This is a genomic window from Asanoa ishikariensis, assembly GCF_900107455.1.
Taxonomy (GTDB): Bacteria; Actinomycetota; Actinomycetes; order Mycobacteriales; family Micromonosporaceae; genus Asanoa; species Asanoa ishikariensis.
Genome location: NZ_FNQB01000002.1, coordinates 1,577,011 through 1,633,587 on the forward strand (window position 1 = coordinate 1,577,011; position 56,577 = coordinate 1,633,587).

At 71.4% G+C, this 56,577-nt stretch carries 52 protein-coding genes (2 of these 52 cut by a window edge); 34 read left to right on the plus strand and 18 right to left on the minus strand.

What is annotated here, in order from left to right:
- On the plus strand, positions 1 to 384 hold the 3' portion of the coding sequence (locus BLV39_RS21795) for a dienelactone hydrolase family protein (protein ID WP_090795731.1). The gene continues 192 nt to the left of window position 1, outside the view; the window shows 384 of its 576 coding nt (coding positions 193–576); its start codon lies off the left edge, out of view; it ends in the stop codon at positions 382 to 384.
- Between the two features lie 213 nt (positions 385 to 597).
- Complete coding sequence (locus BLV39_RS21800; protein WP_090795734.1) at positions 598 to 933, plus strand: hypothetical protein; 336 nt, start codon at positions 598 to 600, stop codon at positions 931 to 933.
- Positions 934 to 946: 13 nt separating this feature from the next.
- Here BLV39_RS21800 and BLV39_RS21805 read toward each other — a convergent pair whose 3' ends face one another.
- The 4 genes from BLV39_RS21805 to BLV39_RS21820 are packed head-to-tail and all read right to left on the minus strand — an operon-like array spanning position 947 to position 5,815.
- Entirely contained in the window at positions 947 to 2,386 is a 1,440-nt protein-coding gene (locus BLV39_RS21805; protein WP_143049837.1) for an alpha/beta hydrolase domain-containing protein, read from the minus strand.
- Between the two features lie 44 nt (positions 2,387 to 2,430).
- Complete coding sequence (locus BLV39_RS21810; protein WP_090795740.1) at positions 2,431 to 3,789, minus strand: aldehyde dehydrogenase family protein; 1,359 nt, start codon at positions 3,787 to 3,789, stop codon at positions 2,431 to 2,433.
- Positions 3,786 to 4,871, minus strand: coding sequence for an alcohol dehydrogenase catalytic domain-containing protein (locus BLV39_RS21815; RefSeq protein WP_143049838.1), 1,086 nt, complete (start codon positions 4,869 to 4,871; stop codon positions 3,786 to 3,788). The genes BLV39_RS21810 and BLV39_RS21815 overlap by 4 nt, the downstream gene beginning before the upstream one ends.
- Positions 4,872 to 4,888: 17 nt before the next feature.
- On the minus strand, positions 4,889 to 5,815 hold the full coding sequence (locus tag BLV39_RS21820) for a hydroxymethylglutaryl-CoA lyase (RefSeq protein WP_239083793.1): 927 nt from the start codon (positions 5,813 to 5,815) through the stop codon (positions 4,889 to 4,891).
- Positions 5,816 to 6,009: 194 nt separating this feature from the next.
- Here BLV39_RS21820 and BLV39_RS21825 point away from each other — a divergent pair, with 194 nt between their 5' ends.
- The 12 genes from BLV39_RS21825 to BLV39_RS21880 all read left to right on the plus strand — a co-directional run bounded on the left by BLV39_RS21825 (position 6,010) and on the right by BLV39_RS21880 (position 25,403).
- On the plus strand, positions 6,010 to 6,672 hold the full coding sequence (locus BLV39_RS21825; protein ID WP_090795752.1) for a GntR family transcriptional regulator: 663 nt from the start codon (positions 6,010 to 6,012) through the stop codon (positions 6,670 to 6,672).
- A complete protein-coding gene (locus tag BLV39_RS21830; RefSeq protein ID WP_090795756.1) occupies positions 6,669 to 7,871 on the plus strand; it encodes a CaiB/BaiF CoA transferase family protein in 1,203 nt (400 codons plus the stop codon). Before BLV39_RS21825 ends, BLV39_RS21830 begins: the two co-directional genes overlap by 4 nt.
- A 16-nt stretch (positions 7,872 to 7,887) precedes the next feature.
- Positions 7,888 to 9,936: a hydantoinase/oxoprolinase family protein gene (locus BLV39_RS21835; RefSeq protein ID WP_090795759.1), complete on the plus strand. Its 2,049-nt coding sequence runs from the start codon at positions 7,888 to 7,890 to the stop codon at positions 9,934 to 9,936.
- Positions 9,937 to 9,939: 3 nt separating this feature from the next.
- The gene (locus tag BLV39_RS21840) at positions 9,940 to 11,802 is read left to right on the plus strand and encodes a hydantoinase B/oxoprolinase family protein (protein WP_090795761.1); all 1,863 of its coding nucleotides are present in this window, start codon (positions 9,940 to 9,942) and stop codon (positions 11,800 to 11,802) included.
- On the plus strand, positions 11,799 to 12,425 hold the full coding sequence (locus BLV39_RS21845) for an isochorismatase family protein (protein ID WP_090795764.1): 627 nt from the start codon (positions 11,799 to 11,801) through the stop codon (positions 12,423 to 12,425). The genes BLV39_RS21840 and BLV39_RS21845 overlap by 4 nt, the downstream gene beginning before the upstream one ends.
- Positions 12,422 to 13,366, plus strand: a complete 945-nt coding sequence (locus BLV39_RS21850; RefSeq protein WP_090795767.1) for an ABC transporter permease — start codon at positions 12,422 to 12,424, stop codon at positions 13,364 to 13,366. The genes BLV39_RS21845 and BLV39_RS21850 overlap by 4 nt, the downstream gene beginning before the upstream one ends.
- Before the next feature lie 25 nt (positions 13,367 to 13,391).
- Positions 13,392 to 14,558: a sugar ABC transporter substrate-binding protein gene (locus BLV39_RS21855; RefSeq protein ID WP_090795769.1), complete on the plus strand. Its 1,167-nt coding sequence runs from the start codon at positions 13,392 to 13,394 to the stop codon at positions 14,556 to 14,558.
- 6 nt (positions 14,559 to 14,564) lie between these two features.
- Entirely contained in the window at positions 14,565 to 16,031 is a 1,467-nt protein-coding gene (locus BLV39_RS21860; protein WP_090795773.1) for a sugar ABC transporter ATP-binding protein, read from the plus strand.
- Positions 16,031 to 17,431: a 3-isopropylmalate dehydratase large subunit gene (leuC, locus tag BLV39_RS21865; protein WP_090795776.1), complete on the plus strand. Its 1,401-nt coding sequence runs from the start codon at positions 16,031 to 16,033 to the stop codon at positions 17,429 to 17,431. The genes BLV39_RS21860 and leuC overlap by 1 nt, the downstream gene beginning before the upstream one ends.
- 169 nt (positions 17,432 to 17,600) lie before the next feature.
- Positions 17,601 to 21,671 carry a family 78 glycoside hydrolase catalytic domain gene (locus tag BLV39_RS21870; RefSeq protein WP_143049839.1) on the plus strand — a complete coding sequence of 1,357 codons (4,071 nt, stop codon included), beginning with the start codon at positions 17,601 to 17,603 and terminating at the stop codon, positions 21,669 to 21,671.
- A 142-nt stretch (positions 21,672 to 21,813) separates the two neighbouring features.
- Complete coding sequence (locus BLV39_RS21875; protein WP_090795783.1) at positions 21,814 to 22,029, plus strand: helix-turn-helix domain-containing protein; 216 nt, start codon at positions 21,814 to 21,816, stop codon at positions 22,027 to 22,029.
- Positions 22,030 to 22,367: 338 nt separating this feature from the next.
- Positions 22,368 to 25,403 carry an AfsR/SARP family transcriptional regulator gene (locus tag BLV39_RS21880; RefSeq protein WP_090795785.1) on the plus strand — a complete coding sequence of 1,012 codons (3,036 nt, stop codon included), beginning with the start codon at positions 22,368 to 22,370 and terminating at the stop codon, positions 25,401 to 25,403.
- Positions 25,404 to 25,429: 26 nt separating this feature from the next.
- Here the strand turns inward: BLV39_RS21880 and BLV39_RS21885 are convergent, their stop codons facing one another.
- The gene (locus BLV39_RS21885) at positions 25,430 to 26,524 is read right to left on the minus strand and encodes an NAD(P)/FAD-dependent oxidoreductase (RefSeq protein WP_090795788.1); all 1,095 of its coding nucleotides are present in this window, start codon (positions 26,522 to 26,524) and stop codon (positions 25,430 to 25,432) included.
- Positions 26,525 to 26,619: 95 nt separating this feature from the next.
- Between BLV39_RS21885 and BLV39_RS21890 the strand changes: the two genes are divergently transcribed.
- Positions 26,620 to 27,294: a TetR/AcrR family transcriptional regulator gene (locus BLV39_RS21890; RefSeq protein WP_176985010.1), complete on the plus strand. Its 675-nt coding sequence runs from the start codon at positions 26,620 to 26,622 to the stop codon at positions 27,292 to 27,294.
- Here the strand turns inward: BLV39_RS21890 and BLV39_RS21895 are convergent.
- The gene (locus tag BLV39_RS21895) at positions 27,291 to 29,672 is read right to left on the minus strand and encodes a glycoside hydrolase family 44 protein (RefSeq protein WP_090795794.1); all 2,382 of its coding nucleotides are present in this window, start codon (positions 29,670 to 29,672) and stop codon (positions 27,291 to 27,293) included. The two genes, BLV39_RS21890 and BLV39_RS21895, sit on opposite strands and share 4 nt — an antisense overlap.
- Positions 29,673 to 29,821: 149 nt before the next feature.
- Between BLV39_RS21895 and BLV39_RS21900 the strand changes: the two genes are divergently transcribed.
- Genes BLV39_RS21900 through BLV39_RS21910 form a run of 3 tightly spaced genes read left to right on the plus strand, consistent with a single transcriptional unit; the run spans position 29,822 to position 31,519 of the window.
- The gene (locus tag BLV39_RS21900) at positions 29,822 to 30,757 is read left to right on the plus strand and encodes a helix-turn-helix domain-containing protein (RefSeq protein WP_239083792.1); all 936 of its coding nucleotides are present in this window, start codon (positions 29,822 to 29,824) and stop codon (positions 30,755 to 30,757) included.
- 7 nt (positions 30,758 to 30,764) lie between these two features.
- Complete coding sequence (locus tag BLV39_RS21905; protein ID WP_090795799.1) at positions 30,765 to 31,220, plus strand: RrF2 family transcriptional regulator; 456 nt, start codon at positions 30,765 to 30,767, stop codon at positions 31,218 to 31,220.
- Entirely contained in the window at positions 31,220 to 31,519 is a 300-nt protein-coding gene (locus tag BLV39_RS21910) for a thiamine-binding protein (RefSeq protein WP_090795802.1), read from the plus strand. Before BLV39_RS21905 ends, BLV39_RS21910 begins: the two co-directional genes overlap by 1 nt.
- Here the strand turns inward: BLV39_RS21910 and BLV39_RS21915 are convergent.
- Entirely contained in the window at positions 31,516 to 32,175 is a 660-nt protein-coding gene (locus tag BLV39_RS21915) for a class I SAM-dependent methyltransferase (RefSeq protein WP_090795805.1), read from the minus strand. The two genes, BLV39_RS21910 and BLV39_RS21915, sit on opposite strands and share 4 nt — an antisense overlap.
- Entirely contained in the window at positions 32,172 to 32,456 is a 285-nt protein-coding gene (locus BLV39_RS21920; protein ID WP_090795808.1) for a hypothetical protein, read from the minus strand. The genes BLV39_RS21915 and BLV39_RS21920 overlap by 4 nt, the downstream gene beginning before the upstream one ends.
- Positions 32,457 to 32,516: 60 nt before the next feature.
- On the opposite strand from BLV39_RS21920, the gene BLV39_RS21925 reads away from it, so the two are divergent.
- On the plus strand, positions 32,517 to 33,152 hold the full coding sequence (locus tag BLV39_RS21925) for a TetR/AcrR family transcriptional regulator (protein ID WP_239083791.1): 636 nt from the start codon (positions 32,517 to 32,519) through the stop codon (positions 33,150 to 33,152).
- Here the strand turns inward: BLV39_RS21925 and BLV39_RS21930 are convergent.
- Entirely contained in the window at positions 33,149 to 34,501 is a 1,353-nt protein-coding gene (locus tag BLV39_RS21930) for a transaminase (RefSeq protein ID WP_090795811.1), read from the minus strand. The two genes, BLV39_RS21925 and BLV39_RS21930, sit on opposite strands and share 4 nt — an antisense overlap.
- Before the next feature lie 43 nt (positions 34,502 to 34,544).
- Here BLV39_RS21930 and BLV39_RS21935 point away from each other — a divergent pair, with 43 nt between their 5' ends.
- Entirely contained in the window at positions 34,545 to 35,156 is a 612-nt protein-coding gene (locus tag BLV39_RS21935; protein ID WP_090795814.1) for a nitroreductase family protein, read from the plus strand.
- On the opposite strand, the gene BLV39_RS21940 is transcribed toward BLV39_RS21935, so the two are convergent.
- Complete coding sequence (locus BLV39_RS21940) at positions 35,145 to 36,707, minus strand: glycoside hydrolase family 10-like protein (RefSeq protein WP_239083790.1); 1,563 nt, start codon at positions 36,705 to 36,707, stop codon at positions 35,145 to 35,147. The genes BLV39_RS21935 and BLV39_RS21940 overlap by 12 nt on opposite strands.
- 107 nt (positions 36,708 to 36,814) lie before the next feature.
- Here BLV39_RS21940 and BLV39_RS21945 point away from each other — a divergent pair, with 107 nt between their 5' ends.
- Genes BLV39_RS21945 through BLV39_RS21955 form a run of 3 tightly spaced genes read left to right on the plus strand, consistent with a single transcriptional unit; the run spans position 36,815 to position 38,849 of the window.
- The gene (locus tag BLV39_RS21945) at positions 36,815 to 37,333 is read left to right on the plus strand and encodes a GNAT family N-acetyltransferase (protein ID WP_090795819.1); all 519 of its coding nucleotides are present in this window, start codon (positions 36,815 to 36,817) and stop codon (positions 37,331 to 37,333) included.
- On the plus strand, positions 37,330 to 37,713 hold the full coding sequence (locus tag BLV39_RS21950; protein WP_090797662.1) for a RidA family protein: 384 nt from the start codon (positions 37,330 to 37,332) through the stop codon (positions 37,711 to 37,713). The genes BLV39_RS21945 and BLV39_RS21950 overlap by 4 nt, the downstream gene beginning before the upstream one ends.
- Positions 37,714 to 37,733: 20 nt before the next feature.
- Positions 37,734 to 38,849: a damage-control phosphatase ARMT1 family protein gene (locus tag BLV39_RS21955; protein WP_090795822.1), complete on the plus strand. Its 1,116-nt coding sequence runs from the start codon at positions 37,734 to 37,736 to the stop codon at positions 38,847 to 38,849.
- Here the strand turns inward: BLV39_RS21955 and BLV39_RS21960 are convergent.
- Positions 38,815 to 39,723, minus strand: a complete 909-nt coding sequence (locus tag BLV39_RS21960) for a transglutaminase-like domain-containing protein (protein WP_090795825.1) — start codon at positions 39,721 to 39,723, stop codon at positions 38,815 to 38,817. The genes BLV39_RS21955 and BLV39_RS21960 overlap by 35 nt on opposite strands.
- Positions 39,720 to 40,565, minus strand: coding sequence for a MerR family transcriptional regulator (locus tag BLV39_RS21965; RefSeq protein WP_090795828.1), 846 nt, complete (start codon positions 40,563 to 40,565; stop codon positions 39,720 to 39,722). Before BLV39_RS21965 ends, BLV39_RS21960 begins: the two co-directional genes overlap by 4 nt.
- A 95-nt stretch (positions 40,566 to 40,660) precedes the next feature.
- Between BLV39_RS21965 and BLV39_RS21970 the strand changes: the two genes are divergently transcribed.
- Positions 40,661 to 41,830 (plus strand): LCP family protein, encoded by a 1,170-nt coding sequence (locus BLV39_RS21970; protein ID WP_090795831.1) that lies wholly within the window; start codon positions 40,661 to 40,663, stop codon positions 41,828 to 41,830.
- A 10-nt stretch (positions 41,831 to 41,840) separates the two neighbouring features.
- Positions 41,841 to 42,497, plus strand: a complete 657-nt coding sequence (locus BLV39_RS21975) for a class I SAM-dependent DNA methyltransferase (protein ID WP_090795833.1) — start codon at positions 41,841 to 41,843, stop codon at positions 42,495 to 42,497.
- Here the strand turns inward: BLV39_RS21975 and BLV39_RS21980 are convergent.
- Positions 42,468 to 43,628, minus strand: a complete 1,161-nt coding sequence (locus tag BLV39_RS21980) for a cytochrome P450 family protein (RefSeq protein WP_090795836.1) — start codon at positions 43,626 to 43,628, stop codon at positions 42,468 to 42,470. The genes BLV39_RS21975 and BLV39_RS21980 overlap by 30 nt on opposite strands.
- Before the next feature lie 118 nt (positions 43,629 to 43,746).
- On the opposite strand from BLV39_RS21980, the gene BLV39_RS21985 reads away from it, so the two are divergent.
- From BLV39_RS21985 to BLV39_RS21995, 3 genes are all read left to right on the plus strand, one after another.
- Positions 43,747 to 44,799, plus strand: coding sequence for a TetR/AcrR family transcriptional regulator (locus BLV39_RS21985; protein WP_090795838.1), 1,053 nt, complete (start codon positions 43,747 to 43,749; stop codon positions 44,797 to 44,799).
- A gap of 146 nt (positions 44,800 to 44,945) precedes the next feature.
- Positions 44,946 to 45,404, plus strand: a complete 459-nt coding sequence (locus BLV39_RS21990) for a hypothetical protein (protein ID WP_143049840.1) — start codon at positions 44,946 to 44,948, stop codon at positions 45,402 to 45,404.
- A gap of 391 nt (positions 45,405 to 45,795) precedes the next feature.
- Positions 45,796 to 46,245 (plus strand): hypothetical protein, encoded by a 450-nt coding sequence (locus tag BLV39_RS21995; protein ID WP_143049841.1) that lies wholly within the window; start codon positions 45,796 to 45,798, stop codon positions 46,243 to 46,245.
- Here the strand turns inward: BLV39_RS21995 and BLV39_RS22000 are convergent, their stop codons facing one another.
- Positions 46,246 to 47,247, minus strand: a complete 1,002-nt coding sequence (locus BLV39_RS22000) for a zinc-binding alcohol dehydrogenase family protein (protein WP_239083789.1) — start codon at positions 47,245 to 47,247, stop codon at positions 46,246 to 46,248.
- Between the two features lie 111 nt (positions 47,248 to 47,358).
- Between BLV39_RS22000 and BLV39_RS22005 the strand changes: the two genes are divergently transcribed.
- Complete coding sequence (locus BLV39_RS22005) at positions 47,359 to 47,625, plus strand: SHOCT domain-containing protein (protein ID WP_204082830.1); 267 nt, start codon at positions 47,359 to 47,361, stop codon at positions 47,623 to 47,625.
- A gap of 17 nt (positions 47,626 to 47,642) precedes the next feature.
- Here the strand turns inward: BLV39_RS22005 and recQ are convergent, their stop codons facing one another.
- On the minus strand, positions 47,643 to 49,754 hold the full coding sequence (gene recQ, locus BLV39_RS22010; RefSeq protein ID WP_090795848.1) for a DNA helicase RecQ: 2,112 nt from the start codon (positions 49,752 to 49,754) through the stop codon (positions 47,643 to 47,645).
- A gap of 139 nt (positions 49,755 to 49,893) precedes the next feature.
- Between recQ and BLV39_RS22015 the strand changes: the two genes are divergently transcribed.
- Genes BLV39_RS22015 through BLV39_RS22030 form a run of 4 tightly spaced genes read left to right on the plus strand, consistent with a single transcriptional unit; the run spans position 49,894 to position 54,321 of the window.
- Complete coding sequence (locus BLV39_RS22015; RefSeq protein ID WP_090795852.1) at positions 49,894 to 50,349, plus strand: MarR family transcriptional regulator; 456 nt, start codon at positions 49,894 to 49,896, stop codon at positions 50,347 to 50,349.
- Positions 50,346 to 52,289 carry an ABC transporter ATP-binding protein gene (locus BLV39_RS22020; protein ID WP_090795855.1) on the plus strand — a complete coding sequence of 648 codons (1,944 nt, stop codon included), beginning with the start codon at positions 50,346 to 50,348 and terminating at the stop codon, positions 52,287 to 52,289. Before BLV39_RS22015 ends, BLV39_RS22020 begins: the two co-directional genes overlap by 4 nt.
- On the plus strand, positions 52,234 to 53,085 hold the full coding sequence (locus tag BLV39_RS22025; RefSeq protein ID WP_090795859.1) for a Rieske (2Fe-2S) protein: 852 nt from the start codon (positions 52,234 to 52,236) through the stop codon (positions 53,083 to 53,085). The genes BLV39_RS22020 and BLV39_RS22025 overlap by 56 nt, the downstream gene beginning before the upstream one ends.
- Positions 53,086 to 53,130: 45 nt before the next feature.
- Positions 53,131 to 54,321 (plus strand): metallophosphoesterase, encoded by a 1,191-nt coding sequence (locus BLV39_RS22030; RefSeq protein ID WP_239083788.1) that lies wholly within the window; start codon positions 53,131 to 53,133, stop codon positions 54,319 to 54,321.
- On the opposite strand, the gene BLV39_RS22035 is transcribed toward BLV39_RS22030, so the two are convergent.
- The gene (locus tag BLV39_RS22035; RefSeq protein WP_090797672.1) at positions 54,312 to 54,662 is read right to left on the minus strand and encodes a DoxX family protein; all 351 of its coding nucleotides are present in this window, start codon (positions 54,660 to 54,662) and stop codon (positions 54,312 to 54,314) included. The genes BLV39_RS22030 and BLV39_RS22035 overlap by 10 nt on opposite strands.
- A gap of 48 nt (positions 54,663 to 54,710) precedes the next feature.
- Here BLV39_RS22035 and BLV39_RS22040 point away from each other — a divergent pair, with 48 nt between their 5' ends.
- Positions 54,711 to 55,679 carry a ketopantoate reductase family protein gene (locus BLV39_RS22040; RefSeq protein WP_090795863.1) on the plus strand — a complete coding sequence of 323 codons (969 nt, stop codon included), beginning with the start codon at positions 54,711 to 54,713 and terminating at the stop codon, positions 55,677 to 55,679.
- A gap of 80 nt (positions 55,680 to 55,759) precedes the next feature.
- Here the strand turns inward: BLV39_RS22040 and BLV39_RS22045 are convergent, their stop codons facing one another.
- Both BLV39_RS22045 and BLV39_RS22050 read right to left on the minus strand, forming a co-directional pair.
- A complete protein-coding gene (locus tag BLV39_RS22045) occupies positions 55,760 to 56,311 on the minus strand; it encodes a dihydrofolate reductase family protein (protein ID WP_090795867.1) in 552 nt (183 codons plus the stop codon).
- A gap of 35 nt (positions 56,312 to 56,346) precedes the next feature.
- A protein-coding gene (locus BLV39_RS22050) for a GNAT family N-acetyltransferase (protein ID WP_090797674.1) crosses the window boundary here: on the minus strand, positions 56,347 to 56,577 show its end. It continues 303 nt past the right edge of the window; the window shows 231 of its 534 coding nt (coding positions 304–534); its start codon lies off the right edge, out of view; it ends in the stop codon at positions 56,347 to 56,349.

Sequence of the window (56,577 nt, forward strand, 5' to 3'; positions counted from 1 at the left end):
GTCGCCGCGGCCGGCGACCTGCCCGCCGACGTCGTCCACGCCGGGTTCTCGCTCGGTGGCATGCCCGCGCAGCAACTGGCGCAGACCCGGCCGAGCCGCGGCGCGCTGCTCTTCCACACCAGCATTTGGCCCACTGAGTTCGGCGCGGGCTGGCCGGCCGACGTGCCGGTGCGGATCCACGCCATGGAGAACGACCCGTTCTTCGCGGAGGAAGGCGGCGACATCGACGCGGCCCGCGCGATCGTGGCCGCGGCCGCCGACGGTGAGCTGTTCCTCTACCCGGGCGACCAGCACCTGTTCAGCGATGTGAGCCTGCCGTCCTACGACGCGGAGGCGACCGCCCTGCTGCTGCGGCGGACGCTGGAGTTCCTCGCGAGCCGCTGAGCCGCCTCCATCATGGACTTGAGAACGGAACCCCCGCCGCCGGTGGGCCGTCACACCACCATGCGTCGTCTCCTGCTCGCCGGCCTTGGTGTGGTGCTGGTGTCCGCGTGCGGACCCATGCCGACTCGCGCTGAACCAGAGTCGAAGGTCGCGGCCTACTTCTCTCCGCCCGAGCGCTATCCGGGTCCGACATGGACACGAGACGGCCGTGACGTGGACAGCGAAGAGCTGAACAGCATCGCCGGCCCCGACCACTGCGGCTGGGAGAGCGCGGTGATGCTGCATCTCGGGTGGCCGCTGGGCACGGTCTCCCGCACGTCCGCCCAGATACGCCAGTACATCCGGGACCCGGACCAGGTCATCAGGTACGGCGTATCCGGAAAGGTGGAGATCGGTGTCGACCTGCCACCCGACGCCCAGGACACCGGATACCGCAACGGCGCACTGGAACTGTGGCTCGCGGAGTCGGACCCGCACGCGGCATTCCTGCGCGCGGGCGACGAGGTCGAACGCTGGCCCCGCGCCGACCCCGTCGTCGCCTGCGATTGAACCGGGTTGCCCCCTACTTGCCGATGCGGGAGCGGGCCGCCTCGCGTTTGATGGTTTTCGCGTCCGCAGGCAGCAGGTAGCCGTCGCGGACGTTCTGGTCTGTTACGTGGTTGACCTTTGACACGTACGAGCCGTGCGTCGGGTACAGGGCGTCCAGTACCGCCGGGCTGAACGGTTCGTAGTTGCCGAAGATGGAGCAGAAGAAGCCTGGGCTGTTCGGGCTCGCGTTGACCGCCGTCGGCACGGCCACGGCCGCCAGGCGGATGCCGCCTGTGGCGATGCCGAAGCTGTCGCGGGCCAGCGTCGCCCCGCGCGGGCCGGTTGTCGAGAGGACGTCCAGGGGCCGGCCATGCGGCGGCTTGGTGCCACGACGAATCCAGCGGTCCATGTGGTCGAGGGCCGCGTGGTAGACGTACTTGTACGGCGTACGCGGCAAGGTTGGCTTGTCGCAGGCCGTCCAGTCCTGGAACGTGCCCAGGTCGCGGAACTGCACCGGGTTGATGCCCGGCGCGTGCGGCGAGCGGTAGTCCTCGCCGATCATGTCGAAGTCGGCGTGTGCGGTGCCGGCCACCTCCCACGTCCGCAGCACGCGCGAGTCGGGCTGGCGGTTCTGGGCGTGGCCGATGACGGCGACATCGGTCTCCGTGGTCAGCTTGAACACCGGCGTCTTGAGGTCGGTGCGGACCACCAGGTTCGGCTCGGGTGCGCCGTTGAGGATGAAGCCGTCGGCGAGGCCGTGCAGCGGGTGGATGGCGTTGAAATACTGCGTCAGCTTCGACGCCGACTGTGACTCGCCGCCGGCGATGACCTTCGTAGGACGCAGACTCCCTAGTGGACGAACGCCGCGTGGCGAGCGGATGGCTTGCAGCGCCTGGGAGTAGATGTCCCAACCCAGGGTGTCCGCGGCCACGTCGAGCGAGCCATACCGATGAGGGCTCCACGTCTTCAGTGCGTTGATGCCGAGCTGCTGCGCGGAGACGCCGACCCAGGCGTAGCCGGCCCGCATGATGTGCTCGTGGAAGCGGAACCAGTCGGCCTCGACGTCGAAGCCCATGGTCACGTTGTACCACTCGACGAAGACGGTGCCGTTGAAGTTCCGCGCGGAAGCGGGGCGGCGCACGACCATTCGGCTGGTGTACGCGTGCCCGCCGTCGACCACCGAAGCGGTGGTCCGCTGGCCGTTGACGACCGTGTACGTGTTGGCCGTGCCCGAGAAGAAGAACTCCTCCTCGACGTAGTCGTGGCCCCGCAGGTCGAACTGCGACGCGAAGAAGGGATGGCCGCCGGCGCGCACGGGTCCGTTGACGACCGGGTTGGGCACGCGCGGTCCGTGCGCCGCGGCCGGTGTGGCCACGACGGCGTCGGCGGCGGCGACCGCGACACCGGCGGCGGCCAGCCCCCGGAACACGGTCCGGCGGTTTAGTTGCGGTTGGACAAGTTCTTCTCGCGACATAAAGCCCTCCCTGGCTCGATGCGAGTGCGGTGAAGAAGAAAGACTCAGAGTTGGATCGACTTGGTCTCGAAGAACTCGTCCAGGCCGTAGCGGCCCAGCTCCCGACCGTTGCCGGACTGGCCGTAGCCGCCGAACGGCGCCAGCGGGTTGAACCGCGCGCCGTTGATGTCGACCTGCCCGGTCCGCAGCCGCCTGGCGACGGCGAGGGCCCAGTCCGGGTCGCCGGACCACACGGCTCCGGCCAGGCCGTAAGGGGTGCCGTTGGCGATCGCGACCGCGTCGTCGGTGTCGGAGTAGGGGATGACGGCCAGCACCGGCCCGAAGATCTCCTCCTGAGCGATCGCGGAGTTCCGGTCGACGTCCGCGTACACGGTGGGCTTGCAGAAGTAGCCGCGGTCGCGCAGGCGCCCGGGTCCGCCAGTCACAGCGGCGAAAGGAGCCGAGGAAAGATAGCCCTGCACCCGCTCGAACTGCGCCAACGATGCCAACGGCCCGAGTCGCGGTGCCATCGCCGACGCGAACTCGCCGGCCAAGGAGACTGCCGAATCGTGCAGTTGGGCAGGCACCACGAGGCGGGTCCAGGCGGTGCAGGTCTGCCCGGAGTTGAGGAACGCGTTGCTGACCGTCGTCTTCACCGCGCGGGTCAGGTCGGCGTCCGGCAGCACCACGCTGGCGGACTTGCCACCGAGCTCCAGGGCGACCCGCTTGACCGTGTCGGCCGCCGCGCGGGCGACCAGCTTCCCGGCGGCGGTCGAGCCGGTGAAGGAGATCATGTCGACGTCCGGATGGGCGGCCAGCGCGGCTCCGACCACCGGGCCGGTGCCGACCACCACGTTGAGCACACCCGAGGGCAGGCCGGCCCCGGCGAACACGTCGGCCAGCAGCAGGGCCGCGGACGGCGCGAGCTCGCTGGGCTTGAGCACCACCGTGCAGCCGGCCAGCAACGCCGGGCCCACCTTGGCCATCACCTGGTGCAGCGGATAGTTCCAGGGCGTGATGGCGCCGACCACGCCGATCGGCTCGTGGACGACCAGCGAGTGTCCGATGTGCTCGTCGAGCTTGGCGGCCAGGCCTAGCAGTCCGTCGAGCACGGCCAGCGGGGTGCCGACCTGCACCGCGTCGGCGATCTTCGGTGGGCAGCCCATGTCGCGCGTGATCAGGGCGGCGAACTCGGCCCGGCGGGACTCGATCGCGGACCAGACCCGCCCCAGGATCGCCACCCGGTCCGCCGTCCGCCAGCCCGGCAGGGCGGCGCGCGCGGCCGCCACCGCGACGTCGACCTCGGTCGGCCCCGCCAGTGACAGCGTGGCGAACGGCTCCTCGGTGGCCGGGTCGACCAGCGTCAGCGCGTCGTGCGCGACGGGAACCCAAGCGCCGTCGATGAAGGCGCTGTCGTACTTCATGTGTTCATCTCCAGCACGGTGCGGACGCCGGCACCCTGGCGCAGGTCGTCGAGAGCGAGGTTGATGTCGGCGAGGGGACGCCGCGCGGTGACCAGGCCGGCCAGGTCGAGCCGTCCGGCCCGCCACAGGTCGAGGATCCGGGGGAAGTCGCGGTGCGGGTTGGCCGAACCGAGGTAGCAGCCGATCAACTTCTTCTCGTAGAAGGCGTGCACGAGCGCGCGGACGTTGACGGTGTCCGACGTGGACGGTATGCCGACCATGACGGTCGTGCCGCCGTTGCGGGTCGCCTTCAGCAACGTCTCGACCACGGAGCCACGGCCAACGGCGTCGAACGCGAAGTCCGCACCCCGACCGGAGGTCAACGACCTGGCCAGCTTGTCGACCGGGTCCACGAGCGGGTCGGCCACGTGCGTGGCGCCCAGCCGGGTCGCCTCGGCCCGCCGCGCGGCGTTCATGTCCGCGGCCAGGATCGTCGTCGCGCCGGCGATGACCGCAGCCTGGACGATCGACAGCCCGACCGCGCCCAGCCCGCTGACCACCACCGAGGCGCCGATCGGCACGCGGGCGGTGTTCAGCACGGCGCCGACGCCGGTCTGCACCGCGCAACCGATCACCGCCGCGATCTCGGTGGGCATGTCGTCGGGGATCCGCACCGCGGCCTCGACCGGCACCACGGTCCGCTCGGCGAAGGCGGCCAGCACGAGGCCGCGCCGCACGGGAGAGCCCTTCCAGGACAACCGGGTGGAGCCGTCCGGGTACGCGCCACCGACCATGCCGGCGAACTGTTGGCACAGCGTGCGCTCGCCGTTGGCGCACCAGTAGCAGCGGCCGCACGACGGTGCCATGGTCAGCACGACCTGGTCGCCGGGTTGAAGACCAGTGACGTCCGGACCGACCGCCGCGACCACGCCGGCCGCCTCGTGCCCGAGGATCACCGGCAGCCCGGTGCGCAGCGAGCCGTCGAGGTAATGCAGGTCGGAATGGCAGACGCCGCAGTGCGCGATGTCCACCAGCACCTCGCCGGCCCGCGGCTCCTCCAGCTCGACCTCGTCGAGAACCAGCGGAGCGTCGACGGAAGTCATGATCGCGGCTCGCACGGTCAGAGCCTCCGTTCCGGTGAGAGGCCGGCGGGGAAGTCGCCCGCCCGGCCGAGCAGCGCGGGTAGCACGATGCCGAGCTCGCCGCCGATCAGAGTCGCCGCCGAGACCAGGGCGGCCAGGTCCAGCCCGGTGGCAATGCCCGAGCGGCGCAGCGCGTACGCCAGGTCCTCGGTCGCGATGTTGCCCGTGGCCGCGGGTGCGAACGGACAGCCGCCGATGCCGCCGGTGCTGCTGTCCAATGCGGACGCGCCGAGGGCGACCGCGGTGAGCGCGTTGGCGTACCCCGTGTTCCGGGTGTTGTGGAAATGGAAGCGCAACGGCAGGTCGGTGACCGCGCGAACCTCGGAAACCAGGCGCGCCACGTCGCCCGGCACGCCGACGCCGATCGTGTCGGCCAGCGCGATCTCGTCAGCGCCGGCAGAAGCACACGAACGCACCAGCGCACCGACCGCCGCCGGGTCGACCTCGCCCTCGAACGGACAGCCGAAACTGGCACCGACCGTCGCCGTGACCCGTAATCCGGCGGACCGCGCCCGCGCGCTGATCACCCCGAACGACCGGACGCCTTCGAGAACCGACATCCCCTGGTTGCGTTGGCTGAACGTCTCGGTGGCGACGACCACGACGTTGACCTCGTCGACGCCGGCCGCCAGCGCGCGGTCCAGGCCGCGTTCGTTGACGACCAGTCCGATGTAGCGCACCCCGTCGCCACGCGGGACCCCGGCCATCACCTCCTCGGCGTCCGCCATCTGCGGCACCCGTTTCGGGTGCACGAAGCTGGTCGCCTCGATCCGTCGTGCGCCGGCCGCGACCAGCGCTTCGATGTATGCAATCTTCGCTGCGGTGGAAACAAGGGTGCGCTCGTTCTGCAGCCCGTCGCGCGGGCCGACCTCGACGATCTCCACGGCGCTCCCCGCAGCGTCCACCAGGGGACGTTCGGAAGGCATGGCTCTGTCTAACACTCTCGGCACATGTATGCAATCGGCAAGATTTATTGGTTCGGGCCCTTGTCTGAGCGGCTCGGCATCGACTAGATGTATGCAACATGACCGCAAGGCGCCGCGAGGCGTCAGCATCGCGACGGCTGAGGACGCTAAGCGGCAGGTGAACGGAGGCCACTTTGACGGCAGCTAGTGACCGCGCGGTAGACCAACTTCGAGACCGCATTCTCGGCGGGGAATACATCCCTGGCGAGCGGCTCGGCGAGGTGGATCTGGCGGAGAAGCTGGGCGTCAGCCGGACCCCGGTCCGGGAGGCGTTGCGTCGCCTGGCGGCGGAAGGACTTGTCGACATCACGCCCAACAAGGGCGCTCGGGTGATCGACTACCCGCGGCAGGACCTCGAGAAGATCTTCGAGATCCGGGCGCACGTGGAGGGTCTGGCCGCCCGCAGCGCGGCCGAGAGCGCGAGCACGGCCGACATCGACCGGCTCGACGAGCTCGCCACGGTGCTCAAGGAACGGTCCGAGGCCGGTGATCTCGACGAGGTCTACCGCCTGAACGCCGCGTACCACGCGACGCTCAACGGCCTGTCCGGCAGCGCCGTGCTGATCAGCACGGTCGGCCACCTGATCCACAGCGCCGTGCTGTTGCGCACGCTGCACTCGTTCGACCCGGCGGCGCGGCAGCGCAGCGTCAACCACCACCTGGAGATCGTGGCCGCCCTGCGTGCCCGGGATCCGGACTGGGCGGAGGCCGTGATGCGCGCGCACCTGCTCTCGGCGCGGGCATCGCTGCTCGGTGCCCGCCGCCGCGAGGAAGAGAACCTTGAGGAGAACGCATGACCGAACGCACCATGCCACTGAGCGACGTCCGCGTCGTCGAGCTTGGCCAGCTCCTCGCCGGCCCGTTCTGCGGCCAGTTGCTCGGCGACTTCGGGGCCGAGGTCATCAAGCTGGAGGACCCGCGCAAGGGCGACCCGATGCGGCAGTGGGGCCGCGAGAAGCCCTACGGCAAGTCGCTGTGGTGGCCGGTGGTGGCCCGCAACAAGAAGTCGGTCACCTGCGACCTGCGTACGCCGGAGGGCCAGAACCTGGTCCGCGAGCTGATCAAGCATTCCGACGTGCTGCTGGAGAACTTCCGGCCGGGGACGCTGGAGCGCTGGAACCTCGCGCCGGAGCAGCTCTGGGAGATCAACCCGCGGCTGGTGGTGACCCGGGTGACCGGCTACGGCCAGTCCGGGCCCTACGCGCAGCGGGCCGGCTTCGGCTCGATCGGCGAGGCGATGGGCGGCATCCGGTACGTGACGGGTTCGGCCGACGAGTCGCCGTCCCGGGCCGGGATCTCGCTGGGCGACTCGCTGGCCGCCATCCACGCCACCCTCGGCACGCTGGTCGCGCTGCACGAGCGGGAGCGGTCCGGCCGGGGCCAGGTGGTCGACGCCGCGATCTACGAGTCGGTGCTGGCGATGATGGAGTCGCTGCTGCCGGAGTGGCAGATCGCCGGCTACCAGCGCGAGCGCACCGGCCCGGTGCTGCCGAACGTGGCGCCCAGCAACGTCTATCCCACCAAGGGCGGGGAGAGCGTGCTGATCGCCGCCAACCAGGACACCGTGTTCGGGCGGCTGGCCTCGGTGATGAGCCGACCCGAGCTGACCACCGACGAGCGGTTCGCCACGCACAGCGCGCGCGGTGAGTACATGGCCGAGCTCGACGCGCTGATCGCGGACTGGACCGCCGACCAGGACCCGGACGAGCTGCTCGAGGCCCTGCACCAGGGTGGTGTGCCGGCCGGCCGGATCTACCGGGCCAAGGACATGTTCGCCGACCCGCACTTCGCGGCGCGGGACGCGATCGTCAAGCTCGCCGACCAGGACCTGGGCGAGATCGCCATGCAGAACGTGTTTCCCAAGCTCTCCGCGACACCCGGACGGGTCCGATCCACGGGACCGGCGCTCGGGGCGAGCAACGACGACATCTACCGCGGCCTCCTGGGCCTCGGTGACGACGACCTGAGCCGGCTGCGGGCCGCCGGCGCCATCTGAGAGAGGAGCAACGAGCATGCGCTACCGACTCGGCGTCGACGTCGGCGGTACGTTCACCGACGTCCTGCTGATCGACGAAGATAGTGGGACCTCGTTCCGCGCCAAGACCCCGTCGACCCCGCAGGACCAGTCGGTCGGCGTGCTGACGGGGATCGAGAAAGTCTGCGCCGCCGCGGTGACGTCGCTGGACTCGATCGAGCAGGTGCTGCACGGCACGACCGTGGCCACCAACGCGATCCTCGAGGGCAAAGGCGCCCGGGTCGGCCTGGTCACCACGGCCGGCTTCCGCCAGGTGCTGCAGATCGCCCGCTCGTTCGTACCCGGTGGCCTCGCGGGTTGGATCATCTGGCCCAAGCCGGAGCCGCTCGCGCCGCTGGAGCACACGGTCGAGGCGGTCGAACGGATCGGCGCCGACGGCGAGGTGATCGTCCCGCTCGACGAGGACGACATCCGCGCCAAGCTGCGCAAGCTCCGCGACGACGGCATCCAGGCACTGGCCATCGCCCTCATCAACTCCTATGTGGATGGCCGGCACGAGGAGCGGGTCGCCGCGATCGCCGCCGAGGAGCTGCCGGGCGTGCCGATCTCGGTGTCGTCCCGGGTGCTGCCCGAGCTCCGCGAATACGAGCGGACCATCACCACGGTCGCCAACGGGTACGTGCAGCCGCAGGTCACCACGTACCTGGAGAACCTGCTCAACAAGATCGACAAGAAGCTGTACATCCTGCGCAGCGACGGCGGCCTGGCCAGCGCCGCGGCCGCCGCCGCGAACCCGGTCTCGCTGCTGCTCTCCGGCCCCGCCGGCGGGGTGACCGGCGCGGTCTGGGCGGCCGACCAGGCCGGCTACACCGACCTGCTCACCTTCGACATGGGCGGCACCTCGACCGACGTGGCGCTGGTCGAGAAGGGCCTGCCCCGGGTCGGCCGGGAAACCCGCGTCGGGGATCTCACGGTCCGCTCGGCGTCGGTCGACGTGCGCACGGTCGGCGCCGGCGGCGGCTCGATCGCACACGTTCCCGAGCTGACCAAGGCGTTGCGCGTCGGCCCGCAGTCCGCAGGCGCCGCGCCCGGCCCGGCGGCGTACGGCGCCGGTGGCCTCGACCCGACCGTCACCGACGCCAACGTGGTGCTCGGCTACCTGCCGACCGAGCTCGCCGGCGGCGAGATCTCGCTGGACCGCGCCGCCGCCCGCACCGCCGTGCAGCGGGTGGCCGACGCGATGGGCCTGCCCAGCGCCGAGGCGGCCGCCGCCGGCATCGTCGACATCGTCAACGAGAACATGTTCGGCGCGCTGCGCCTGGTCTCGGTGCAGCAGGGGTACGACCCCCGGGACTTCGCGCTCGTCGCGTTCGGTGGCGCCGGTCCGTTGCACGCCAACGCGCTCGGCAAGCTCACCGGCGCGTGGCCGGTCATCATCCCGCCGTCGCCCGGCGTGCTCTGCGCCTACGGCGACGCGACGACGAGCCTGCGCGACGAGGCGGCCCGCACCTACATCCGGCGGTTCTCGGAGCTCTCCGACGACGAGCTGCGCGGCATCTTCGAGGACCTGGCGGAGTCGGCGTCGGCCACCGTCGAGGCCGAGGGCGTGGCCCGGGCCGACCAGACGATCACGTACCAGGTCGACATCCGCTATCACGGCCAGGGCTTCGAGATCACGGTGCCGGCGCAGGTCAAGGACTTCGACGGTGCGGGTGCCGGGCTCGCGGCCCTCGGTGCGGCCTTCGACGCCGAGCACGAGCGGCTGTTCTCGTTCCTGCTCAAGAACGAGCACGAGCTGGTCAGCATCCGGGCGGCGGTCTCCGGGCCACGCCCGTTCGTGCAGGCGACGACGCTGCCCGAGGGCGGCACCGACGCCACGGACGCGGTGCGCACCACCACCGACGTCTACGTCGACGGCGCGACGGTGAGCGCGACGGTGTACGACCGGGCCAAGCTGCGCGCCGGCAACGTCGTCACCGGCCCGGCGATCGTCACCGAGATGGACTCCACCACGCTCGTGCTCCCCGGCCACGCGGCCACGGTGCACCCGAGCGGCAGCCTGCTGATTCGACCCGTGGGGAATTGATCAATGGCCCAGATCATCCAGACCGCGACCGAGCCGGTCACCAAGGTCGACGTGGACCCGGTCACGCTCGACATCATCGAGAACGCGCTGCGCAACGCCCGGTACGAGATGGACGAGGTGCTGTTCCGCACCGCGCTCTCGCCGGGCATCCGGGAGCAGCACGACGAGTTCCCACTGATCGGCGACCCGGACGGCAAGATGGTCGTCGGCCAGTTCGGCCTGTCGATCCCGGCGCTGCTGGACGGCTACGACGGCACCATCGCCGAGGGCGACGTGCTGCTGACCTCCGACCCGTACTCGTGCGACGGCGCGATCAGCCACGCCAACGACTGGCTGGTCGTCATGCCGATCTACGTGGCGGGCCGGGTCGTGGGCTGGGCCTCGATGTTCGGCCACATGTCCGACGTCGGCGGCAAGACGGTCTGTTCGATGCCCACCGACGCGCACACCATCTTCGAAGAGGGCGTCATCATCCCGCCGTTCAAGCTGTACGACGGCGGCAAGCTCAACGAGGACGCGCTGCGCGTGATCCTCAACCAGGTGCGCCAGCCGGACTGGAACCGCGCCGACCTCAACGGGATCGTGGCCGCCTGCCGCACCGCGTCCCGCCGGATCCAGGAGCTGTGCGCCCGGTTCGGCGTCGACACCTACGTCTCCGCCCTCGACGCCCTGCTGGACCGCAACTACCAGGCGATGAAGGCGCTGCTGGGCATCGTCTTCGAGGACGGCGAGACGATCAGCTTCACCGACTACATCTGCGACGACGGTGTGGGCAACGGCCCCTACCAGCTCACCCTGTCGCTGACCCGGACCGGCGAGAAGGTGCTGCTGGATTTCACCGGTAGCTCCGCCCAGTCGCCCGGCCCGATCAACTACTACATCAACGAGAACCTGGCCCGGATGTTCTTCGGGATCTACATGATCACCGTGGCCGATCCGCAGATCCTGTGGAACGACGGGTTCTACCCCCTGGTCGACGTGAAGATCCCGGACCACTCGTTCTGGAAGCCGGACTTCCCGGCCGCGCTCAACGCCCGCAACCACGGCGTCGGCCGGATCTTCGACCTGTTCGGCGGCCTGCTCGGCCAGAAGAACCCCGACCTGCTCAACGCGGCCGGCTTCTCCTCGTCGCCGCACTTCATGTACTCGGGGAACTACGCCGACGGCGAGCGCGCGGGGGAGTGGTTCCAGCTCTACTCGATCGGCTTCGGCGGCATCCCCGGCCGCCCGATCGGCGACGGCCCGGACGGGCACTCGCTCTGGCCGTCGTTCGTCAACATCCCCTGCGAATACCTGGAGTCGTACTACCCGCTGCGGATCGAGACCTGGGAGACCGTGGCGGACACCGGCGGCGCCGGCCTGCACCGCGGCGGCAACGGCGTGGACGTGGCCTACCGCTTCCTCCAACCGGGCACCATCGCGATCCACGACGACCGGTGGCTGACGTACCCGTGGGGTGTCAACGGCGGCGACCCGGGCGCGCGCGGTCGCAAGTGGATCGACCGGGCCGACGGCGGCCGCCAGATCCTGGCCAGCAAGGTGCACGACGTGGCCGTGGCCAAGGGCGACGTGCTGCACTTCGTCACCTGGGGCGGGGGCGGTTGGGGCGACCCACTGGCCCGTGACCCTGAGCTCGTCGCGCTGGAAGTGCGGCGGGGCCTGGTCACGCGCGACGGTGCGGCCAGATACGGCGTCGTGCTCATCGGGTCTCAAGTGGACAGCGATGCCACCGAAGAACTGCGGGCCCGGCTGCGCGAAGGCCGCCCGGAGAAGGCGCCCGTGTTCAACATGGGTCCGCCGCTGGAAGAGATCCTGGCCAACTGCGAGGCCGAGACCGGCCTGCCCGCGCCCAGGATGCCGGCGTGACAGAGCTCGACGACGACTACGCGGGCGCCGGTTTCGGCCGGCCCCTCGACTGGGGTGAGAAGCCGGCCGTCCTCCTGATCGACATGGTGCGGGCCTACTTCGAGCCCGACGCCGAGCTCTACATGGGCAACCGTGACTGTCTGGACTCGGCGGCGCGCGTGGTCTCGGCCGCGCGGGCCGCCGGGGTCCCGGTCATCTACACCCGGGTCGTCTACGGGCCGGGCGGCATCGACGGCGGGCTGTTCTTCAAGAAGGTCGGCGCGCTGCGGCACTTCGTGTCCGGCTCCGGCAGCGACCTCGGCGAGATCATGCCGGACGTCGCGCCGGAGGCCGGCGACCTGGTCATCACCAAGCAGTACGCGAGCGCGTTCTTCGGCACCACGCTGACCGCGACGCTGGCCGCCAACCGGATCGACACGCTGGTGATCTGTGGCGTCAGCACGAGCGGCTGCGTGCGGGCGACGGCGGTCGACGCGATCTCCAACGGGTACGTGCCGATCGTGGTCCGGCAGGGCGTCGGCGACCGGGATCCCCGGCCGCACGAGGCGAACCTGTTCGACATCGCCGCCAAGTACGGCGAGGTCTGGGACGAGCCCGCCGTGACGGAACGGCTCGCGCGGTGAAGACGGTCGAGAAGTACGCCGTCCTGGTGGTCTGGGCGCTGATCATCGGGTTCTTCTCGTGGCGCTCCGACGCGTTCGGCTCGACCTCCACGGTCAAGCTGATCCTCAGCACCCAGACCGTCATCCTGATCGCCACCCTCGGCGTGATGGTGTCGCTGGCGGTGCAGGAGTTCGACCTGTCGATCGGCTCGGTGGTCGGCTTCGGCGGCTGCATGGTCGCGGTCCTCGACGGCGTGCACGGCTGGGCACCCGGCCCCGCGATCATCGTCTCGGTGCTCGTCTGCGCCGTGTTCGGCATGCTCAACGCCGCCCTGTCGGTGCTGCTCGGCATCCCCTCCATCATCGTGACGCTGGGCACGGGCACGCTGCTGACCGGCATCACGCTCGGCATCACCGACTCCAAAGTGGTCACCGGCATCTCCGTCAAGACGGTCCGGTTCATGACCGACCCGTTCCTGTTCGGCATTCCGGCGCCGTTCTATCTCGGGCTGCTGCTCTGCCTCGTCGCCTGGTTCGTGCTCCAGCACACCCCGCTGGGCCGGCGGATGGTCTTCATCGCCGAGAACCGCGAAGTGGCCCGGCTGGCCGGCCTGCGGGTGACCCTCATCCGCGCCGGCGCACTCGTCGCCACCGCCACCCTCGGCGGCCTGGCCGGCATCGTGCTCGCGGGAACCAACAGCGCGGCGAACCCGCAAGCTGGTTCCTACTACCTGCTGCCCACCTTCGCGGCCGCGTTCCTCGGCTCGACCACGATCGTGCCGGGCCGGTTCAACGCCTGGGGCGCGTTCGTCGCGGTCTACTTCCTCACCACCGGCATCACCGGACTTCAGTATCTGGGCTATGCCGGCTGGCCGGAGCAGGTGTTCTACGGCGGGTCCCTGGTGGCCGCCGTGACCCTCAGCCACATCGCCGGCCACCGGCGGATGCCCAGCGTCGCTTGACTCTTCACCCCCCTGGAGCACATCAATGGCACGTAGATCAGCGCACGTCAGAGCAGGTGTCGCGTTGGCGGTCGTCGCGTTGCTGGCCGCCGGCTGCACCGACGAGGAGGCCCCGGCCACCGCCGCGGCGCAGACGACCGGCCCGGCCGTCACCGACTCCGCCGCGGGCATCGCCGAAGCCCAGAAGATCATCGACCAGTACCGCAACCCGCCCGCCTGGCAGGGTCCGAACGACCCGGTGCAGATCGGGGCGCTGTCCGGCAAGAAGGTCACCTACATCAGCGTCTCCAACTCGATCCCGGTGCTGAAGTACTGGTCGGACAAACTGACAGGGCTCCTCCAGCAGTACGGTGGCGTCCAGATGACCGTCATCGACGCCAAGGGCTCGGTCGACGAGGCCAACAAGGGCTTCGAGCAGGCCATCGCGCAGAAGGCCGACGCGATCGTGTTCCAGGCGCTGCCGCCGGCGCTGTTCCAGGCCCAGATCACCAAGGCGAAGGCCGCGGGCATCAAGGTGATCAGCGCGAACACCGGCGTGCCGGGCAAGGTCGACGGCGGCCAGGACGCCGAGATCGGCTTCGACTACGTCAAGGTCGGCCAGCTCATCGGCGACTGGATGGTGGTCGACTCGAAGGGCAAGGGCAAGGGCCTGGTCGTCAGCTCGGACGACGTGCCGGCGTCCCAGCCGCAGGCCCAGGCGACGGTCGGCGAGGTCAAGCGGCTCTGCCCGGAGTGCGACGTGTCCATCAAGGACGTTCAGATCCCGCAGTGGCAGACCTCGGTGCCGACGCTGTTCCAGACCACCATCAACAGCGACCCGGACCGCAAATACCTGCTCCCGCTGTACGACGGGCAGGCGTTGCCGGGCCTGGGCGCGATCCGCACCGCCGGGGCGGGCGCGAAGGTGACCGTCGGCGCGTTCAACGCCACGCCGGGCATCGTGGAGCAGCTCAAGGACCCGGCCAGCGGCCTGAAGCTGGACATCGGCGGCCACAACGAGTGGTGGGCGTACGCCGCCGCGGATCAGATCTTCCGGGTGCTCAGCGGCGCCGCACCGATCTCGAACTACCAGATCGGCCTGCGCATCTTCGACACCAGCAACGCCAACCTGATCCAGGGCAGCGACGAGTTCGCCTGGTACGGCGCCAGCGACTACAAGACGAAGTTCCCGGCACTGTGGACGAAGAACTGATCTGCCATGACTAACGTGCTCGAGCTCACCGGGGTGTCGAAGACGTTCGACGACATCCGGGTGCTGCACGACGTCACGCTCGCGGTGGGGCCGGGGGAGATCCTCGGCCTCATCGGCGAGAACGGGAGCGGCAAGTCCACGCTCATCAAGATCCTGTCGGGCTACCACGCCGCCGACCCGGGCGCGGAGATCCGGGCCGGCGGGATGGCCTTCGTCCACCAGGATCTCGCGCTCGTGGCGTCCATGACGGTTCTGGAGAATCTGCGCATCGCCCGCTTCAGGACCGGATTCGGCTGGCGGATCCGTTGGTCGACCGAACGCGCCGGCGTCAAGCGGTTCCTCGACCAGGTCGGGCTGGACGTGCACCCGGACACCCGGGTCGGCGACCTGTCGGTCACTGAGCAGGCGCTGGTCGCCGTCGCCCGCGGGCTGGCCGACATCGACGAGACCGGCAATGGGCAACGGCTGCTGGTGCTCGACGAGCCCACGGCGTACCTGCCTCGGGACGGTGTCGAACGGCTCTTCGGCGTGCTGCGTGACCTGACCGCGCAGGGCGCCTCCGCGGTGTTCGTCTCGCACCGGCTCGACGAGGTGCGCGAGCTGTGCGACCGGGTCGCCGTCCTGCGTGGCGGCGAGCTCGTGGCGACCGTCGATGCCGCCGACAAGACCGAGCGGGACCTGCTGGAGCTGATGCTCGGGCGGTCGGTCGAGGACCTGTACCCGGACACCGCGTCCCCGGAGGGGGAGCCGTGGCTGACGGTCGAGGGTCTTGGGGGCGGTGCGTTGCGAGAGCTGTCGTTCACCGCCCGGCCCGGCGAGATCATCGGCTTCGCCGGCCTGCCCGGGTCCGGCTACGACGAGGTGCCGTACCTGCTGACCGGCGCGCGGCGGGCGACCGGCGGCACGGTCCAGCTCGACGACAGATCGGTGTCGGCGGCCACGCTGCGGCCCCGTGCGGCGATCGACCTCGGCATGGCGCTGCTGCCCGCCGACCGCGCGCGGGCCGGTGGTGCGGCCGCGCTGACCGTGCGCGAGAACCTGACCTTGCCCAGCCTGCCGGCGTTCACCCGGTTCCGTTCGGTGGTCAGCCGCGGCCGGGAACGGAAGGTGGCCATGGAGCAGTCGCAGCGGTACGCCGTCACACCGCGCCGCCCGGAGTCGGCTCTGCGCTTCCTCTCCGGCGGCAACCAGCAGAAGGTGCTGCTGGCCAAGTGGATGCTCGGCGAGCCACGGGTCCTCGCGCTGCACGAGCCGACGCAGGGCGTCGACGTCGGCGCCAAGCGCGAGATCTTCGCGCACCTGTCGGCCGCGGCGGCCGCCGGTGCGGTCGTGCTGCTGTCCACCGTGGAGCACGAGGACCTCGCGCACCTGTGCGGCCGGGTGCACGTGCTGCGCGGCGGCCGCTGCGTGCGGGTCATCGAGGGTGGCGAGCTCACTCCCGGGCGGCTGGCCGAGGCGGTGTACGCGAGCTGATGGCCGACGTGCTGGCACGGAAGATCTGGGACGCGCACCTGGTGCGGCGGACGGCGGGCGAACCCGACCTGCTCTACGTCGACCTGCACCTGGTGCACGAGGTGTCGTCGCCGCAGGCGTTCGACGGGCTCCGGGCGGCCGGGCGGCGGGTCCGCCGCCCGGAGCTCACCCTCGCCATGGAGGACCACGCGGTGCCCACCGAGGGGCTGCGCATCGTGGATCCGATGGCCCGGGCCCAGGTCGAGGCACTGCGCCGCAACTGCGCCGAGTTCGGCATCCGGCTGTTCTCCCTGGGCGACGCCGACCAGGGCATCGTGCACGTGGTCGCGCCGCAGCTCGGCCTCACCCAGCCCGGCATGACGATCGTCTGCGGCGATTCGCACACCTCGACACACGGCGCGTTCGGCGCGCTGGCGTTCGGCATCGGCACCAGCGAGGTCGAGCACGTGCTCTCGACCCAGACGCTGCCGCAGCGGATGCCGCACACGATGGAGGTGCGGGTCGACGGCCGGCTCTCGCCGGACGTGACCGCCAAGGACCTGATCCTCGCGATCATCGCGCGGGTCGGTGTCGGCGGCGGCGCGGGCCACGTCGTGGAATATCGCGGCACGGCGATCGAGGCGCTGTCCATGGAGGCGCGGATGACGCTGTGCAACATGTCGATCGAGTTCGGCGCGCGGGCGGGAATGGTGGCGCCCGACGAGACCACCTACGCCTATCTGGCCGGACGCCCGCACGCGCCGACCGGGGTGTTGTGGGAGCGGGCGCTGGAACACTGGCGCGGCCTGCGTACCGACGATGACGCGGTCTTCGATCGGACCGTCGCGTTGGACGGCGCGTCCGTGCGGCCCTTTGTCACGTGGGGCACGAACCCGGCCCAGGCGGTGCCGGTGTCCGGCGTGGTACCCGCACCGGACGAGTTCACCGACCCGCTGGTCCGCTCCGCGGCCGAGCAGGCCCTGCGCTACATGGAGCTGACCCCGGGCACCCCGCTGCGCGACATCGCCGTCGACACCGTGTTCCTCGGCTCGTGCACCAACGGCCGGATCGAGGATCTGCGCGCCGCCGCCGAGGTGCTGCGCGGCCGGCGGGTGGCCGACGGGGTGACGATGCTCGTCGTGCCGGGCTCGATGAAGGTCCGCGTCCAGGCGGAAGCCGAAGGACTCGCCGAGGTCTTCACCCGGGCGGGCGCGCAGTGGCGGGCGGCCGGCTGCTCGATGTGCCTGGGCATGAACCCGGACCGGATGGCGCCGGGCAGCCGCAGCGCGTCGACGTCGAACCGCAACTTCGAGGGCCGCCAGGGGCCGGGAGCGCGTACCCACCTGGTGTCGCCCCTGGTCGCCGCCGCGACCGCGGTCACCGGCAGGCTGACCGCCGCGGCTGACCTCGAACCGGCCTGACTTGGCCGGATCCGGCCACCCTGCCCGGACGCTCTGGCGGGAGCGCTGCGCCGACTCCTAGGTTCTGCGCAACCAACGGTGTTCAGCCGAACACAAGCCGCATACTGCCGTCCATCATTGAAACGATTCAAGGGAGTCGTCAGTGAACCACAGGTCGTGGAGAGGGGTGGTGGCGGTCGCAACGGTCTTGGCGACCGTCGCCGCCGGGTTGTCCGGTTCGGCCGGGAGCGCGCTCGCCGCGCCTGGCGTGTCCGTGGCGCGGTTGGAGGTGAACGCCAGCCCGGTGCCGCTCGGCATCGACGACGCGACACCGACGTTCTCCTGGGTGCTCGAGTCCGCGCAGCGCGGCATCAAGCAGCGCAAGTACGAGCTTGTCGTCGCCACGACCGCGGCCAAGGCGGCAGCGGGCAAGGGTGACGTCTGGGCCAGCGGCTCGGTCGCGTCCGACGCCACCTCGGTCACCTACGAGGGGCGGACCGCGCTGCGCTCGCGCACCCGCTACTACTGGAGCGTTCGGTCCGTCACCTCGGCGCCCACCGCGTGGGCGCCGGCGGCCTGGTTCGAGACGGCGTACCTGACCGCCGACGAGTGGCAGGGAAGCTGGATCTCCGGCCCGCAGCGGTCGGTGACCGTGCCCACGGCGGGCGACGGCGCCAGCGACGACGCCTGCTGCGTGACTGCCAGCACGACCCTCGCCGCCCCCGCCCAGTCGGGTGCGACCAACGTGAAGGTCGCCGCGATCAGCGCGATCGCAACCGGCAGCACCGTGCGCGTCGGCGCGGACCAGGACGTCACGGTCTCCGCCGTCGGCAGCCCGGCCACCAGCACCACCGCCGCGGCCCCGCTCGGTGCGGGCGCCACCACCGTGTACGTGGCCTCGGTCAACAACTTCGCGGTCGGCGCCGCGATCGCGGTGGCCGACCAGAGCAGCACGATCACCTCGGTCGGCACCGCGGTGCAGCAGCAGCGCTCGCTCGCCGTCGCGGCCGCGGCCGGTGCCACGAACATCAAGGTGAACAACGTCGGCGGCTTCGTCGTGGGCCAGGCGGCGATCGTCGGCACCGGCGACACCGCACAGGTGCGGCAGGTGACCGCGGTCGGCGACGCCGGCGCGACCGGCAGCGGTGTGACGCTCGACGCCCCACTGTCCGCCGCCGTCGCGAGCGGAGCGCCGGCCCGGGGCCTTGGCACGGGTGTGGACGTCAGCCCGGCCCTCACCGCCGCGGCCGCGTCCGGCGCCCCGGTCAGCAGCCCGGGCACCGGTGTCACGTTCGCGCCCGCACTGACCGCGGACCAGCCGGCCGGCGCGCCGCTGGTCGGGCAGGGCACCCCGCGTGACGTCTGCCGACCGGTCGGCAACTCGCCGTCGGCCGGTTCCTGCAAGCCGGTCCGGCCCACCTTCCTCATGCGACGGTCGTTCGACGTGGCCCCGGTCTCGGCGCACGGCACGGTCGTGCGTGCCCGCCTCTACTCCAGCGGCCTCGGCTGGAGCGAGCCCACCGTCAACGGCCGTCTGACGCAGCCCGGCGGGCACCTCAACCCGGGCTTCACCGACTACGTGGACACCGTCTCGTACACCACCGACGACGTCACGGACCTGATCGCGCAGGACCCGACGGCGCCGCGGCAGAACGTGGTCGCGGCGGAGGTGGCCGCCGGTCGCTACGACTCCGAGTCGGTGCCCAGCAACCACCGCTTCGAGACCGCCCAGTGGCGGGCCTTGGAGACCCTGCGCGCGGACCTCTACGTCACCTACGCCGACGGCACCGAACAGCTCGTCAAGTCCGACGACACCTGGGCGACCAGCGTCGACGGGCCGACCCGCTACAACGACTTCGACAACGGCGAGACGTACGACGCCCGGAAGAAGATGCCGGGCTGGAACACCACCTCGTGGGACGCCTCCGCGTGGTCCCGCGCGCAGGTCGTGCCGGGCCCGAAGGGCGACCTGGTGTCGATGGAGCACGAGCTCACCCGCAAGGTGCAGGACCACAACGGGCCGTTCCCGCGCTACACGACGCCGGCGGGCGCGCAGGTCTTCGACACCGGGCGTCAGCGCACAGGCTGGGCCACCGTGAAGATCTGGGGCGCCGAGGCGGGTCAGGTCGTCCGCATCGTGTACGTCGAGCGGCGCAACGACGACACCTCGATCGACGACCCAACGGTGCCGGGCACGGGGCAGGACGGCGCGCTCCAGCTCGCCGGCAGCCTCCAGCAGGAGTACTACGTCTCGGACGGCACCGGCACGGCCGAGAACCCGGAGGTGTACGCGCCGAACTGGAACTTCGCGGGCTTCCAGTGGGTGCAGGTCGACGGCAGCAACGGCAGCCAGTTGCCGGCCGGAGTGCACGTCGACGTCGCGTCGGTCCAGGAGATCCGGACCAGCTTCGCCGAGGTGGGCACGTTCGAGTCGTCCGTGCCGCTGCTCAACCAGATCTACGCCAACGTACGGGGCTCGGTCGCCGGTGACTGGGTCGCTGGATACTCGATGGACACACCGACGTACGAGAAGGACGGGTGGACCGGCGACGCCCAGATCATCCTGCCGACCGTCGCGAACATCTTCGACATCCAGCGGTCGATGCGGAAGTCGGCGCGGGACGCCGTCGACTCGCAGCTCGCCAACGGCCAGGTCGGCCTGCTCATCCCCGGGTCGGAAGGCTACGGCTACTGCTCGCCGACCAACCCGGCGGTGGACCCGAACGACTACACCCCGTGCGGCACCTCGCCTTCGATCGCGACGTTCAAGCCCAACGGTGGTGGGGCGACCCCGATCTGGGACGCGTTCCTGATGGTCGCACCGGCCGAGGGCTACCTGCGCTACGCCGACCCGGAGCCGATCCGGACGGCGTACCACGCGATGACCAAGTACCTGGACGACAACATCCAGGGCGGGAAGCCGTACGCGGACGGTCCGGGCGGTTGGTTCGTCTGGGACGGCTCGGACGACTGGACGCTGAACTCCGGGCTGGGCGACTGGGCGTTCGTCACCGGGGCCAACGGCAACGCGGCCGAGGGCACCAACCTCAACGTCGGCGGTTTCCAGGCCGCGTCGTCGACCGCGTTCACCGCGTACCTGGCCACGAAGACGGCGGAGGCCGCCCGGCTGCTGTACGCGGAGACGGGCACCGCGAGCTACCTCGCCGACGCGCAGAAGTACGAGAAGCTGTTCGCCGACATCCGCCGCGACTTCAACGCACGGTGGTGGGACGCGGCACGTGGCTTCTACGCCGAGAACTCCACACAGGAGCTTCGGCAGGGATTCCAGGCGTGGGCGATCGGCTTCGGCCTCGTGGAGGAGCAGAACAAGCGGGCCCTCCAGGAGAAGCTGGCGTACGACGTGGCGGTGACCAGGACCGGCCACGCGATGATCGGGTTCGTCGGCATCCGCTGGATCTGGCCGGTGCTCTCCGAGGCGGCGCACGCCGGTGTCCCGTACGCGAAGCAGGCCCTGTTCGCGGTGGCTCAGCAGACGACCTACCCGTCCTACGGCTACCACATCGGCCTGGGCTACACCGGCGTCGGTGAGTACTGGGAGGCGTCCACACGAACCCGCAACCACCAGTTCCAGGGTTCGATCGGGCAGTGGTTCTACGAAGAGCTGGCGGGGATCAAGCCCGCCGAGCCTGGCTACCGGAAGATCACGATCCAGCCGCTGGTCGGCGGTGAGTACGGCGTCGACCACGTCGCCGCCAGCGTCGACACGATCCACGGCAAGGTCGGCTCCGACTGGACCCAGAACGACGACGGCGACCTGACCCTGCACGTGACGGTGCCGGCCAACACGACGGCGACGGTGCACGTGCCCGCGCCCAACAAGGGTGCGGTCAACGAGGTGGGCACGGGCACGTCGGTCGACGCCGACCGCGCCCCGGGCGTCCGGTACGTGGGTCACCAGCTCGACGCGGAGGTCTACGAGGTGGGCTCAGGCAGCTACACGTTCCGGGTGATCCAGCCCGTGTCGTGCGAGCCGCTCGCCGACGAGCTCACCGCGCTGACCGACGCCGGGCGGGTGCACGCCCACGTGGCGGCGAGCCTGCGGGACCGGTTGGCACACGCCGAGGCCAAGGCGGTCAACGGCGACGAGGGTGCGGCGATCGACTATCTGGAGCAGTTCATCTCCCGCGCCGAGAACCAGGTGAAGGGCGACGACGCGGCCCGCGACGCATTGGTGGGCCGGGCCGAGACGCTGATCGCGGAGTTGCGTGCCAACGTCGCGGCGGAGGAGGCGGCCGCCTGACGATCGTGGGGTCGGCCCGGCGGCACCACGCCGCCGGCCCGACCGCGCATCGAAGGTCTTGACGCGTACCGGCGAGCGTCCATATTCTCTTGAATGTCGATGTATGAATCGTTTCATGAACTGCCCAGGAAGGACCGTCGGCATGGCGAGCCCGACCACGGAGCACCTCCCACTGGACGATGACGACCTGGCCCTGCTCCGGCTGCTGGCCGAGGGACTGTCCATCGAGCTCGTCGCGCGGCAGCTCTTCACGTCGGACCGGACGGTGCGCCGCCGCACCCGGGCGATCTGCGACCGGCTCGGTGTCGCCACACCGATCGCCGCGGTGGCCCAGGCAGCACGGCGCGGGCTGCTCTGAGGCACCGTGCGGTCGAGGGCCGTCAGGGGCCGGGAGCGCGCAGTCGCCCCTGGCCGCGGCGGCGACCGTGGTCACCGGTCGACTGACTGCCGCGGCCGAGTTCGGCCCCTGACGGTCGCACGGTGTGGGTCCGGACCCGCACCATGCCCCCGTTGACCAACCGTCCGCCCGACGACCACTGTGCCGGGCCGCGCCTGCGGCCCGGTTGCAGCGGGGTTGCGGTGCCCACATCGGGTGCGCGAGGCTGAGGACGCACCCGGGAGGCCAGGCTGTTCTTCGAGGCGTTGGGCCCGCTGCGGGTCCGCAGCCAGGGCAGGACGATTTCACTCGGCACGCCGATGCAGGCGCGGCTGCTCGCCCTGCTGCTCTGCCACGACGGCCGGCCGGTGGGCACGGACGCTCTGCTCGCCTCCCTGTGGGAGGGCGTGCCACCGCCGACGGCCCGCAAGACCCTCCAGGTCTACGTGCACCGGCTGCGGCAGGCGCTCGGTGATCCGGCCCGGGTGGTCCACACCGGCGACGGCTACGCGATCGTCCTGGGTGCGGACGAGTTCGACGTCCGACGCTTCGGTGCGGCGGTCGACCAGGCGCGCGCCGCCCGCCGGCACGGTGACCTGGCGGCCGCGGCCAAGCTGTTCCACGAGGCGCTCGGGCTGTGGCGCGGCGACGCGTACGCGGGCGCGCCGGTCGGGTCCGAGGCGAGCCGGCTGGCCGACCTCCGTGACACCGCACGGGAGGAGAGCGCGGCCGTCGCGCTCGACCTGGGCCGGCCCGTCGAGGCGGGCGCCGACCTGGTGGCCCTCGCGCGGGAGCATCCCTATCGCGAGACGGTCCGGGCCCTGCTGATGCTGGCGCTGCTGCGCACTGGCCGGCAGGCGGACGCGCTCGACGTCTACCGGCGCGCCCGGGCGCTGCTGGTCGAGGAGTTGGGCGTGGAACCGGCCAGCACCCTGCGCTCGCTGCACGCGGCCATCCTGCGCGGTGACCCGCGGCTCGCCGGGGTCGCGACCGCCGAGCTCGGCGAGTTGGCCGAGCCGGACAGCCGGCCGGCCCGACCCACCGTGGCGCCGACGCCACGGCAGCTACCGGCGGACACGGCCGGCTTCACCGGTCGGGCCGCCGAGCTCGACGAGTTGGACACGATTCTGCGCGGTCCAGGGCCGTCCGTCGCCGTCGTCTCGGGCATCCCGGGCGTCGGCAAGACCGCACTCGCCGTCCATTGGGGACACCTGAACCGGGGCCGGTTCCCCGACGGCCAGCTCTACGTGGATCTGCGCGGCTACGACGACCGCCCGCCGCTGCGCCCCGGTGCGGTGCTCGCGGTGTTCCTGCGCGCGTTCGGCGTGCCGGCCGACGAGGTGCCGACGGACCAGGACGAGGCGGCCGCCCTCTATCGCAGCAGCCTGGCGGAGCGGAAGGTGCTGGTGGTGCTCGACAACGCCGGCCACCTCGAGCAGGTGCGGCCGCTGTTGCCGGGCGGGCCGGACTGCGCCGCGCTGGTCACCAGCCGGGACCAGCTCGCGGGGCTGGCCGTCCGGGACGGCGCCGTCCGGGTGCCGCTTGACGTGCTGCCGGCCGGGGACGCCGCCGAGCTGCTGCGCGGCGCGATCGGCGCGGGACGGGTCGCGGCCGAGCCGGGGGCGGCGGCGAAGTTGGTCGCTCTGTGCGGACACCTGCCACTCGCGTTGCGGATCGCAGCGGCGCAGTTGACCGAGGGCGACATCGGTTCCTACGTCGCCGCGCTGAGCGACGACCGGTTGACCGCGCTCCAGGTGCACGGCGACAGCCAGGCCGCGGTGCGGGCCGCGTTCGGGCTGTCGTACGCCCGCCGGTCTCTGCTCGCACGTCGCCTGTTCCGGCTGTTCGGCGTCGTGCCGGGTGCGGACCTGACGGCTCCGGCCGCGGCGGCGCTGACCGGAGCGACCGCCGGGGAAGCGGCGCGCCTCCTGGCCGAGCTCGCCGACGGCCACCTCGTCGAGCAGCACCGGCCCGGCCGGTACGTGGCGCACGACCTGCTGCGGGTCTACGCCGCGGAGCGGGCCGGCGTCGAGGAGCCGGAGCCTGACCGCCGGCAGGCGCTGGACCGCTTGGCGGACCACTATCTGCGCACCGTGGTCGCCGCGACCCGGATGGTCAGCCCGCAGGTGATCCGGCTGCCGGACCCAGTGGGAACGCCGGCACCGGACTTCGCCGATCACGCCGCCGCGACGGACTGGCTGGAGGCCGAGCGGGCGAACCTGCTCGCGCTGGTCACGCACGCCGCCACGCACGGGCCGTACCGCTACGCCTGGCAGTTCGCCGACGCCCTCCGCGGTTGGCTCCACCGCCGCCTCTACGTCACCGACTCGCTGGTCGCCAGCCGCACGGCGTTGATCGCCGCTCGCCGCGCCGGCGAGCCCATCGGCCTGGCCGCCTCGTTCAACTGCCTGGCCACCGTGCACTGGCAGGCCAACCACACCGGCCTGGCCCTGCGCTATTTCACCGAAGGCCGCGTCAACGCGCGCGCCGCCGGCTGGGCGGAGGGCGAGTCGACCGCGTTGTACGGCCGGGCCATCATCCACGTGTTGCGCGGCGCGGGGCCGGTCGCGGCCGACGACCTCGAGCAGGCGCTGGCCATCAACCGCCGCAACGGATCGGCGCGCGGCGAGGCGATCTGTCTCAACTCGCTCGCGGTGCTCCACTTCGAGCTCGGCGACCTCCACCTGGCCGCAGGCTACGCCGCTGACTCCGTGCGGGCCTACAGCTCCGCGTCGGCGGTGGGCGGTGCCGTCCCGACCGCCAACCTCGGCGAGATGAAGCATCTGCTGGGCGCCAGCGACGCCGGGCTCCGCCTGCTCGCCGACGCGCTGGCGGCCCACCGCGCGGTGGGCAACCTGAGCGCCGAGGCGGCAGCCCTGGCCAGCCTCGCCTCCGTACACGCCGATCGCGGTGACCTGGCCCGGGCCGAGGCGCTGGTCGCCGCCGCCGAGGAGCTCGCCGGCGACACCCGGTACGACCGGCTGCGGGTCGACGTCCTCAACGTGGGCGGAACCGTCGACCGGAAGCTGGGCCGGCTGGCCGAGGCGGACCGGCGGCACCGGGAGGCGCTTGCCCGCAGTGGGCGCCAGCCGTACCCCCGGGCCGTCGCGCTGATCGGGCTCGCCCGGGCCAGCCTCGCGGCCGGCGACCACGCAGCGGCGCGCCAGCACGCCGAGGCCGCCAGGCGGGTCGCCGGGCCGGCCGGCTACCGGCTGCTGGACGCGTTCGCGCTGGACGTGCTGTCGAAAGCGCTGGTGGCGACCGACCCGCCCGCGGCCGTGACCGCCCGCGAGGATGCAGCCGCCATCTACCGCGCCAGCGGCTACGTCTGGACCGAGGCAGTGGCCCCCTCCTGATCGCAGGGGGCCACTGTCCACATCGGTCACGTGTCGAACAGCGCCGCCCAGGGCTCGACCAGCATGGTCTTTCCCTTCAGGGCGGCGATCATCTCCGCGCCGACGACGCCGTCCAGGCCGGGAAGCTGGCCCGCGCCGCCGTCCGGACCCAGCGGCACCGCGATGGCCATCGGGCCCGGCACGTACGACCGGAGCTCGCCCTCGCCCGTGATGTGCGCCCGCAGGTTCGCCGCGACCAGTTCCGCCTGGGCGCCGGCCGTGCCGATGCCGTCCCGGTCGGCGTCGGTGATGTCGCCGACCGCGTAGACGCCGGACCCGCCGGCCACCCGGAGCTGGCCGTCGACGCGCAGGGTGCCGTCGGGGTGGCGGGCCGCGGCCAGCGCACCGCGCAGGTAGCCGGTCGCCGGCTTGACGCCGAAGGCCTGGTACCAGACGTCCGCGGTCAGCTCCTCGCCGTCGTCGGTGGTCACGACCACGTTGCCGAGCACGGTCGGCGGCACCGCCGGCAGGTCGCGCACCGGGCTGCCCAGCCGCAGCTCGACACCGAGCTTGTCGAGCTGTCGCCGGAGCTCGTCGCGCAGCTCCTGGTCGAACGGGCCGGGCATGACGTCGCTGTCGGCGCCCACGACGGTCACCGCCTTCTCCGGGTGGAACGCCCTGATCTCGCCGGCCAGTTCGAGGCCCGCCGGGCCCGCGCCGATGACCAGGACCCGGCTCGCGCCTCGCAGTTCCCCGTGCGCCTGGCGGAAGCGAGCCCGCGCCGTGGCGGCGTTCGGCTCGTCGACCTTGGCGGGGAACGGGTAGCCCGAACCGGTCGCCAGGACCAGGTGGTCCGGTTCGAGCACCTGCCCGGAGGCGAGCGTGACCCGCCGGCCGTCGACGGCGGTCGCGCGGTCGTGCATGAACCGGCCTCGGGCCAGCAGACGGTCGTACGGCAGGAAGATGCGGTCCAGCCACTCGGGCTCGACCAGTGCCCGCCAGGCGGCGCTGTTGTGCGTGAACGCGTCGGAAGGTGCGACGAGCGTCACGTCGGCGACGTCGTCGAGCGCCTTCGCGACCTTGATCCCGCTATATCCGCCGCCCAGGACCGTGACGGTCGGGCGGGTGTCGGTGCTGCTCACAGTATTGGTCTCCCTCGATGCCTTTAACGGAGAGGTGCCTCCGCTACGAGGCTATAACGGAGACAGCCCTCCGGTATTCCCGCTATGCTGGGCGCGTGGCGAACGAGGCTGGTGGGAGAGCGCGGCGCACCCGTGCCGAGCGCAGCGACAGCGTCCGCAACCGGGAACGGCTGCTCGCGGCCGCCCGCGCGCTGTTCGCCACCGACGGGCTGCATGCCCCGATGGACCGGATCGCGACCACCGCCGGCGTCGGCCCGGGCACCCTCTACCGGCACTTCCCGACCCGGCTGGCGCTCTGGGAAGCGGTGCTCGAGGAGCCGCTGCAGGCCCAGCTCGACCTGGTCGAACGCGCGCTGGCCAACCCCGACCGGTGGACGGGGTTCGCCGGCTACCTCCTCGAGACCTGCGCCCAGGAGGCCGAACGAGGCGGCTTCCTCAACCTGATGACGACCCGTTTCGACGGCGCGCCGCGGCTGATGGAGCTCCGCCGCCAGATCCAGCGCCGCATCGTGGAACTGGTCGGCCGCGCCCGCTCCGAGGGCGTCATCCGTCCCGACTTCACGACCGAGGACCTCGTCTTCATCACGCTCTCGAACAGCCGAGTCGCCGAGGTCACCCGGGACGTGGCACCCAACGCGTGGCGCCGCAACGTCGAGCTCTTCCTGGACAGCGTCCGCCCGGAGCGGGCGCACCCCCTGAGCCAGCCGCCGATGACGCCTGGTGAGGTGGCCCGCACCGTGGCGCGTCCGGTCTTCCAGCGGGAGCCCTAGGGCTCCGTGCCGGAAACCTTGACGCCGTCGACGTAGACGGTGACGCGGGCGTTCGTGGCGTAGCCCGGTGCGTTCGGACGGAAGCTGTAATCGTCGGATTCCGTGAAGCGTGACCAGTCGGCCTTGCTCATCCGGAGCTGGATCTGGCCCGTCGACGAGCTCGGTGCGAGAGTTCCTGACGAGAAACCCACCTCCAGGTACGCGTCCGCGCCCGGCCGCGCCGCCGGCAGTGCCACCACCCGGCGGGTGACGTTCGCGCAACCGACCTGGGCCCAGTCGCACCACGCGTTGACGGTCGGCGCGCCGCCGTCCCGGGTGAACCAGTAGCGCGCGGTCACCCGACGCAGCGGCACCGCCGCGGCACCGCTGTTGTCGAGCTGGATGCCGGGCCTGATCTGATTGTCGCCCGGTGACCAGTCGAGGTTGAGATAGCGCGCGGTCAGGCTGGGCGCGCCCGGGCGCGGTGCGGTCAACACCGTCAGGCCGGGGGAGGGCGGTGACTGGTTGCCGGCCGCGTCGCGGGCCCGGACCGTGAAGCGGTACTCCGAGGACGGTTGCAGGCCGGTCACCGTGACGCCCGGCGTGACCGAGCTGGCCGCCTTGTAGACGTAGTCGGTGTGCTGCGCCCACACGTCGTAGCCGGCGACGCCGGTGTCGTCCGTGGACGGTGCCCAGGTCAACGTGACCGAGTCCGGGCCGATGGCCGCTGCCACGGGGGCACCCGGCGCGGTCGGCGCGGCGGTGTCGGGGCGGTCGAGGACGAACAGAGTGATGCTGTCGGCCGGGAACGTCGCCTCGAAGCCACCGCCGGTCACCGGCTGATCGGCCGCCCGGACGATCGCCGAGGTGTTGGCGGCGCCGTAGCGGTAGACCCGGGCCGTGGAGCCGGAACGGCCGACCAGCGACACCGGAGCCGTCTGTGCCGCGCCGCTCTTGTTCACCACCACCACGGTCAGCGCGCCGTCCCCCGACCGCTCGGCCGCGTACACGGAGAGCAGGTCCTGGTCCGTGCTGGTGGCCCGCACCCCGACGTCGCCGAACCGGCCGCCGGTGCCGTCGTAGTTGCGGTACATCCGGAACGCGAACGCGCCCGGGTCGGTGGCCGCGGGCGGCGCCCACAGCGTGGCCAGGTCGAGCCGTTCGCGGCCGAAGATGCCGAGGATGTCGGCCTGCGCCAGGGCGCCGTTGACGTGGTCGAGCGCGCCCCAGTTGTACTCGGTGACGGCGGTCTTCGTGCCCGGGTAGTTGGCGGCCACCAGCTCGCGCATCCGGGGCACCAGCCGCACCTGCGTGCCGATCCAGCTCTCGTCCACATAGGTGGGATCCCAGAGCGACCGGGTCGAGCGCAGCCGCAGCGCGTTGGTCGTCGGGTCGTTGCCGTTGCCGAACGCGACGCCGCTGGCCTGCGGGTAGAAGTGCATGTCGAAGTAGTCCAGGACCCGGGTGCCGTGCGCCTGCTCGTACGCCCGGAGCTGCTGGAGATACCAGGTGGTGAACGGCAACCCAGCGCGGGCCGCGCGGTCCGGTGGGTCGGCCCAGCAGCCGGTGCGGCCGCAGGTCTCCTGGTCGAGGCCGGAGTAGTCCCAGCTCGTCCAGCCCCAGCCGACCGGGCCGAGGGTGGCCGCGGTGGGGTCGGCCGCCTTGACCGCGGCGCCGATCTCGACGGCCCGGTCCCGCAACTCGACCGAGCTCGCGCCGAGCGGATGCACGTCCCGATGGGTGCTGTGCCAGATGTCCGGCTCGTTGTCGAGGTTGTAGAACTGGACGCCGCCGTCGGCCGCGGTGCCGTACCTGTCGGTCAGGTGGTCGATCCAGGCGCGCACGTAGGCGGCGCCCACCGGTGCGCTGGTGTCCGTCGGGTCGTTGCCGGTGACCGGGGTGCCGTCCGGCTTGATGCCGTTGCCGCAGTCGGGCCGCCACTCGTCGGTGCGTTGCTGCGGCCCGTACTTGGCGACCGAGAAGCCGCACGACCCGTCGCGCGCCTTGGGCGCCCAGCCGATCAGCGGCACGGTCAGGATCGTGTCGCTGCCGGTCGCCCGGTCCTGCTCGACGAACCGGTCGGTGGTCGAGCCGTCCGGCAGCGCGTCGGGATCGGCGTTCTCCTCCGCGATGTTCTCGAAGAACCAGTCACTGGCCCGGTTCGTGGTGTCGTAGCGGTAGTCGTAACGGGTGGTGGCGTTGCCGCCCCAGCGACGCACCGGCAGGTCGAGCTCGTCGGCGAGGGTGGCGTCGGCGAAGTTCATCCCGTACACGTGCGGGCTGATCTGATGCCGGTCCGCCGTGACGTCGACGGTCAGCGCGGGACCGGCGGCGGCGAGCACCACCGTGGCGGGGGTCGCGGTCAGCAGGACGGCGGCGAGAAACGGTGTCGGGCGCATGCGAACCTCCGGGCGGCGACGTGTGTGGACTATGCCCAGCCCGGACCGGCCTGAGATTAACCGACATCCATCTATCTCCGCTACCACGGACGTGGATCGTCACCGGCTTGTGGGATGCGCTCGGGCGCATCCCCCGCTACCGTCGGGCGATGGCCCTTATCGGTCAACCGGCCGGCGACAGCACAGCGATGGCGCCCGCACCAGGCTGGGCCGGTGTCGGCACGGTGACTCTGCGCGAGCTGTCCGGACATTACGACCTGGCCGGCGTACGCCGGTGCGACCAACACGTCCTGGTGCTGGTCACGGTCGGCCACGGCCAGCACGAGATCGACTTCCGGCCGTACCTCTGCCGGCCCGGCACGCTGCTCTGGGTGCGCCCCGGTCAGGTGATCCGCCACAACGGCGGCGCCGGCCTCGACGCCATCGTCGTGTGCTGGGAGCCGTCGGCGGTCGCCGAGGTCGCCGACGACCCGGCGTTGCTCGACGGCGGGCTCGGTCCGGCCTGCTGGCAGCTAGCGGGTGAGGACGAGGACGCGGTCATCAACGAGGTGAGCCAGCTCGTCGTCGACTGCCAGCGGCATCGCTCCGGCACGCTCGCCGCCGGCCTGCTCCGCCACCAGCTCGCCGTGCTGCTGCTGCGCATCGCGCTGCTGCCCGGTCGCCGGCCCGCCGAGCGCAACGACGCGTACGTCCGGTTCCGCTTGGAGGTCGAGAAGGACTTCACCCAGACCAGGCGGGTCGAGGAGTACGCGGAGCGGATGGGCTACTCCGTCCGCACGGTCACGCGGGCCTGTCTCGCTGCCACCGGTCGCAGTGCCAAGCAGGTCATCGACGACCGGGTCACGCTGGAGGCCATGCGGTTGCTCGCGGTCACCGACGACCCGATCGCCGACATCGGGCGGCGGCTGGGTTTCCCGGAGCCGACCAACTTCGGGCGCTTCTTCCACCGGGAGGCGGGCACCAGCCCGGGCGCGTTCCGGTCGGCCCAACGGCCCCCGCCACGCAACGCGTTCCCGTCCCAACGGCGCCCCGCCGCCGGCGATCTTCACGGGCGGCCGACGCCCCGGGTCGCGGGCGAGGCATGATGGTCCCGTGCAGATTTCGGCGCGGGGCGACTACGCGGTACGCGCGGCACTGAGCCTCGCCGCGGCGTACCCGTCGGTGATGTCGGCTCAGGCATTGGCCGCCGACCAGGACATGCCACGCAAGTTCCTCGAGGCTGTCCTGGCCGACCTACGGCGGGCGGGCATCGTCCGGGCGCAGCGCGGTGCCGAAGGCGGCTACACGCTGACCCAGCCGCCGCGCGAGGTGACGGTGGGCGCGATCCTGCGTGCGGTCGACGGCCCGTTGGCCGGCGTGCGCGGCGTGCGGCCAGAGGAGACGGCGTACGAGGGCTCGGCCGAGAACCTGCCCCGGATCTGGGTCGCCGTGCGCGCCGCCGTCCGCGAGGTGGTCGACGAGACCACGTTGGCCGACGTGCTGAGCGGCAAGCTCCCCGCGCACATCCGCAAACTGACCGCCCTGCCCGACGCCTGGCAGCCGCGCTGATGTCGGTCCTGGTGGCGTTCAGCGTGACCCCGTTGGGCGCCGGCGAGGGTGTCGCCGACCTCGTCGCGGAGGCGGTCAAGGTGGTCCGCGCGTCGGGCCTGCCGCACCGCACCGACGCCATGTTCACCACGGTCGAGGGCGAGACCTGGGACGAGGCCATGGACGTGGTCAAGGCCGCCGTGGCCGCCGTCCAGGCCCGCGCCCCACGCACCTCGACAGTCATCAAGGTCGACTGGCGCGAGGGCGTGACCGGCGCCCTCGACAGCAAGGTCGCCACCATCGACCGTTTGCTCGGCTAGGCAACGCCGACGTAGCGCAGGCCGGTCAGCGCGACACCCGCTGATCGCTCGTCGTCCTCGGTGATGCCGAGGTCGGCGAAGAAGTACGGCGCCGCCGTCGACGAACGGGTGCGGAAGCGACGGTTCAGCGCCGCGACGATGTCGTCGGAGCGATGCAACCGCTCCGCTTCCGCCCAACCCTCGAAGTAGGCGGCCCAGCCCGCGCCCGACTCGCGCCAGTTTCGCGCGTGCCGGTGCAGCCAGCCCTCGCCGTCCGTCGCCGGCAGTCGGTCGAAGCACCAGCGGGCGGTGCGCTCGTCGAACCGCTCGCGAGCCCACTCGACCACCACCAGCGTGCCGCCGGGCCGGACCGCCGCGGCGATCCGGTCCACCACGTGGTCGAGGTCGTCGACATGGTGCAACGACGTGCAGGCGACCACCGCGTCGACCGGCGCCGCCGGCACGTAGCGCTCGAACTCCATCCGGTGGAATCGCGCGCCCACCGGTGCCTCGGGGTCGACGCCGACCGCGTCGTACCCGGCGGCTTCGAGGTGGGGCAGGAAGCCACCGGCCGGCCCGCACCCGATCTCGATCACCCGGGCCGGCGCGGCGGGCAGCGCGTCGCGCACGAACGGCCAGGTCGCCCGGAGCCACCTCCGCGTCGCCTCGTCGGTCATCGCTCGTCGACGACCTCGGCCGTCTCGACACCCTTCAGCTCGACCAGTGCGAACGCCTCGGCGGCCAACGGCAGCCGGGCCGCGGCCGCGGCGTCGGCGTGTGCCGCCGACTCCCACGTCCAGGTGTCGGTCCAGGTCTGGCTTTCGGTGTCCCGGGTCAGCCGGGTCGCGGTGGGGCCGGCGAACTCGGCGCGGACGGCCGCGATGAGCTCGGCCCGCTTCGCCAGCAGGCCGTCGGTGTGGTGGTCGGTGGTGAAGCGGGTGACACGCACGATCGACATCTCAGGATCTCCTCGCTAGAGTTGTTCACTAGTGACTGACTCTAGAGTTACACTAGGCCGGTGACGAGCGTCAAGGGCAAGGCGCCGAACCGGCGCACGGTGAAGGCACGGGAGACCCGCACCCGCATGCTGGACGCGGCGCGGCAGTTGTTCGTCGAGCGCGGCTACGGGGCCACCACGCTCGCCGATGTCGCCGAGGCGGCCGGGGTCGCGGTGCAGACCATCTACTTCACGTTCGGCAACAAGCGGTCGTTGTTCAAGGAGATGGTCGACGTCACCATCGCCGGCGACGACGAGCCGGTGGCCACGATGGACCGCGACTGGTTCCAGGCCGGGCTCGACGCACCGACCGCCGAGGGCCACCTGCGCACCCACGTGGCCGGCAGCGCCCGGGTGCTCGACCGGGTCGCGCCGATCGTCCAGATGGTCGAGCAGGCCGCCGGCACCGACCCGGAGATCGCCGGGCTGTGGCCCGACACCAACCCGCGCTACACGGTGCAGTCGACCGCGGCCCGGTCGCTGATGGCCAAGCCCGGTGCGCGCCCGGACGTGTCCGCGGCCGACGCCGCCGACGTGCTCTACGCGGTCCTCTCGCCCGAGCTCTATCTGCTGTTCGTCCGCGACCGGGGCTGGTCGCCGGAGCGGTTCGAGGCCTGGGCCGCTTCGACCCTGGAACCCCAGCTCATCGCCGCTTAGCTCGTCAGCTCCGCGATCGCCGCGGCGAAGACCTCGTGGTGCGTGGCCACGTCGGCGAGGGTGGTGTCCGGGGACATCAGCGCCATGTTGTGGAACGGGGTCAGCAGCACACCCCGGTTCAGCAGGTACGCGTGCAGGTAGTCCTCCAGCAACGGGTCGGTCGCCGCGGCCGAGGCGCCGCCGCTCGTCGGGGCGGGGGACCGGAAGCGGTATTCCACCCGGGCGCCGAGTTGCGTGACCGACCAGGGCAGGCCGGCGCCGGCGACGATGTCGCGGACCCCGTCGGCGAACGCGGTCGCCACCGAGGTCATGCCTTCGAACGCGGTCGCTGTGAGCACGTGCTCCAGGGTGGCCCGGGCGGCGGTCAGCGACAGCGGGTTGCCGGCCAGCGTGCCGCCGACTCCGCCCATGTCGACCAGGTCCAGGTCGGCGCGGGCACCGAGCAGGTCCGCCAGCGGTTCGGACAGGCCGTACGCGCCGACCGGGATGCCGCCGCCGATCGCCTTGCCGATGGTGACGACGTCGGGTTCGAGTCCCCAGGCCGCGGTCGCGCCGCCCGGACCGGCGGAGAACGTGTGTGTCTCGTCGTTGACCAGGTAGCTGCCGTGCCGCCGGGTCAGCTCCCGGACTCCGGCGAGATAGCCGGGTGACGGCAGCACGATGCCGATGTTGGTCAGCGCCGGCTCCATCAGCACCGCGGCGACGTCGCCGTGCGCGAGCTCGCGCTCCAACCCGGCCAGGTCGTTGTATTCCGCGACCCGGCTGGTCGTCGTGACGTCGCTCGGCGCGCCCACGTTGCCGGGGCGGCTGGCCGCGTTGCCGTCCGGGCCGACCACGATCAGGGACTCGTCGACCGATCCGTGGTAGCAGTAGGAGTTGACCAGGATCCGGGGCCGTCCGGTCAACGCCCGCAACAGCCTGATCGCCCACCGGTTGGCGTCGGTCGCGGTCAGCGTGAAGCTCCACCTCGGCACACCGAAGCGCCGGGCCAACTCGGTGCCGACGCGGGCGGCATCCTCGGTGGGCAGCATCGTGGCCAGGCCGCCGCCCGAGGCGAGTCGATCGGTGACCGCCGCGACCACCGCGGGTGGCGAATGGCCGGCCATCGCGGCGGTGTCGCCCAGGCAGAAGTCGACGTAGTCGTGACCGTCCACATCGGTCAGACGTGCGCCGCGCGCGCGGGCCGCGTACACCGGCAGGCCCGTCGCGGCCTTGTTCATCCAGGTCATCGGCACCCGGCCGAAGAGGTTGCCGGCGGCCGCGTTGGCCTCGGCGGATCGGGGGTGCGTGGCGACGAACGCGGCCCGCTCCCGGGCGAGCAGCGCGTCCAGTCGATCGCGGGCGATCATCGCCGCACCGTACCAGCGAACGCCCCGCCGGTACGGTGATGCGATGGAGTTTCAGGATGTTGTCCGCAAACGCCGGATGGTGCGCAGCTACGAGCCCGACCGTCCGGTGCCGTCCGAGGTCGTCGACCGGATCCTGCACAACGGACTGCGCGCCCCGTCCGCCGGAATGTCGCAAGGATGGGGCTTTCTGGTCCTCGACACGACCGCCGACCTCGACCGGTTCCGCGCGGCGATGCACCGTTCGGCGGAGCCGGAGAAGTGGCTCGCATCCCACTTCGCCGCCCCGCTGCTGATCGTGCCGTGCTCGCACAAGGACGCCTACCTCGACCGCTACGCGCAGGCGGACAAGGGGCACGAGGACCGCTCCGACGCGTGGTGGCCGGCGCCCTACTGGGACATCGACACCGGCATGGCCTCGCTGATGATGCTGCTCACCGCCGTCGACGCCGGGCTGGGCGCGTGCTTCTTCGGCATGCCGGTCGACGCCATCGAGCCGTTCAAGACGGAGTTCGGCGTGCCGGCCGCGTACACGCCGATCGGTGCCATCTCGGTGGGCTACAGCTCCGAGCCGCCGCGCGACCTGCGGTCCCGCCGCCGGCCCACCGACGACGTGGTGTTCCGCGGGAACTGGGGCACGTCAGCCTCAGCCGACTAGCACCGGCTCGCTCTCGTTGTTGGCACGGTCCAGCGACGTGACGCAGTAGCTGGCCGCCGGGCCGATCCAGCTCGGCAGGTCGTTGGCCCGGATGGTGTCGACGAGGGTGGCGGTCTTCGCCTCGGGGTCGGCCCGGTAGATCGCGTAGCTGGTCACGTCGTCGACCGGTCGCCAGGTGAGCACCGTGCGGTCGCCGTCGCGCCGCGCCCCGGTCGGGGTCGGCGCGGACGGCCGCGCGTCGCGCAACCGCTCGATGGTCGGCACGAGCGCGGGCGTCGCGTAGTGCGCGTCGCGGTAGCGCGACACGGCACCGAGCCGGTCGGCCTTGACCTGCTTGGCGCTGAAGTGGATGCTGCCGCTGACTCCGTAGCGCTCGTTGAGGGTGAGCTGCTGGTCGAGCTCGGCCGGCTTGCTCCACGGGCCGGCCTCGCCGATGCGGTAATCCGCCTGGCCGACGTAGAGCTGCACGCCCGTGCCCTTGACCGTGTCGGCCCACCAGGGCAACAGCTTCGCGTAGTCGGCCTTGTCGAACCCGATGTTCCAGTAGAGCTGCGGGACGATGTAGTCGAGCCACTTCTCCCGCACCCACTTGCGGGTGTCGGCGTAGATGGCCTCGTAGCTCTCCAGTCCGCGGGTTGGCGAGCCCGCCGGGTCCGAGCTCTTGTTGCGCCAGATGCCGAACGGGCTCAGGCCGAAGCGTACCCACGGCTTCGCCTCGTGGATCTTCTGGCTGACCTCCTGGACGAAAGTGTCCACATTGGCCCGGCGCCAGTCGCCTCGGGACTTCCCGTCGCCGTAGCGTGCGTAGCTGGCGTCGTCGTTGAACTCGTGCCCTTCCGGGTACGGGTAGAAGAAGTCGTCGAAGTGCACGCCGTCGATGGCGTAACGGTTGACCGCGTCGAGGATCGCGTCCTCGACGTGCGCGCGGGCCGCGGGGTTGCCCGGGTCGAAGTAGAAGCGGCTGTTCTTCGCGCCCTCGGGGAACGCCACCGCCCACTCCGGGTTCTTGCGCAGCGGGTGGTCGCGCGCGAGCTTGTCGAAGTCGGCACCGGCACCGCCGGAGGTCGCCGGCTGGCTGCCCCGGTACGGGTTGAACCAGGCGTGGAACTCGAGGTTGCGGGCGTGCGTCTCCTCGATCATCCAGGCCAGCGGATCCCAGCCCGGATCCTTGCCGCGGACCCCGGTCAGCCATTCCGACCACGGCGCGTACGCGGACGGCCAGAACGCGTCGCCACTGGGGCGGACGTGCACGAACACCGCGTTGTGGTTCATCTTCTCGGCCAGGTCGAGCCAGCCGCGGTATTCCTGTTTCACCTTGGCCTCGGGCAGCCCGGGCCGGCTCGGGAAGTCGATGTTGCTGACCGTGGTGAGCCACATGCCGCGAAGCTCGCGCTTGGCGACCAGGCTCTGGGCGTCGCAGGTGCCCAGCGAAGCACCGACCGAGTCGCCATCGCGGCTCGACTCGGAGCTGCGATTGAACAGCCCGCAACCGGCCGGCACCGTCACCGCGAGGACGACAACCACCAGCCCGACGAGCAACCGACGCTGCACGGCCAAGACGCTAGGCCCACGATGCGTGGTGGTCAACGGAACAAAGGCCCACATAAGGAAAAGCGACCCCTTTAGGTGCAGGCGCCGAGGGCTGGTTGAATCGGATAATGGTTCAGATCCGCCCGGTCGACCCGGCCGACGCCGACGTATTCACCACCCTCGCTATCGCCAACCGGGAGTTCCTCGCACCCTTCGAGCCGGACCGCGCCGAGTCCTTCTACACGCCGGCCGGGCAGCTCTCCCGGATCGAGAGCGCGCTGGCGGACCCGCACGTGCACCGGTGTGCCATCGAGGCCGACGGCGAGGTGGTCGGGATGATCTCGTTGAGTGTCATCGAGTACGGGCCGGCCCAGTCCGCCAACCTCGGCTACTGGGTGGCGGAGGCGGCCAACGGCCGTGGCATCGCGTCCAAGGCGACCGCGCTGATGGTCGAGCTGGCGTTCGGTGCGTTCGGCCTGCACCGGGTGCAGGCGGGCACGCGGTTGGACAACGTCGCCTCGCAGAAGGTGCTGGCCCGCAACGGGTTCGAGCGGATCGGCGTCGCCCGGTCGTACCTACGGGTGGCCGGCGACTGGCATGACCACGTGCTCTTCCAGCGCATCAACGACGAATGGAAGCCGGCGTGAGCACCCGACAGACGATCACGAGCGGTTCGACCTTCGAGGAGCGGATCGGGTACGCCCGCGCGGTGGTCGACGGCGACCACGTGTACGTGTCCGGTACCACCGGCTACGACTACGCCAGGATGACCATCGCCGACGACGTGGTCGCCCAGTGTGAGCAGGTGGTCCGCAATATCGAGGCGGCCCTGGCCGAGGCCGGCTGCACCCTGGCCGACGTGGTCCGGGTCCGCTACCTGCTGCCGGACCGGGCCGACTTCGAACCCTGCTGGCCCACGCTGCGGGCGGCGTTCGGCCCGGTGCCGCCGGCCGCCACGATGATGGTCTGCGGGCTGGCCGACCCCGCTATGCGGATCGAAATCGAGGTCGACGCCCGGCGACACTGACCGCACGCGATGATGGTGCGGTGCGCGACACACCGCAAGAGCTGTTGGTCGGGACCCCGGGGCGGTACGCCCGGGAGGTCTTCCACGATCGCCATCCGACGCTGATCGAGCGGGTCGCGGCCGCGCACCCCTACGGCGAGGCGCAGCGGTCCGCCCTGCGCGCGCTGCTCGAGGAGTCGCTGACCGGGGAGGTCCGCGGGCTGCCCGGCGACGCGCCGGACTGGGCCGACTGGGATGCCTGGGACCGTGGGTACTTCGGGCGGCCATGGGCGGATGCGCCGTTCCTCTGGGCGGAGAGCTATTTCTACCGGCGGATCCTGGACGCCGTCGACTACTTCCGCGCGGGCCCGTGGCAGGGCGTCGACCCGTTCGCCCCGATGAAGGCCGCTGAGCTCGCCGACCCGGACCTCGACCGCGACTTCGCCTGGGTCGCGGACCTGCCGGCGGCGCCGACCGCGGACGGCTTCGCGACCGTGGTGCGGGCGGCCGTGTTCGGCAACCGGGCCGACATCAGCTTCCGTCTGCAGCAACCGGCCGGCCCTGGGGACGCGGCCGCTCCGGACGAGCTGCTGTCCGACGACACCGACGCTCTGGCGGCGGCATTGCGCTCGCCGGGACCGGTCTGCGTCGTCGCCGACAACGGCGGCCGGGAGATCATGGCGGATCTGGTGCTGGCCAACTGGCTGCTCGACACCGGTCGCGCCGACCGGGTCACGCTGCACGTCAAGCCGATGCCCTACTACGTTTCCGACGCCGCCGCGTCCGATGTGGACGATGCCTGTGCGCGGCTCGGCCGCCCGCTGGACTCCCGGATCGCCGTGCGTGCCCACTGGTTCTGGTGCGCGCCGCTGGACTTCCGGGCCATGCCGGCCGACCTCGGCGACGACCTGCGCGGGCACCGCGTGGTCGTCGTCAAGGGCGACCTCAACTACCGCCGGCTGGTCGGCGACCGGGACTGGGAACCGACGACACCGTTCGCCGCGGCGGCCGCCGACCTGGGTGTCCCGGTCGTCGCGCTACGCACCTGCAAGTCGGAGGTGGTGGTCGGGCTCGACGGCGCGACCGTCGCGCGGCTGGACGCCGCCGAGCCCCGTTGGCGGGTCAGTGGCCGGCACGGGCTGGTGCAGGCGCGCTGACCCGGGTCGCCAGGTCGACCATCGTCTCGTCACCGGTGGGCGACAGGCAGCGCACCTGGCCGCGCGGGTTGAGCCGGTCGTCCTTGGCATAACGGTCGGCCAGCTCGTCCGAGGCGGCCTCGTCGCCGGCGTCGGCGGCCAGCAGCAGCGCGGCGAGCTCGTCGGCGAGCGCCGCGCCGGCCTCGTCGACGCTGTCGGACATGTCGCCCCAGATGTCCCAGAGCAGCAACTCGTCGCCCTGCCGGGCGGCCAGCTCGGCGATCACGTAGTCACGGATGAACCAGTCGCCGCCGATCGGGATGCCGGGGCCGACGCCGTACGTGGCCGGGTCGACCTCGCCCCTGCGGTGGGCGGTCCAGACTGCCGCCGCCGTCGCGAACGGCGTGCCCGCACCGTTCGGGCGGGGCATGTCGTCGGGGTCGAACGGCCAGTCGCCGGGGCCGATCTGCGGGTCGGCCAGCACCCAGCGTGACCCGTCCCAGTAGTCCACGACCACGTGGTCGTGGTGGAAGCCGGGCACGAAGAAGTAGTCCGCGAAGCCGATCCGGACCCGCGCGGGAACCCCCTGGTGGCGCAGGGCCGAGACGGTCAGCAGGGAGAAGTCGCGGCAGCAGCCGCCCACGCGGTCCTCGGCGGCGCGCGGCTCGGCCAACGGGCAGTCGTGCCGGCCCTGGTCGGTGGCGAGCACGCGTTCGATCCAGCGGTTGTTGATGTCCTCCGCGCGGTCGGCCGGCAGCGTCACGTTGGGGTCGTGGTAGTGCGTGAGCACGTTGCGCACGGTGGCGGTCAGCTCGCGCGGGTCGGTGGGCAGCTTGTCGAGCAGATGGGCGTACGCGCCGGGGTCGCTGAACGCGGTCTGCCGTGCGTAGTTCATGCGGGGTCATCCTCCAATGTGGTCTGCACCGGAACGGCGACGTGTACGAACGGGTCGTCGTCGCCGATGTCGCACCATTCGGCGAAGTAGATCTCGCGGGGTGCCCCGGCCGTGGCCAGCCCCGCGTCGTGCACGTGGTCCTGGACGTCGTCGTACGCGAGCATGATCTTGGGATAGAAGCAGTCCTTGCGAGGCACCGTGACGGCCGCCAGGGTCTGCGGCGGCTCGATCCGGATGACGATGTCGTCGGTCGGTTCGACGCTGCCGGTGAACGGCACGCAGATCTCGACCGTGGCCTCGCTGTCGGGCGTGACGTGGCCGTGGAAGACGATCCACCGTTCGCCGATGGGGTCGGCGCCGGCCGCCCGCAGGTGCGTGCCGATCTCGGCGGCACAGGCCAGCGTCGTCGGCACCAGGCTCTGCTGGTCGCAGTCGCGGGTGATGCTGGCGACCTTGGTCCGCGTCCGGTCGAGCAGGTGCACCGGATACGGGGTGCGGGCCGGACCGCCCCTGGTCAGTTGCGCCCGCAGGTAGTCGGCGCTGGCGCGGCGGGACTGCACCTGCGTCTCCTGCGCCTGCCACCAGCGGTCCAGCCGGATCGCCGCCTCGATGTCGTCGCCGGCGAGCACCTCGGCCACGACGGCGAGCGGCATGTCGAGCTGGCGCAACAGGCTGATCCGGCGGGCCCGCTCGACCTGTTCGACGCTGTAGCGGCGGTAGCCCGTGGCCGGGTCCACACTGGCCGGCCGCAGCAGACCGGACACCTCGTACAACCGCAGGGCCTTTGGTGACAAACCGGTCCGCCGACCGAACTCCCCGATGGTTAGGTCGCGCACGTCCATGGCGGCAAGTCTTCACCCTGCCCAAGGGTCAAGGTAAAGACCGCAACGCATTGGGTATCCGAATGCGTCTCTCTAATGACACGGGGAGGACGACGATGCCGAAGGAACCTGCCAGACCCGATCCCGCCGAGGCCGATCCCGCCAAAGCCGGGCCGACGAATAAGCCTGCCCGGAAGCGCTCGACCCCGCGCTGGGCCCGGGTCTGCGTGATCATCGGTGCGGTGTTGATGGTCGTGAGCGGCGGGTTGATCGTGACGTCGCAGGCACTGCTGGCCCGCTACGAGGGCGCGGTCAAGACCGAGGACCTGTTCGGCGAGGGCGACGAGGTCAAGCCGAAGGAGAGCGACATCAAGGGCCCGATCAACATCCTGTTGGTCGGCATCGACCCGCGCGACACCACCACGCTGCCGTTGGCCGACTCGATCATGATCATGCACATCCCGGCGGGGCTCGAGCGCGGCTACCTGTTCTCGCTGCCGCGCGACCTGCTGGTCGACATCCCGGCGTTCCCGAAGTCCAACTACCCCGGCGGCAGGGGCAAGCTCAACTCCGCGATGGCGTTCGGCAGCCGGGTCCAGAACGGTCGGCCCGACCGCGCCAAGGGTTTCGAGCTGCTGTCGAAGACGGTCACCAACTACACCGGCATCAAGCGGTTCGACGCCGGCGCGATCGTCAACTTCGCGGGCTTCAAGAAGATCGTCGACGCGATGGGCGGCGTCACGATGACCGTCGACCAGGACGTCGTCTACTCGGAGCACCTCAAGCCGGACGGGACACACCGCCCGAACGACGGCTCGGGGGACGATCACCCCTACTACGGTCCGCAGGCCAAGTACACGAAGGGCACCCACAAGTTCAACGGGTGGCAGGCGCTCGACTACGTGCGGCAGCGTTACGGCGTCAAGGACAGCGACTACGGCCGGCAGCGGCACCAGCAGCAGTTCGTCAAGGCGATGGCCCAGCAGGCGCTGAGCAAGTCGGTGCTCACGGACCCGCCCAAGCTCGACCGGGTGCTCCGGGCGGCGGGGGAGTCGCTGGTGTTCAACGGGCGGGGACACAGCGTGGTCGACTTCGGCTTCGCCCTGAAGGGCATGCGGCAGGACTCGATCACGATGGTCAAGCTGAAGGGCGGCGGCGTCTTCAACTCCAACGGCAAGTACGCCGGTGAGGGTCTGCCGGCTGAGGCGAAGCGGTTCTTCGCCGCGATCCAGACGGACACGGCCGACGCTTTCATCGCCGCGCATCCGGAGTTGGTCAACAAGTAGTGTCCCGGGAATGTCGGAGAGCCGGACCCGCGACGCGTACGACACGGTGGCCGCCGCCTACGACGCGGCGCTGCGATCCGAACTGGCGGCCAAGCCGGTCGACCGCGCCCTGCTCGACGCGTTGCTCGAGCTCTGCCCGGGAATCGTGGCCGACGTCGGGTGCGGCCCGGGACATGTGACGCGGCACCTGGCCGCGCGGCACCGCGCGGTGGTCGGCGTCGACCTCTCGCCGGCGATGGTCTCCCTCGCGCGCGAGGCCGGGCCGTCGATCAGCTTCGAGGTCGGCTCGATGCTGGACCTGCCCGTCGCCGACGGCGCCTGGTCCGGCATCGTGGCGTTCTACTCGATCATCCATCTGGCGCCGGCGGAGCGTGCGCGGGCTTTTCGTGAGTTCGCCCGTGCCCTTTCCTCGGGCGGCTGGGTGCTCGTGTCGTTCCACGTCTCGGCCGCCGACCAGCCGCCGGGCAGCACCCAGCACCTGAGCTCGTGGTTCGGCTCGCCGGTCGACCTCGACTCGTTCTATCTCGACCCGGCCTCGGTGACCGCGGATCTGGCGGCGGCCGGGTTCTCGGTCGCGGCCAGCACGATGCGCGCGCCGCTGCCCGGCGTCGAGTACCCGAGTCGCCGCTGTTATCTGCTAGCCCAGTTGGACTCTGAGCGTTTGTAGGCGCCAGGTGGCCGGGTCGGGGATCCGTTCTGTCCGCGGCTCGGCCAGCGTCAGCCCCGGGTAGCGGGCGAACAGCGCGGTCAGTGCCACCTCGGTCTGCACCCGGGCCAGTGGCGCCCCGAGGCAGAAGTGCGGCCCGTGGGCGAAGCTGAGGTGGTTGTTTCCCGTGCGGTGCACGTCGAAGCGGTCCGGTTCGGTGAACACCCGCGGGTCACGGTTGGCCGCGGCCAGGATGGCGGTCACCCGCGCGCCCTCGGGTATCAGCTCGCCCCCGAGCTTGACGTCCTCGCGTGCCTGGCGGGGGATGGTCAGCATTTGCGGCCCGCACCAGCGGAGCAGTTCCTCGACCGCACCCGGTGCGGCGTTGTCCGTGAAGGCGGCGAGCTGGTCGGGGTGGTCGAGCAGGGTCGGCACCGCGTTGGCGATCAGGCTGGCCGGGGTCTGGCCGGCGAGCACCAGGTGCCAGACGAAGGTGACGAGCTCGCGTTCGGTCAGCTTGTCGTCGTCCCGGCTGCGCAGGAGCTGGCTGATCAGGTCTGACCCCGGCTTGGTGCGCTTAGCCTCCAGCGCCTTTATGGCGCCCTCGATGATGGCCGGGACGGCGGCGACGAACTCGGCACCGTGGCCCGCGGTGATCGCCGCGCCGTAGGTGCGCCACTGTGGACGGTTGTCTTTGGGCACGCCGACGAGCTCGCAGATCACCTCCATCGGCAGCGGGGTAGTGAAGTGGCGGACCAGGTCGACCGTGCCGTCGGGTTCGACGTTGCGGTCGACCTCGTCGAGCAGCGTGTCGACGATCCGCTCCAGCGTCGGGCGGAACTGCGTGCCGCGCCGGGCGGAGAACTCGGGTGAGACCAGGCGGCGCAGGCGGGCGTGCTCCTCGCCGGTCGTCTGCTGCATGGTGCGCAGGTAGGGCACGCAGTGCGCGGGCACGTCGAGGTGCTGGAAGCTCTCCTCGCCGAGGGTGAACCGGGGGTCGCCCAGCATGGCGCGCGCCTCGGCGTGCCGGGTCACCGCCCACAGTCGAAGTCCCGGCGCCACGAGCGCGGCGACCGTCGCCTGTTCCCGGAGGCGTCCGTAGGCGGTGAAGGGGTCGCGCATCAGGTCGGGATCGCTGAGCTGGAGCTCCATGACACCTCTTGGATGTTAATATCAGATGTTCTCATCATCTGAATGATGGAGATATCTTGACACGGACGATCGCCGCGGCGCCAGGCCTGGTGCTGCGCCGACGCACGACGGGAGTGGCATGGCAAGGCTCAGCCGGGCCGAGGCGCAGTCGCGCAACCGCGAGAAGGTGCTGGCCGCGGCGCACGCCGAGTTCCTGTCGCGGGGCTACCGAGCAGCCAAGATCGACTCGATCGCGGAGCGGGCCGAGCTCACCCGGGGTGCGGTCTACTCGAACTTCCCGGGGAAGCGCGCGCTCTATTTCGCTGTGCTGGCGGCGGCGCTGATGTCCGAGCCCCTTGACCCGGCGCCGACCGCTTCGACCACACCGCGGGAGGCCTTGGCCGCCTTCGCGCGGGCGTGGTGTGCCCGGCTGCCGCTGTTCACCGACGACGACCGATCGCCGGCTCGGCTCGGCGCGGACCTGCTGCCGGAGATCCTGGCCGACGAGGGGACGCGGCGGCCGTACGCACAGCTCATGCGCCTCAACGCTCTCCTGTTGGGTCTGGCGTTGGAGAACCTGGCGTTCGCGAACCTGCGCACCCGCACGGGCCGCATGGTCCGGGTGGCGGAGACGGCACTGACCACATTGCACGGTGCGAGCCAGTTGGCGGCGGCCGCGCCGGGCTTCGTGGAGCCGTTCGACGTGGTGCGGGCGTGTGCGCAGCTCGCGGACCTCGACCTCGACGACGCGTGGCTGCCACCGCATCTGCCTTATGCGGTGCGGGCGCGGCCGGTCGACGAGCGCTGGGCACCGCCCCCGGGCGGCCCTGCGGGTGGGGTGGTGGCGGTGGTCGGGCTGCAGCGGCTGGCCTCGATCGAGGAGGCGGTCCGCACGGCGCCGGCCGGCACCGAGATCACCGCCGTGCTGGTCAGCGGCGATCCGGCGGAGCTGTCGGCGCTGGCGCGGCTGGCGCTGGCCGAGGTTGGCAACTGCTTACGGGTGGCGTTTCCGCCGACTGCCTGGCCGCGGCTGGCCGTCGTTCACGACGACGGCGGTGTGCTGGCCGCGGCGGCCGGGGTCCCGTCCGTCAGCGACGCCACCGAGTCCGCGGTGCTGGTTCGCGACGGGCGGATCGTCGCGCGAGCGGAGGGCTTCGGCGCCTGCCACGCCGCCGCGTCGGCCGCCGCCTGACCGCGCTCCCGCTGGCGCCCCGTGTCTACGATGTGGCCGCGAATCGATCACGAGCGTTCTTTCTCAGGAGGACGATGTCATCGCGGCGGTTGTATCGGTCGACGGGTCTGCCGTTGTTCACGGGGCTGTTCACCATCGTCGGCGGCGTGGCGCTGGTGATCCTCGCCTATCCCGACCCGGCCGCGCTGAGCGCGGCGGCGTTCATCATGGGCTTTGGCATCTTCTACGGGTACACCGCGGCTCTGGGCAGTTGGGTCCAGGTACGGGACGGCGCGCTGATCGTCGCCAACCTGTTCCGCGAGCACCGGATCCCGCTGCGCCGTTTCGTGGACCTTACGAGCGTTGACTACCTCGAGGTCAACGCCACCATCGTCGACGAGGAAGCCATCGAGATCCACGCGATGACCCAACTGCAGTCGACCTCGGTCGGAAACGTCCGGAGGAAGCTGAAAAGGCTGCTCACCATGCTCGACGAGCATGCCGCACCACCGGCCGACGGCCCGGTGACCATGCGTTTGCGGTGGGAGAGCGTCACCGTCATGGCTGTCGGGCTCACGGCCTTCACGGGCGGCATCATCCTCACTTTCATTCTGGACAAGACGTGACCTGAGCCCTCGGCTCGCGGTGACGACGACCTTGCCGATGGCGGCCGAGCTTTCGAGCAGGCATGGGCGTCGCGCATTGTCGCCGCGTCGAGCTGGAGGCCGAGCCGCGTCGTGGCGGTGCCGCGTACCTTGCCCGCGTCGACCAGCACGGCCGTCTCCTCCAGCACCTCGCGTGGCTGCCGCCGCATCTCCCGTATGCGGGTGCGTGCGCGGCCGGCCGACGAGCGCTGACCGCCCGGATCGCTACGCGGCGACCGGTGGCGAACCGCGTCTACGATGTGGCCCACGAATTGATCACGGGCGTTCTTCTTGGAGGACGATGTCATCGCGGCGGCTGTATCGATCGACGGGGTTCCCACTGTTCATCGCATTGCCGCTCATGGTAGGCCCCGTGGTGGTGGCGATTCTTTCCCACGACCCCGAGGCGTCGATGGCAGCGGTGTTTTTCGTGGGCTTCGGCATTTGCTACGGGTACATCGCCACGGTGGGCAGCTACGTCCAGGTCCGGGACGGCGCGCTCATTGTCGCCAACCTGTTCCGCGCGCACCGGATTCCGCTGCGCCGTTTCGTCGACTTCACGTCGATGGAGTTCCTCGTGGTGCGCGCCAACACTGTCGACCAGAAAGCCATCGAGATCCAGGCGATGGTGCAGCTGCAGTCGACCTCCTTCGGAGGCATCAAGAGGAAGCTGAAAAGGCTGCGCACCATGCTCGACGAGCACGGCGCACCACCAGCCGACGGTCCGGTGACCGTGCGTCTGAGGTGGGAGAGCCTGGCCGTCATGGGCGTCGGGCTCGCGGCCTGCGTGGGCGGCAGCCTCATCGTTTTCCTGGTCTACTAGTCAACTCGCGCTGACGACCACCTTGCCGATGGCGGCGGTGCTTTCGACCCGGGCGTGCGCGTCGCGCATCGTCGCCGCGTCGAGCGGGCCGAGCCGAGTGGTCGCGGTGCTGCGTACCGTGCCCGCGTCGACCAGCTTCGCCGTCTCCTCCAGCAGTTCGTGTTGGTACGCGTCCTCGGGCAGCAGCATCGGCCGGGTGAACATCAGCTCCCAGTGCCAGGCCACGCTCTTCGCCTTGAGCGGCAGCAGATCGAGCCCCTCCGGCTCGTCGGTGGCCGCGATGTGTCCGAGCGGGCGCATCAGCTCGGCGTAGGCGTCGATGTTGCCCTTCGAGTACGGGCTGATCAGGTAGTCGACGCCGTCCGGAGTCGCCGCGCGCACGGACTCGACCAGGTTGCGCCGGTCGACAACGTGGTGCGCGCCCATCTCCATGGCCCACCGCTGCGAGTCGCCGCGGCCGGCAGTGGCGACCAGGGTCAGACCGGTGCGGGCCCGGGCGAGCTGAAGGACCATCGACCCGACGCCGCCGGCGCCGCCGACCACCAGGAGCGTGCCGGTGCTCGTCGACGACAGTCCGAAGTGGTCGAAGAGCATCTCCCACGCGGTGATCGTGGTCAGGGGCAGCGCGGCCGCGTCCGCGAAGTCGAGCGACGCCGGTTTGGCTCCGACGATGTTCTCGTTGACCGCCTGGAACTGGGCGTTGCTGCCGGGCCGGTCGATCTGGCCCGCGTAGTAGACCTCGTCACCGACCCCGAACCGGGTCACCGCCTGGCCGACCGCCGTCACCACGCCCGCCGCGTCGTACCCGAGGATCCGGAAGCCCTTGGGGTCGCCGCCCGAGCGGGACTTGACGTCGACGGGGTTGACCGAGACCGCCTCCACCCGGACCAGCAGGTCGTGCGGTCCCGGCGTGGGCATCGGCACGTCGGCGTCGACCAGGCTCTCCGGGTCGGTGATCGGAAGAGCCCTCCGGTAGCCGACCGCCCGCATGAGATCACCCATCACCCCACGGTAGGGCCTGCGTCCGGGTGCGTACGCGGGATGTCGCTCCAGGGGCGACGCCGGGCGCGCTCACACGCGGGACCGTCGAGGCACGACGAAAGGAGCCCCACGATGGTGGCCCAACTTACGACCTATGCCGCCGACCCCGCGTGGCACAACGGTCCCTGGAACCACGGCGGCCCCGGCTGGTGGATCGTCTTCCCGATCGTGTTCTGGGTGCTGGTGGTCTCGGTGATCGGCTATGTCATCTGGCGCCGCTCGCCGGGTCAGAGCGCCCGGCACGCGGCGGAGCAGACCCTGGCGGAGCGCTACGCCCGCGGCGAGATCGACGAGCACGAGCTCCGCGAGCGCCGCTCGAACCTCCGCGCCAAGGGTTAAGCGTTGTGGGAGCCCGGCTATTCGTAGTAGTCGGGCTCCACCAGCTCCTCATCACCCCACAGGTCGTCGTCGGCGGCCGGCTTCGGCCGAGGCGTGGACCCGGCGGCCGGCGGTGGAGGGTCTGCGCCTGGCCCCGCGGCGGCGGCCAAGGGCGCGGCGGCCGAGACTGCGCCCGGCCGCACTGCGGCGCCGGAGACTGCGCCAGGCCGCGCTGCGGCGGAGGCGCCTGCCGCAGCGTTGTCCGGCGAGGCTGTGACGGGCCGCGCGGTGGCGGGCGGAGCGGCGGCGGCCGGGACCGCGGCAGATAGGGAGTCGGCCAGCACGTCGAGCACCGGTTGGCCGTATTTGGCCAGCTTGTTCTCGCCGATGCCGCTGATCCGGCCCAGGTCGGCCAGCGAGCGCGGCTCGTCGGCGGCGATCTGCCGCAGCGTCGCGTCGTGGAAGATCACGTAGGCCGGGACGCCCTGCTCCTTGGCGGTCGCGGCGCGCCACGCCCGCAGCCGCTCGAACGTGCCCACCGCCTCACCGGACAACGCCGTCGGAGCGGCGGCAGTCTTGGGTGACGCGGCGCGGGACTGGCGCGGGGTCTTCGGCGGCTCGCGCCGGAGCATGACCTGGCGTTCCTTGGCCAGCACGGCGCCGCTGGCATCCGTGAGCGACAGCGTGCCGTAGTCGCCCTCGACCGCCAGCAACCCCTGCGCCAGCATCTGCCGCACGGCACCGCGCCACTCGGCCTCGGAAAGCTCGGTGCCGATGCCGTAGACGGAGAGCTGGTCGTGGCGGAACCGGGTGACCTTGTCGGTCTGCCGGCCGAGCAGGATGTCGATGAGCTGGCCCGCGCCGAACCGCTGGTTGCGCTCGCGGTCGAGGCGCAGCACGGTGGAGAGCAGCTTCTGCGCGGCGACCGTGCCGTCGAACGAGGACGGCGGGCTCAGGCAGGTGTCGCAGTTGCCGCACGGCTGGCCGCCCGGCTCGCCGAAGTAGGCCAGTAGTTGCACCCGGCGGCACTCGACCGTCTCGCACAGGGCCAGCATCGCGTCGAGGTGCTGGCCCAGTGCGCGGCGCCGGGTGCGGTCAGCGTCGGAGGTCTCGATCATCTTGCGCTGCTGCACGACGTCTTGCAGGCCGTAGGCCAGCCACGCGGTCGACGGCAGCCCGTCGCGGCCGGCGCGGCCGGTCTCCTGGTAGTAGCCCTCGACCGACTTGGGCAGGTCGAGGTGGGCGACGAAGCGCACGTCGGGCTTGTCGATGCCCATGCCGAACGCGATCGTCGCCACCATCACCAGGCCGTCTTCGCGGAGGAAGCGGGACTGGTTGGCGGCACGGGTGCGTGCGTCGAGGCCGGCGTGGTAGGGCAGGGCCGGCACGCCGTTGGCGACCAGCAACTCGGCGGTGCGCTCGACCGACGCGCGGGACAGGCAGTAGACGATGCCGGCGTCGTCCTTGTGCTCGGTGCGGAGGAAGTCGAGGAGCTGGGTGGCCGGGCTCTTCTTCGGCACGATGCGGTATTGGATGTTGGGCCGGTCGAAGCCCGCCACGAACCGCTTGGCCTCGGTCAGGTTGAGCCGGGTGGCGATCTCGTCGCGGGTCGCGGTGGTCGCCGTCGCGGTCAACGCGATGCGCGGCACGTCGGGCCAGCGCTCGTGCAGCACCGACAGCCCGAGATAGTCGGGCCGGAAGTCGTGGCCCCACTGGGCGACGCAGTGCGCCTCGTCGATCGCGAACAGGGCTATTCGCCCGCGTTCGAGCAGCCGCATCGTCTTGTCGGAGCCGAGTGCCTCGGGCGCCAGATAGAGCAGGTCTAGCTCGCCGCCGATGAACGCTGCCTCGGTGTCGCGCCGCTCGCCCCACTCCTGCGTGGAGTTGATGAAGCCCGCCCGGACCCCGAGCGTCCGCATGGCGTCGACCTGGTCCTGCATGAGCGCGATCAGCGGGGAGATGACCACCCCCACGCCCGGCCGGACGATCGCCGGGATCTGGTAGCAGAGGGACTTGCCACCGCCGGTCGGCATCAGGACCAGCGCGTCACCCCCGCCGACCAGCTGCTCGATGATCTCTTCCTGCTGGTTGCGAAACGTGTCGTAACCGAAGAGCCGCCGGAGCACCTCGACCGGCGCGGCACCTGCCATCTCCGCTGTCGTCGTCACTCGGCGATTCTATGGGGCGGCAAGCGGGGCGCAGGACTGCCTGTGGATAACTCAGTCGATACGCATGTGCTGACGATCTCAGCCGCTCGACCCGCTCAGAGACCACAGATATTGTCAGCTAATGCGTACGGAAACGGATATCGCGACCGCCCGCCGGATCCGCACGGGCGTCGCCGCCTACAGCGAGCGAATCCGTGCCGAGCGCGCCGGCCTGCTCACACTCACCCAGACGGCGGTGCTCGGGCAGGTCTATCGGCACGGCGCGATGACCCCGGGCGAGATCGCCGACCGGCTGCGCGCCAAGCCGCAGACGCTCACCCGGGTGCTCGCCGCCCTCGAAGAGCGCGCCCTGATCAGCCGCACCCCGGACCCGGCCGACGGCCGGCAGGCGCTGGTCACGATCACCGACGCCGGCCGCGCCACGCTCCGCGACGAGATGCACCCGCGCGACGTCTTCGGGGCGGCACTCATCGCGCAAGAGCTCACGGAAGAGGAACGCGACCTGCTGACGATCGCCGCGCGCCTGCTGGAACGGTTGGCCGCCGCCGGCGACCCACCGGTCCGAGCCGAGCCATGAGCAGCAGGGATACGCACGACGGTGCCCCGCAACCCCACAGGAGCACCGCCGGCCGGGGCCGCCGCGCGGTCCGGGTCGCGGACGACCCGCCAGCGACCCCAGCCGAGCCCGACGTTCGTCCCCCGCTGCGCCGGGTCACCGCCCTCTTCCGCCGCCACCGCCGCTGGGTCGCGGCCCTCGTACTCGCCGCCTGTCTCCTCGGTGCCGTCAACGTCGTCTCGCCGTTCCTGCTCCGCGCGATCATCGACCGGGCCCTGCCCGACAAGAACGCCGCGCTGATCTCGTACCTCGCCGGTGGCATGATCGTCGCGGCTCTGGCCGGTGCCGGTCTCGGCGTGGTCACCACCTGGCTGGCCAACCTGATCGGCCAGCGGGTCATGCACGAGCTACGGGTCGAGGTCTTCACCCACCTCCAGCGGATGTCGCTGCTCTACTACGTGCGTACCCGTCCCGGTGAGCTCCAGTCGCGGATCGCCAACGACGTCGGCGGCGTGGAGAACGTGGTGGCCAACACCGCGGCCTCCGCCGTGCAGAACGCGACCAGCGCGGCGGCGGTCGGCGTGGCCGCGTTGGTGATGAGCTGGAAGCTGGCCCTGATCTGCCTCGCGGTCGTGCCGCTGTTCCTGCTCGCCGCGATCCGCCTCGGCGGCCAACGTCGCGGGATCGCCCGGCGTCGTCAGGGCCAGCTCGCCAACCTGACCGCGATGGTCGAAGAAGGACTCTCGGTTGCGGGCATGCTGCTGTCCACCACCATGGGCCGGCGGGCGGCGCTGGCGCAGCGGTTCACCACGGAGTCCCGGGCGCTCGCCGACAGCGAGATGCGCGCGGCGATGAGCGGCAAATGGCTGCTGTCGACCCGCCGGGCGAGCCTGACCATGGTGCCGGCGGTCGTCTACTGGGTGGCCGGCCTCGCGTTCGCCCACGGCGCGGTGGTCATCTCGATCGGCACCGCGGTCGCGTTCACCAGCATGCTCAACCGGTTGGTCGGCCCGGCGAGCGCACTGCAAGGGCTGGGCCTTCAGGTGTCGACCTCGATGGCCCTGTTCGGCCGGATCTTCGAGGTCCTCGACGAGCCGGTCGACATCGTCGAGAAGCCGACGGCCCGCGCCCTGCCGGCACCGACCGGCGACGTGCGGTTCGACGGCGTCGGCTTCCGGTACGCGGACGACCAGCCGTGGACGCTCGACAGCATCGACCTGCACGTGCCGGCCGGCACCACGACCGCCCTCGTCGGCGAGACCGGTTCCGGCAAGACCACGGTGGGCTACCTGGTGTCCCGGCTGGTCGACCCCGGGCGCGGTGCGGTCCTGATCGACGGAATCGACCTGCGCGACCTGCGCCTCGACGCGGTGTCCGGCGCGGTCGGGCTGGTCTCCCAGGACACCTACCTGTTCCACGACACGGTGCGGGCCAACCTGCTGTTCGGCCGGCCGGACGCCACCCAGGACCAGATCGAGGCGGCCTGCCGCGCAGCCAGGATCCACGACCTGGTCGCGTCGCTGCCGGACGGCTACGACACGGTGGTCGGCGCCCGCGGCCACCGTTTCTCGGGCGGCGAGCGGCAGCGGCTGGCGATCGCCCGGATGATCCTGCGCGACCCGCCGGTGCTCGTGCTCGACGAGGCGACCAGTGCGCTCGACAACGAGACGGAGCGGGCGGTGCAGGCGGCACTCGACGAGCTGTCCCGGGGGCGCACCACGATCGCCATCGCCCACCGCCTGTCCACCGTGCGGCACGCCGACCAGATCGTCGTGCTCGACCGGGGCCGGATCGTCGAACGCGGTACGCACAGCGATTTGATCACCCTGGGCGGCCGCTACGCCCGGCTGGCGACCGGCGCCGACCCCGGCGTTTGGGGTGCCGGACCCGGGGAAACCCGAGCAGATGAAGCAGCTGCTGACCCGCCTCGAACAGGCGTCCGGTCTCGACCGGATCAGTGATCCACTTCAGAAGGCGCTGCAGTCGGCGCTGAAGCCGCGTATGCTCCGCGACGCTCTGCACGGAGTGCAGGTCGGCCACCCGCTGCACCCGGCACTGGCCTCGTTCACATTGGGCTCGATGACCAGCGCCGCGATCCTCGACGTGCTGCGCGGCCAGGAGTTCCCGGCGACCCTCATGGTCGGCGGCGCCGTGGCCAGCGCACCCATCACCGTCCTCGCCGGCGCGAACGACTGGGCGGAGCTCGACGCCGAGCAGCGCCGGGTCGGCCTCGTACACATGCTGGTCAACGCGGCGTCGGTCGGCTTCTACACCGCTTCGCTGCTGCTCCGCCTGCGCGGCGACCACGCACGCGGCCGGCTCCTCGGCTTCGCCGGCTTCTGCCTCGTCAACGTGGGCGCGTTCCTCGGCGGGCACCTGGCCTACAAGCAGGGCGCCCAGGTCAACCAGGCGGCCACCCAGCTCCACCGGATCAGCGACGGCTGGCACCCGGTGGCCGACATCAGCGCGCTGCCACACGGCATGCCCGTCTCCCGCAGCATCGGCGAGGTGCCGGTGCTCGTCTACCGCGACGGCGACCGGGTCTCGGTGCTGCTCGAACGCTGCGGCCACGAGACCGGCCCGCTCGGCGAGGGCCGCGTGGTCGACGTCGACGGCGACGCCTGCGTCGAGTGCCCCTGGCACGGCAGCACCTTCCGGCTCGCCGACGGTCTGGTCATGCACGGCCCCGCCGGGTCCGATCAGCCTGTCCTACGTACCCGCGTGGTCAACGATGTGGTCGAGGCAAACCTGCCGTAACCGCACGTCCACAAGGGAAACCGCTGATCGTGGCATGCTTTGCCGGTGACGGAAGCTGAGATCGTGCCGGAGCCGCCGGCGCAGCAGCCCCGCCGGCTGCGCCGGACGGTGCTGACCCTCGCCACGATGGTGCTCATCCTCTTCGGGGTGCCGTGCGGGTTGCTCGTCTTCGCCGGTCAGGACTGGCCGGCCTGGGCTCGCGGCCTCGGCAGCGCGGTCTTCTTCTTCGGCGCCCTGCTCTACGGGCGGATGATGGTGCTCGGCCACGGCCGCCGGCACCGCGACTGGGCCGCCCGCATCGGCGACACCACGCTCGGCGTCATCTGGGTGTTGTTCACCTGCTCGATCCTGGCGCAACTGGTGCGGCTGCCGCTGTGGGCCGGCGGCGTCGACGACCCGCTGCGGTCCCGGATCACGGCGGGGGCCGCTCTTTTCGCCGCGCTGGTGCTGCTCGGTTGGGGCCACTACGAGGCGATGCGGGTCTCCCGCGTACGCGAGGTCGAGGTCACCATCCCGCGCCTGGGCATCGGGCTGGACGGCCTGCGTGTGGTCCTGCTGACCGACACGCACTACGGCCCGATCAACCGGGCGCGCTGGTCGGCGGGCGTCGTCGACGTGGTCAACGCGCTCGACGCCGACCTGGTTTGCCACACCGGCGACATCGCCGACGGCACGGTCACCCAGCGCCTGGAGCAGGCGGCGCCGCTCGGCCAGGTGAAAGCCCGCTACGGCCGGGCGTACGTGACGGGCAACCACGAGTACTTCTCGGAAGCGCAGGAGTGGCTCGACCACATGCGCGAACTGGGCTGGGACTCCCTGCACAACCGGCACATCGTGCTCACCCGCGACGGTTCGAGCCTGGTGGTGGCCGGCGTCGACGACCGCACCGCGGCGCTGTCCGGCAAGCCCGGCCACCGCACCGACCACGCGGCCGCGCTCGCCGGAGCCGACCCGGACCTGCCGGTGCTGCTGCTGGCACACCAGCCCCGCCAGATCGACGGCGCCGTGGAGCACGGGATCGACCTCCAGATCTCCGGCCACACGCACGGCGGGCAGATCTGGCCCTTTCACTACCTGGTGCTCACCGACCAGCCGGTGCTGCACGGCCTGAGCCGGCACGGCGAGCGGACCCAGCTCTACACGAGCCGGGGCACCGGTTTCTGGGGCCCGCCGTTCCGGGTCTTCGCGCCCAGCGAGATCACGCTCATCACGTTGCGGGCCGCCGCTCAGAGGTAGCAGAGGCTGACCAGCCCCGACAGGACACCGAGCCCGACCGCGTTGCGGAAGTTGCGGCGGAGGTCGCGGGCGCGCAGGTGCATGCCGACCGCGATCGCGAAGTACGCGACCAGCGCCGCGCAGGTCAGCACGCCCAGGTAGGGCACGACCAGGCCGAGCAGGAGGCCCGTGCCGGCGGCCAGCTTGATCGGGGTGAGCAGGCGGCGGACCAGCGGCGGCGCGTGCACATCGTCGAGGCAGCGGCGCACCGCGTCCACCGGCCGCGCGCACATGGCGGCGTCGACGTACTGGATCGCGGCGAGCACCAGGACCGGCCAGACCGGGTCGGCGATGATGGTCATGCTCACAGGACGGGAGCGAACGGCGAGATGTGACATAGATTCGTCGGTGTGCGTTGGGTGATCGTGGGTGCGGGCGCTGTCGGTGGAGTAGTCGGTGGCCGCCTGGCGGCGGCCGGGCAGGACGTGGTGCTGGTCGCCCGCGGCGCGCATCTCGACGCGCTCCGCCGGGACGGGCTCGCGCTGCACTCGCCGGAGGGCCGGCAGACGCTGCGGCTGCCGGCGGTCGGCGCGGTCACCGAACACGAGTGGTGCCCCGGCGACGTGGCGGTGCTCGCGGTCAAGGGCATGGACACCCCCGACGTGCTGCGCCCGCTGGCGACGGTCGCGCCGCCGGAGACCCCGGTGCTGTGCCTCCAGAACGGCGTGGCCAACGAATGCGCGGCGCTGCGCGTGTTCCCCAACGTGTACGGAGTGTGGGTGATCCTCCCGGCCACCCACCTCGCGCCGGGCGTCGTGGTAGCCCACAGCGCACCGACCCCCGGCGGCCTCGACCTCGGCCGGGTCCCGGGCGGTGTCGACGACACCGCCAAGGCGTTGGCGGCCGGCCTGCGCGAGGCCGGCTTCGCCTCGGAGGCGCGGGCCGACATCATGCGCTGGAAATATGCCAAGCTGCTGACGAACCTCGGCAACGCGATCCAGGCCCTCTGCGGCCCGGACGCGGAAGGCATCGACACGGTCGACGCGCTGCTGCGCACGGAGGCCGCCGACGTCCTGCGCGTGGCCGGCATCGACGTGGCCACCGAGGCGGAGGAGGCCGAGCGCCGCAAGGGCCTGCTGGCCATCAAGCCGGTCGAGGGCACCCCGCGCGGCGGCGGGTCGAGCTGGCAGAGCCTGGCCCGCGGCACGGGCACCGTCGAGGCCGACTATCTCAACGGCGAGATCGTGCTGCTGGGCCGCCTGCACGGCGTCGCGACGCCGGCCAACGAGCTCGTCCGCCAACTCGTCAACCGCGCGGCCCGCGAAGGCACCCGCCCAGGCGCCCTGACCCCCACCCAGTTCCTGTCGCTCCTGCCCTGACCCCGGCGCCGCCCCGGTCGGTCAGGCTTGAGCCGCCGCTGCGGGAGGCATCCGCCCGGGCGCCCTGACCGCGCTCAGCGCTACTGGCCGGCCACGGCGTAGGTCAGATAGGCGAACGGGCCTACCTGCTCCACCGCGGTGAGGGCCAAGCGGCGCGACGTTAGTCGGCGGGGTAGCAGCGGTGCGCCAGCACCCAGGGTCACCGGTGTCACGCCGAGGATGATCTCGTCGAGCAGGTTGGCGTCGGCGAAGGCGCCGACCAGCTCGCCGCCGCCGACGAGCCAGATGTCGCGGTCGCCCGCGGCCGCCGTCATCGCCGCGTGCACCGGGCGGACGTCGCCCGAGACGAAGGTGAGGTTGACGCCCGGGATCGTCGGTAGGTCACGGTGGGTGAAGACCCAGGTCGGACGGTCGCCGTACCACTCCTGCCATTTCGACGGGTTCTCGAGTAGCTTCTCGTGGTCGAGCATCCACTCGTAGGTCGTCGAGCCCATCGCCATGGCGCCGACCTGTGCGATGAACGGGCCGAAGCGGTCGTCGCGGTCGGTGACCTCGAAGAGCCAGTCGAGCGAGTTGCGCTCGTCAGCGATGAAGCCGTCGATGGAGGTCGCGGTGTAGTAGCGGGTAGCCATGCTGACACCACACCACAGGGGTACGACAAGAACGCTCAGCGCGGCGACGGGTCCGACCGCAACCGGCTGTAGAGGTAGCCGTTGCGCCAGGCGCCCTCCCGGAACTCGCATGCCCGGATCACGCCTTCGAGCTGGAAACCGGCCTTGACCAGCGAATGCCGCTCGGGCAGGTTCTCCTCGTGCGTGCCGGCCTGGATCCGCTGCACCGGCGAGTGCGCGAACAGGTAGTCACAGAGCATCGCCTGCGCGCGCCAGCCGATGCCGCG

Coding starts and splice junctions, on each gene's coding strand:
- BLV39_RS21805 (WP_143049837.1), bottom strand. CDS start 2,386: ATGTCGCGAGAAGAACTTGTCCAACCGCAACTAAACCGCCGGACCGTG.
- BLV39_RS21810 (WP_090795740.1), bottom strand. CDS start 3,789: ATGAAGTACGACAGCGCCTTCATCGACGGCGCTTGGGTTCCCGTCGCG.
- BLV39_RS21815 (WP_143049838.1), bottom strand. CDS start 4,871: ATGACTTCCGTCGACGCTCCGCTGGTTCTCGACGAGGTCGAGCTGGAG.
- BLV39_RS21830 (WP_090795756.1), top strand. CDS start 6,669: ATGACCGAACGCACCATGCCACTGAGCGACGTCCGCGTCGTCGAGCTT.
- BLV39_RS21835 (WP_090795759.1), top strand. CDS start 7,888: ATGCGCTACCGACTCGGCGTCGACGTCGGCGGTACGTTCACCGACGTC.
- BLV39_RS21840 (WP_090795761.1), top strand. CDS start 9,940: ATGGCCCAGATCATCCAGACCGCGACCGAGCCGGTCACCAAGGTCGAC.
- BLV39_RS21855 (WP_090795769.1), top strand. CDS start 13,392: ATGGCACGTAGATCAGCGCACGTCAGAGCAGGTGTCGCGTTGGCGGTC.
- BLV39_RS21860 (WP_090795773.1), top strand. CDS start 14,565: ATGACTAACGTGCTCGAGCTCACCGGGGTGTCGAAGACGTTCGACGAC.
- leuC (WP_090795776.1), top strand. CDS start 16,031: ATGGCCGACGTGCTGGCACGGAAGATCTGGGACGCGCACCTGGTGCGG.
- BLV39_RS21875 (WP_090795783.1), top strand. CDS start 21,814: ATGGCGAGCCCGACCACGGAGCACCTCCCACTGGACGATGACGACCTG.
- BLV39_RS21880 (WP_090795785.1), top strand. CDS start 22,368: ATGCAGGCGCGGCTGCTCGCCCTGCTGCTCTGCCACGACGGCCGGCCG.
- BLV39_RS21895 (WP_090795794.1), bottom strand. CDS start 29,672: ATGCGCCCGACACCGTTTCTCGCCGCCGTCCTGCTGACCGCGACCCCC.
- BLV39_RS21900 (WP_239083792.1), top strand. CDS start 29,822: ATGGCCCTTATCGGTCAACCGGCCGGCGACAGCACAGCGATGGCGCCC.
- BLV39_RS21910 (WP_090795802.1), top strand. CDS start 31,220: ATGTCGGTCCTGGTGGCGTTCAGCGTGACCCCGTTGGGCGCCGGCGAG.
- BLV39_RS21915 (WP_090795805.1), bottom strand. CDS start 32,175: ATGACCGACGAGGCGACGCGGAGGTGGCTCCGGGCGACCTGGCCGTTC.
- BLV39_RS21920 (WP_090795808.1), bottom strand. CDS start 32,456: ATGTCGATCGTGCGTGTCACCCGCTTCACCACCGACCACCACACCGAC.
- BLV39_RS21930 (WP_090795811.1), bottom strand. CDS start 34,501: ATGATCGCCCGCGATCGACTGGACGCGCTGCTCGCCCGGGAGCGGGCC.
- BLV39_RS21935 (WP_090795814.1), top strand. CDS start 34,545: ATGGAGTTTCAGGATGTTGTCCGCAAACGCCGGATGGTGCGCAGCTAC.
- BLV39_RS21945 (WP_090795819.1), top strand. CDS start 36,815: ATGGTTCAGATCCGCCCGGTCGACCCGGCCGACGCCGACGTATTCACC.
- BLV39_RS21960 (WP_090795825.1), bottom strand. CDS start 39,723: ATGAACTACGCACGGCAGACCGCGTTCAGCGACCCCGGCGCGTACGCC.
- BLV39_RS21965 (WP_090795828.1), bottom strand. CDS start 40,565: ATGGACGTGCGCGACCTAACCATCGGGGAGTTCGGTCGGCGGACCGGT.
- BLV39_RS21970 (WP_090795831.1), top strand. CDS start 40,661: ATGCCGAAGGAACCTGCCAGACCCGATCCCGCCGAGGCCGATCCCGCC.
- BLV39_RS21975 (WP_090795833.1), top strand. CDS start 41,841: ATGTCGGAGAGCCGGACCCGCGACGCGTACGACACGGTGGCCGCCGCC.
- BLV39_RS21980 (WP_090795836.1), bottom strand. CDS start 43,628: ATGGAGCTCCAGCTCAGCGATCCCGACCTGATGCGCGACCCCTTCACC.
- BLV39_RS21985 (WP_090795838.1), top strand. CDS start 43,747: ATGGCAAGGCTCAGCCGGGCCGAGGCGCAGTCGCGCAACCGCGAGAAG.
- BLV39_RS22000 (WP_239083789.1), bottom strand. CDS start 47,247: ATGGGTGATCTCATGCGGGCGGTCGGCTACCGGAGGGCTCTTCCGATC.
- BLV39_RS22005 (WP_204082830.1), top strand. CDS start 47,359: ATGGTGGCCCAACTTACGACCTATGCCGCCGACCCCGCGTGGCACAAC.
- recQ (WP_090795848.1), bottom strand. CDS start 49,754: ATGGCAGGTGCCGCGCCGGTCGAGGTGCTCCGGCGGCTCTTCGGTTAC.
- BLV39_RS22015 (WP_090795852.1), top strand. CDS start 49,894: ATGCGTACGGAAACGGATATCGCGACCGCCCGCCGGATCCGCACGGGC.
- BLV39_RS22020 (WP_090795855.1), top strand. CDS start 50,346: ATGAGCAGCAGGGATACGCACGACGGTGCCCCGCAACCCCACAGGAGC.
- BLV39_RS22025 (WP_090795859.1), top strand. CDS start 52,234: ATGAAGCAGCTGCTGACCCGCCTCGAACAGGCGTCCGGTCTCGACCGG.
- BLV39_RS22035 (WP_090797672.1), bottom strand. CDS start 54,662: ATGACCATCATCGCCGACCCGGTCTGGCCGGTCCTGGTGCTCGCCGCG.
- BLV39_RS22045 (WP_090795867.1), bottom strand. CDS start 56,311: ATGGCTACCCGCTACTACACCGCGACCTCCATCGACGGCTTCATCGCT.